This is a genomic window from Lysinibacillus sp. FSL H8-0500 (assembly GCF_038051955.1).
GTDB lineage: Bacteria > Bacillota > Bacilli > Bacillales_A > Planococcaceae > Lysinibacillus > Lysinibacillus macroides.
In genome coordinates this window covers 1,578,602-1,636,272 of the sequence record NZ_CP150292.1, presented here as the reverse complement: position 1 = coordinate 1,636,272, position 57,671 = coordinate 1,578,602, and the positions used below count along the sequence as shown (strand labels likewise).

Annotated in this window: 52 protein-coding genes and 5 pseudogenes (1 of these 57 cut by a window edge); 26 read left to right on the top strand and 31 right to left on the bottom strand. The window is 35.4% G+C overall.

Annotated elements, in window-relative coordinates; all coding sequences use genetic code 11:
• The 18 genes from MHB44_RS07690 to MHB44_RS07605 all read left to right on the top strand — a co-directional run.
• On the top strand, positions 1 to 1,732 hold the end of the coding sequence (locus MHB44_RS07690; RefSeq protein WP_341302238.1) for a phage tail protein. It extends 2,081 nt beyond the left edge of the window; 1,732 of the gene's 3,813 nt are visible here — the last part of the coding sequence; its start codon lies off the left edge, out of view; its stop codon occupies positions 1,730 to 1,732.
• Between the two features lie 15 nt (positions 1,733 to 1,747).
• Positions 1,748 to 2,152, top strand: a complete 405-nt coding sequence (locus tag MHB44_RS07685; protein ID WP_341302237.1) for a hypothetical protein — start codon at positions 1,748 to 1,750, stop codon at positions 2,150 to 2,152.
• 13 nt (positions 2,153 to 2,165) lie between these two features.
• Positions 2,166 to 3,326 carry a hypothetical protein gene (locus MHB44_RS07680; protein ID WP_341302236.1) on the top strand — a complete coding sequence of 387 codons (1,161 nt, stop codon included), beginning with the start codon at positions 2,166 to 2,168 and terminating at the stop codon, positions 3,324 to 3,326.
• 25 nt (positions 3,327 to 3,351) lie between these two features.
• A complete protein-coding gene (locus MHB44_RS07675; RefSeq protein WP_341302235.1) occupies positions 3,352 to 4,098 on the top strand; it encodes a hypothetical protein in 747 nt (248 codons plus the stop codon).
• Between the two features lie 109 nt (positions 4,099 to 4,207).
• Positions 4,208 to 4,804 (top strand): hypothetical protein, encoded by a 597-nt coding sequence (locus tag MHB44_RS07670; RefSeq protein WP_341302234.1) that lies wholly within the window; start codon positions 4,208 to 4,210, stop codon positions 4,802 to 4,804.
• Between the two features lie 18 nt (positions 4,805 to 4,822).
• A complete protein-coding gene (locus MHB44_RS07665; protein ID WP_341302233.1) occupies positions 4,823 to 5,158 on the top strand; it encodes a hypothetical protein in 336 nt (111 codons plus the stop codon).
• A gap of 16 nt (positions 5,159 to 5,174) precedes the next feature.
• On the top strand, positions 5,175 to 6,245 hold the full coding sequence (locus MHB44_RS07660) for a hypothetical protein (protein ID WP_341302232.1): 1,071 nt from the start codon (positions 5,175 to 5,177) through the stop codon (positions 6,243 to 6,245).
• Positions 6,242 to 7,705: a discoidin domain-containing protein gene (locus MHB44_RS07655; RefSeq protein WP_341302231.1), complete on the top strand. Its 1,464-nt coding sequence runs from the start codon at positions 6,242 to 6,244 to the stop codon at positions 7,703 to 7,705. Before MHB44_RS07660 ends, MHB44_RS07655 begins: the two co-directional genes overlap by 4 nt.
• 13 nt (positions 7,706 to 7,718) lie before the next feature.
• Positions 7,719 to 8,951, top strand: coding sequence for an SPRY domain-containing protein (locus MHB44_RS07650; RefSeq protein ID WP_341302230.1), 1,233 nt, complete (start codon positions 7,719 to 7,721; stop codon positions 8,949 to 8,951).
• 50 nt (positions 8,952 to 9,001) lie between these two features.
• On the top strand, positions 9,002 to 9,838 hold the full coding sequence (locus MHB44_RS07645; RefSeq protein ID WP_341302229.1) for an SPRY domain-containing protein: 837 nt from the start codon (positions 9,002 to 9,004) through the stop codon (positions 9,836 to 9,838).
• Positions 9,839 to 11,203: a LamG-like jellyroll fold domain-containing protein gene (locus MHB44_RS07640; RefSeq protein WP_341302228.1), complete on the top strand. Its 1,365-nt coding sequence runs from the start codon at positions 9,839 to 9,841 to the stop codon at positions 11,201 to 11,203.
• Positions 11,204 to 11,247: 44 nt separating this feature from the next.
• Positions 11,248 to 13,545: a LamG domain-containing protein gene (locus MHB44_RS07635; RefSeq protein WP_341302227.1), complete on the top strand. Its 2,298-nt coding sequence runs from the start codon at positions 11,248 to 11,250 to the stop codon at positions 13,543 to 13,545.
• A 31-nt stretch (positions 13,546 to 13,576) separates the two neighbouring features.
• Positions 13,577 to 15,601, top strand: a complete 2,025-nt coding sequence (locus tag MHB44_RS07630; protein ID WP_341302226.1) for a DNRLRE domain-containing protein — start codon at positions 13,577 to 13,579, stop codon at positions 15,599 to 15,601.
• A gap of 20 nt (positions 15,602 to 15,621) precedes the next feature.
• Positions 15,622 to 16,086, top strand: coding sequence for a hypothetical protein (locus MHB44_RS07625; protein ID WP_341302225.1), 465 nt, complete (start codon positions 15,622 to 15,624; stop codon positions 16,084 to 16,086).
• Positions 16,087 to 16,155: 69 nt separating this feature from the next.
• Complete coding sequence (locus MHB44_RS07620; RefSeq protein ID WP_341302224.1) at positions 16,156 to 16,569, top strand: hypothetical protein; 414 nt, start codon at positions 16,156 to 16,158, stop codon at positions 16,567 to 16,569.
• Positions 16,570 to 16,586: 17 nt separating this feature from the next.
• Positions 16,587 to 16,856, top strand: a complete 270-nt coding sequence (locus MHB44_RS07615) for a phage holin (RefSeq protein WP_341302223.1) — start codon at positions 16,587 to 16,589, stop codon at positions 16,854 to 16,856.
• Between the two features lie 11 nt (positions 16,857 to 16,867).
• Positions 16,868 to 17,539 (top strand): M23 family metallopeptidase, encoded by a 672-nt coding sequence (locus MHB44_RS07610; protein ID WP_341302222.1) that lies wholly within the window; start codon positions 16,868 to 16,870, stop codon positions 17,537 to 17,539.
• A gap of 87 nt (positions 17,540 to 17,626) precedes the next feature.
• Positions 17,627 to 17,998, top strand: a complete 372-nt coding sequence (locus tag MHB44_RS07605) for a hypothetical protein (RefSeq protein ID WP_341302221.1) — start codon at positions 17,627 to 17,629, stop codon at positions 17,996 to 17,998.
• A gap of 157 nt (positions 17,999 to 18,155) precedes the next feature.
• Here the strand turns inward: MHB44_RS07605 and MHB44_RS07600 are convergent, their stop codons facing one another.
• The 10 genes from MHB44_RS07600 to MHB44_RS07555 form a co-directional block, all read right to left on the bottom strand.
• The gene (locus tag MHB44_RS07600) at positions 18,156 to 18,890 is read right to left on the bottom strand and encodes a hypothetical protein (protein WP_053994249.1); all 735 of its coding nucleotides are present in this window, start codon (positions 18,888 to 18,890) and stop codon (positions 18,156 to 18,158) included.
• Between the two features lie 167 nt (positions 18,891 to 19,057).
• A complete protein-coding gene (locus MHB44_RS07595; protein ID WP_341302220.1) occupies positions 19,058 to 19,846 on the bottom strand; it encodes a GNAT family N-acetyltransferase in 789 nt (262 codons plus the stop codon).
• Entirely contained in the window at positions 19,839 to 21,629 is a 1,791-nt protein-coding gene (abc-f, locus tag MHB44_RS07590) for an ABC-F type ribosomal protection protein (RefSeq protein WP_341302219.1), read from the bottom strand. The genes MHB44_RS07595 and abc-f overlap by 8 nt, the downstream gene beginning before the upstream one ends.
• A gap of 103 nt (positions 21,630 to 21,732) precedes the next feature.
• Positions 21,733 to 21,873: an RAxF-45 family protein gene (locus tag MHB44_RS07585; RefSeq protein WP_162838596.1), complete on the bottom strand. Its 141-nt coding sequence runs from the start codon at positions 21,871 to 21,873 to the stop codon at positions 21,733 to 21,735.
• 51 nt (positions 21,874 to 21,924) lie between these two features.
• Complete coding sequence (locus tag MHB44_RS07580; RefSeq protein ID WP_341302218.1) at positions 21,925 to 22,968, bottom strand: AbrB family transcriptional regulator; 1,044 nt, start codon at positions 22,966 to 22,968, stop codon at positions 21,925 to 21,927.
• A 42-nt stretch (positions 22,969 to 23,010) separates the two neighbouring features.
• Positions 23,011 to 23,847 carry a CbrC family protein gene (locus MHB44_RS07575; RefSeq protein WP_341302217.1) on the bottom strand — a complete coding sequence of 279 codons (837 nt, stop codon included), beginning with the start codon at positions 23,845 to 23,847 and terminating at the stop codon, positions 23,011 to 23,013.
• A gap of 155 nt (positions 23,848 to 24,002) precedes the next feature.
• Complete coding sequence (locus MHB44_RS07570) at positions 24,003 to 25,196, bottom strand: multidrug effflux MFS transporter (RefSeq protein ID WP_341302216.1); 1,194 nt, start codon at positions 25,194 to 25,196, stop codon at positions 24,003 to 24,005.
• Between the two features lie 50 nt (positions 25,197 to 25,246).
• Positions 25,247 to 26,365: a hypothetical protein gene (locus MHB44_RS07565; protein ID WP_341302215.1), complete on the bottom strand. Its 1,119-nt coding sequence runs from the start codon at positions 26,363 to 26,365 to the stop codon at positions 25,247 to 25,249.
• A 454-nt stretch (positions 26,366 to 26,819) separates the two neighbouring features.
• Positions 26,820 to 27,320 carry a hypothetical protein gene (locus MHB44_RS07560; RefSeq protein WP_341302214.1) on the bottom strand — a complete coding sequence of 167 codons (501 nt, stop codon included), beginning with the start codon at positions 27,318 to 27,320 and terminating at the stop codon, positions 26,820 to 26,822.
• Positions 27,321 to 27,368: 48 nt separating this feature from the next.
• On the bottom strand, positions 27,369 to 27,947 hold the full coding sequence (locus MHB44_RS07555; protein WP_341302213.1) for a serine hydrolase: 579 nt from the start codon (positions 27,945 to 27,947) through the stop codon (positions 27,369 to 27,371).
• A 462-nt stretch (positions 27,948 to 28,409) separates the two neighbouring features.
• Here MHB44_RS07555 and MHB44_RS07550 point away from each other — a divergent pair, with 462 nt between their 5' ends.
• Positions 28,410 to 29,165 carry a DUF2087 domain-containing protein gene (locus tag MHB44_RS07550; protein ID WP_053994241.1) on the top strand — a complete coding sequence of 252 codons (756 nt, stop codon included), beginning with the start codon at positions 28,410 to 28,412 and terminating at the stop codon, positions 29,163 to 29,165.
• A gap of 18 nt (positions 29,166 to 29,183) precedes the next feature.
• The gene (locus MHB44_RS07545; RefSeq protein ID WP_341302212.1) at positions 29,184 to 29,525 is read left to right on the top strand and encodes a GIY-YIG nuclease family protein; all 342 of its coding nucleotides are present in this window, start codon (positions 29,184 to 29,186) and stop codon (positions 29,523 to 29,525) included.
• Between the two features lie 55 nt (positions 29,526 to 29,580).
• On the opposite strand, the gene MHB44_RS07540 is transcribed toward MHB44_RS07545, so the two are convergent.
• The 4 genes from MHB44_RS07540 to MHB44_RS07525 form a co-directional block, all read right to left on the bottom strand.
• Positions 29,581 to 29,937: an MmcQ/YjbR family DNA-binding protein gene (locus MHB44_RS07540; RefSeq protein WP_341302211.1), complete on the bottom strand. Its 357-nt coding sequence runs from the start codon at positions 29,935 to 29,937 to the stop codon at positions 29,581 to 29,583.
• 345 nt (positions 29,938 to 30,282) lie between these two features.
• On the bottom strand, positions 30,283 to 31,101 hold the full coding sequence (locus MHB44_RS07535) for a YitT family protein (protein ID WP_341302210.1): 819 nt from the start codon (positions 31,099 to 31,101) through the stop codon (positions 30,283 to 30,285).
• A gap of 67 nt (positions 31,102 to 31,168) precedes the next feature.
• Positions 31,169 to 32,464 carry a M48 family metallopeptidase gene (locus MHB44_RS07530; protein ID WP_341302939.1) on the bottom strand — a complete coding sequence of 432 codons (1,296 nt, stop codon included), beginning with the start codon at positions 32,462 to 32,464 and terminating at the stop codon, positions 31,169 to 31,171.
• 553 nt (positions 32,465 to 33,017) lie between these two features.
• Entirely contained in the window at positions 33,018 to 33,776 is a 759-nt protein-coding gene (locus MHB44_RS07525; protein WP_341302209.1) for a glucose 1-dehydrogenase, read from the bottom strand.
• A 150-nt stretch (positions 33,777 to 33,926) separates the two neighbouring features.
• On the opposite strand from MHB44_RS07525, the gene MHB44_RS07520 reads away from it, so the two are divergent.
• Entirely contained in the window at positions 33,927 to 34,751 is an 825-nt protein-coding gene (locus tag MHB44_RS07520) for a hypothetical protein (RefSeq protein ID WP_341302208.1), read from the top strand.
• A 208-nt stretch (positions 34,752 to 34,959) separates the two neighbouring features.
• Here MHB44_RS07520 and MHB44_RS07515 read toward each other — a convergent pair.
• From MHB44_RS07515 to MHB44_RS07495, 5 genes and pseudogenes are all read right to left on the bottom strand, one after another.
• A pseudogene (locus MHB44_RS07515) lies at positions 34,960 to 35,560 on the bottom strand (transposase); the annotation flags it as partial.
• A gap of 103 nt (positions 35,561 to 35,663) precedes the next feature.
• Positions 35,664 to 35,999: a Tn3 family transposase gene (locus tag MHB44_RS07510; protein ID WP_341302207.1), complete on the bottom strand. Its 336-nt coding sequence runs from the start codon at positions 35,997 to 35,999 to the stop codon at positions 35,664 to 35,666.
• Between the two features lie 195 nt (positions 36,000 to 36,194).
• Complete coding sequence (locus MHB44_RS07505) at positions 36,195 to 36,794, bottom strand: hypothetical protein (RefSeq protein WP_341302206.1); 600 nt, start codon at positions 36,792 to 36,794, stop codon at positions 36,195 to 36,197.
• A gap of 470 nt (positions 36,795 to 37,264) precedes the next feature.
• Positions 37,265 to 37,778, bottom strand: a pseudogene (locus tag MHB44_RS07500) (transposase); the annotation flags it as partial.
• Between the two features lie 525 nt (positions 37,779 to 38,303).
• The gene (locus MHB44_RS07495) at positions 38,304 to 38,621 is read right to left on the bottom strand and encodes a GNAT family N-acetyltransferase (protein WP_341302205.1); all 318 of its coding nucleotides are present in this window, start codon (positions 38,619 to 38,621) and stop codon (positions 38,304 to 38,306) included.
• A 259-nt stretch (positions 38,622 to 38,880) separates the two neighbouring features.
• Between MHB44_RS07495 and MHB44_RS07490 the strand changes: the two genes are divergently transcribed.
• The 3 genes from MHB44_RS07490 (at position 38,881) to MHB44_RS07480 (ending at position 41,358) form a co-directional block, all read left to right on the top strand.
• Positions 38,881 to 39,264 (top strand): AraC family transcriptional regulator, encoded by a 384-nt coding sequence (locus MHB44_RS07490; RefSeq protein WP_341302204.1) that lies wholly within the window; start codon positions 38,881 to 38,883, stop codon positions 39,262 to 39,264.
• Positions 39,265 to 39,433: 169 nt separating this feature from the next.
• Positions 39,434 to 40,426 carry a permease gene (locus MHB44_RS07485; protein ID WP_341302203.1) on the top strand — a complete coding sequence of 331 codons (993 nt, stop codon included), beginning with the start codon at positions 39,434 to 39,436 and terminating at the stop codon, positions 40,424 to 40,426.
• Between the two features lie 11 nt (positions 40,427 to 40,437).
• On the top strand, positions 40,438 to 41,358 hold the full coding sequence (locus MHB44_RS07480) for a TIGR03943 family protein (protein ID WP_341302202.1): 921 nt from the start codon (positions 40,438 to 40,440) through the stop codon (positions 41,356 to 41,358).
• A gap of 61 nt (positions 41,359 to 41,419) precedes the next feature.
• On the opposite strand, the gene MHB44_RS07475 is transcribed toward MHB44_RS07480, so the two are convergent.
• From MHB44_RS07475 to MHB44_RS07435, 9 genes are all read right to left on the bottom strand, one after another.
• Positions 41,420 to 42,706 (bottom strand): NtaA/DmoA family FMN-dependent monooxygenase, encoded by a 1,287-nt coding sequence (locus MHB44_RS07475; RefSeq protein WP_341302201.1) that lies wholly within the window; start codon positions 42,704 to 42,706, stop codon positions 41,420 to 41,422.
• Between the two features lie 467 nt (positions 42,707 to 43,173).
• Positions 43,174 to 44,100, bottom strand: coding sequence for a serine hydrolase (locus MHB44_RS07470; protein WP_341302200.1), 927 nt, complete (start codon positions 44,098 to 44,100; stop codon positions 43,174 to 43,176).
• 88 nt (positions 44,101 to 44,188) lie between these two features.
• Entirely contained in the window at positions 44,189 to 45,283 is a 1,095-nt protein-coding gene (gene vanS / locus MHB44_RS07465) for a vancomycin resistance histidine kinase VanS (RefSeq protein WP_341302938.1), read from the bottom strand.
• A gap of 22 nt (positions 45,284 to 45,305) precedes the next feature.
• On the bottom strand, positions 45,306 to 45,992 hold the full coding sequence (gene vanR / locus MHB44_RS07460; protein WP_053994230.1) for a VanR-ABDEGLN family response regulator transcription factor: 687 nt from the start codon (positions 45,990 to 45,992) through the stop codon (positions 45,306 to 45,308).
• A gap of 255 nt (positions 45,993 to 46,247) precedes the next feature.
• A complete protein-coding gene (locus MHB44_RS07455; protein WP_340805136.1) occupies positions 46,248 to 46,832 on the bottom strand; it encodes a pyridoxamine 5'-phosphate oxidase family protein in 585 nt (194 codons plus the stop codon).
• Positions 46,833 to 47,015: 183 nt separating this feature from the next.
• Complete coding sequence (locus tag MHB44_RS07450) at positions 47,016 to 47,387, bottom strand: hypothetical protein (protein WP_341302199.1); 372 nt, start codon at positions 47,385 to 47,387, stop codon at positions 47,016 to 47,018.
• A 357-nt stretch (positions 47,388 to 47,744) separates the two neighbouring features.
• Positions 47,745 to 47,903: a hypothetical protein gene (locus tag MHB44_RS07445; RefSeq protein ID WP_341302198.1), complete on the bottom strand. Its 159-nt coding sequence runs from the start codon at positions 47,901 to 47,903 to the stop codon at positions 47,745 to 47,747.
• 281 nt (positions 47,904 to 48,184) lie between these two features.
• Complete coding sequence (locus MHB44_RS07440) at positions 48,185 to 48,436, bottom strand: hypothetical protein (RefSeq protein ID WP_341302197.1); 252 nt, start codon at positions 48,434 to 48,436, stop codon at positions 48,185 to 48,187.
• A 345-nt stretch (positions 48,437 to 48,781) separates the two neighbouring features.
• Positions 48,782 to 49,672 (bottom strand): hypothetical protein, encoded by an 891-nt coding sequence (locus MHB44_RS07435; RefSeq protein WP_341302196.1) that lies wholly within the window; start codon positions 49,670 to 49,672, stop codon positions 48,782 to 48,784.
• A 430-nt stretch (positions 49,673 to 50,102) separates the two neighbouring features.
• Between MHB44_RS07435 and MHB44_RS07430 the strand changes: the two genes are divergently transcribed.
• Complete coding sequence (locus MHB44_RS07430) at positions 50,103 to 51,686, top strand: multicopper oxidase (RefSeq protein ID WP_341302195.1); 1,584 nt, start codon at positions 50,103 to 50,105, stop codon at positions 51,684 to 51,686.
• A gap of 221 nt (positions 51,687 to 51,907) precedes the next feature.
• Positions 51,908 to 52,009: pseudogene (locus tag MHB44_RS07425) on the top strand (acetoin reductase); the annotation flags it as partial.
• A 141-nt stretch (positions 52,010 to 52,150) separates the two neighbouring features.
• Here the strand turns inward: MHB44_RS07425 and MHB44_RS07420 are convergent.
• From MHB44_RS07420 to MHB44_RS07410, 3 genes and pseudogenes are all read right to left on the bottom strand, one after another.
• Positions 52,151 to 54,634: an S-layer homology domain-containing protein gene (locus MHB44_RS07420; protein WP_341302194.1), complete on the bottom strand. Its 2,484-nt coding sequence runs from the start codon at positions 54,632 to 54,634 to the stop codon at positions 52,151 to 52,153.
• 432 nt (positions 54,635 to 55,066) lie between these two features.
• A pseudogene (locus MHB44_RS07415) lies at positions 55,067 to 55,675 on the bottom strand (transposase); the annotation flags it as partial.
• A gap of 670 nt (positions 55,676 to 56,345) precedes the next feature.
• Positions 56,346 to 57,637, bottom strand: a pseudogene (locus tag MHB44_RS07410) (IS3 family transposase); the annotation flags it as partial.
• Between the last annotated feature and the right edge of the window lie 34 nt (positions 57,638 to 57,671).

Genomic DNA, 57,671 nt, shown 5'->3' with positions numbered 1-57,671 from the left:
AAAAGATAATGATGAGTGGAAAAAAGTATTATGGGCTAATACTGATGGCACACTGTATTCCCGACATATGGTCGCTGAGAACATTAAAGTCGTCAATAATTTAGATGAAGTAATTTTAGATGCTGAGAATAATTACTTTAATATTGGATTATTAGACAAGATTGTCGCAGACGGTAAATTAACAACACTTGAAAAATTAGAACTGATTAAAGAATTGTATAAAATTCATTCAGACTACAAATTGCTTCTGCAACAAGCTCAAAAATATATAAGAAGTGATAGAGATAATCTAACAGATGTTGAGGGTGCTTTTAATGTAGCAATGCAAACCTTCCCTACTGTTTATTCAACCACTGATAAATACTCAACAAGTGCATTAAAAAATGCTTACTTAGAGCTAATGAATGGCATGTCTAGCTATATCAAAATCATTAATAATGGGTACTCAGAATCACAAAATTTACATATTGATATGACAGATCCTATTACTGAATCCACGAGTCACATTGAGAATCGTGGTATTTTTGTGCAAAAATTTAAAAACTATTATGATGAGGCAACCCGACTTCGGCAACAAATTGAAGACTCACTATTTTATTCTGGTATCACAATGGGTAGATATCACAACAATCTTATTATGAATGATTTTGGTTTTATTGCTGTGCGTAGCGATGGTAAATATAGAGCCTACCTAAATGCTACTAATGGACTTGCCCTACAAAAATGGGAAAATGGCCAATGGGTTAGCAAATTATTTGCAACATTAGGAGATGCTAAATGGGAAGACGGGACACTGTATGCTGAAGGTTTGGTAACTAAAAATCTGCGGATTGTTGATGGTGATTTAGGTGATGCCATTACATTTGACTGGCTGGACGGTATTACTATCTATGGTAGAAATGGCGAAGAAATTAGGCTCAATGCAAATGAAGCAATCTCCATTTATGTTAATGGAGATAAAAAGTTTTACGTTGGAACGGATGGCAGACTTTATGCAAAAGATATCACTACTCATAATTTAAAAATTGTAGATGGCTTCTTAGGTGAAAAAATCATCTTTGATCAAAATGATGGCATTACGATTAATGGCAATAACGGTGAACAAATTCGCCTAAATGCTAATGAAGGTATTGCGATTGATGTTCATTCAGAGCCTAGATTTTGGATAAGCAAAGATGGTTACCTCTACGCTCGAAAATTATTTATTATGAATGGTGAATTAGATGAAAAAATTCTTGAATCCTTAGGTGAGGATAATAGCTTTATATCTGATTTAACAGTCACTAAATTAAGAACTTATGACCCTAATGATCCTGATAATTATGTTCATATTAAACAAAAGTTCTTGCGATTTATCACTAAAAGCGGTTCAACAGAAAATACCAAATATGAAATGTATTTTGAAGGTTCAGGAGTGCAAGCCTACCCTGTTGCTATTTGGGGCAGTGGCTCAGGAAATAATACAAATAATAATAAAGCAAAGCAATATAAGACATCTGAAGGATTCTTTACGGAATATATCGATGAGGGTGGCGAAAAACATGCTATTAATTTAAACACGGATCGAACAAAGTCGATAGAAATCACTACACCTCGAACAGTCTCCATAAAAGGAGGTGGTGGCAGCATTATAATGAATAACTCACAATTAGAAATAAAATTTGGCAGTAATGCGATTACGATGTCCGCAAGCGGCATTAAAGTAAACGGTACACGTATTGACCTAAATTAAAGAAAGGAATTTTACATGGCAAAGATAGCTTTAAATCATGCGACAATCTCTGATACTACTGCATTCAATCACATCCAGTATCAACAATTTGACAATGGAAATTGGCTACCTAAAACAGCAGAGGCAATTATCAAGGGAAATGTTACCTCAACAGTAACAAATGTAATAATTAATGGTAAAGCCCCCATTGTTCAAGGTGATAGAACGAATGAAAATGATACCTATACCCTACCTGCTGGTGGCGTTTATACCAATGGTGCTCATACTAATGCTCAGGGTTCAGTGACAGTCGGAAATAGTAGAAGTGTCTTTATTAATGGAAAATCAGTTGCTATTGAAAATTCCAATGTGACAACCCATGCAGGAACTAACTGTAAAATCAATGGTGGCGTTAGTTCTACTGTAAATATAGGCTCATAAAGAAGGTGATACATTGTCACTCCCTGTCAATTACCTAGAATTTAATAACCCTATCCATATTGTGTGGCGAAAAGGAACTCCTTCAGACCCTTATATTGATAGACTGGATATTGCCCGTGTCGTCAATCAGCGCGTATTTTTGTTAGAAATCCCCGATGAAATGTTTAGAGTTAGAATTTCTGGGATGTTTGAGATTAACTATGAAAAATTTATCAAACAAAACTTAAAGAACAACGAATTTTATGTAGACTATACAAATGGATTTATTTATTTTCATGTATCTAGGGAAGCTGAAACCATGTCCATTGTCTATAAAGGCAGAGGCTTAATTCTCTATCCTTCTACACGTATTGCTCATTATGATGGGACAGATTCTACAGAGACATTACATGAAATTATCGAGAAAAGTAAATCACAGGTTCGAGAATTGATTGATCGAACTGACAACTATGAAGAATATCTAAAAAAGCTTACTGTTGCTATTAACAATTCTAATCATGCGACTGATCAAGCTTTAGATGCAACTCAAAAAGCAAAGGATGCTACAGAATTAGTAAAGGATGCTTACGAAACAACGGTTTTAATTTATCAGCCTTTCGTAAATACATATGATGAGATTGCACAAAAATTCCCCTACCCTGAAGTGGGATGGACTACACAAGTCTATGACACTGGTATTCGTTACAGATGGAATGGAAAAGCGTGGGTGCCTATTGATGCTTTAGGCGGTAATATCCCTCTTGCAAGTGAGATTATCAATGGCTTAATGAGTAAAGAACAGTTCACGAAAGTCAAAAATATTACTGAATTTGTGAATGAAAAAATGATAGTATTCATCATTCCAAAAGATATTTTGCAAGGTGTACAAGACCCCCATATAGTATTTGAATGGGAAGGTGAAATTGTTGAAATAAAAGCATGTGTTTCAACTACAGGCTTACAACCTACCCCTATCCATGTACAAAAATCGACTAATTTTACAGATTGGTTTGATATTACGGATAGCCCCATAATCATCGCGGAAGAGAAACATTATGATAATCAAACATTTTTAGTAACAAATGTCCAAGTAAAGAAGGGAGATGTATTTCGACTATACATCCCTTCTTTTTCAATTGATGCTCAAAATTTATCAGTAAATATAAAAATATTGCTAAATGATTCAATATTATAATACAAAGGAAAGAAGGAATTTAATTATGACAAACGCACCTATGGTAAGTTGGTATGAAGGCACTAATGAAAAATCAAAAGAAGTAAAATCAACTGTTAATTTTGGTACAGTTGATGCTGACTCCTCGTCTTCTACTAAAGTTTTTTATATTTGGAACAATCGTGGCGGTACTAATGATTGCTCAAAAATGGAAGAAGTTGTATTTACTACTCGTGACCGTAATGGTGGTATGGGCGATACAGTTGGTAATATAGTAGAAGCGGTTCGTGATAATTGGTTTCACGTCAGAGTTGATTCATTAAATGAATCAGACTTCACACCAATTGGTAAAGGTGGTATTCCTGATAATCCAACAGGTGTGAAACCGCTTGGGACAAATGGAACAACAACTAATATGAACGCAGCTACTGCTTCTGTATGGACAGCCTCTAGTCCATTAACTCTTGGCGTATACGTGCAGCCCACTGGACCAAATGGTTTCATTTATAAGGTTACTAAAGCAGGGACAACAGATGGCACACAACCTGGATGGATTACAGTAGAAGGAAATCCTGTAGTAGATGGAACTGTAGAATATATTTCTGTAAAAATTGAGAAAATACCTGCTACACAAGAAATTTTAGGTTTAGCCAATGCTACTAAAGATGATGGGACAAATGCTAATTTAGCAGGTGGGAACTTTGTTCAAGTTTCAGTGTATGCCGAAGTCCCTATTACAGCAAGTGCAGGGAAAAATCAGTTAGTTCAACGTGTTTCGTATCGTTACGTTTAATACAGACAAACAATATAAATTTTACAGGGTAAGGGGCTTGCTCCCCTACCCTATTTTTATCGCATTTTATAAGTAAAAAGCTTCAATACAATGAAGGAGATTGATAGAAATGATATTCGCAGATTCAAGAAATATACAAGCGGTTAGTATTCCCTTTAATTGGAATGCTGACTATGCAGATGGAAAAAACTATGCGGAGTATGATCTGCTCACGCATAAGAAAAATGATTTTTATTTAATACAGAAAAATCAGGTCATTCGTTTTGGTTTGTTTGGTCAAGGAATGAAGTTTTTCTTTGAAATGTCAGATGGTTCATTTAATCTAAATGGCAGAAGAATTGAAGTTGAATACATTGATGAAGAAAATAGAACCTATCATTTAACAACAAACTTTGCACATAAAGACCTTATAACATATAAAGAAGCCTATTCTGATTACAACAACATGCAAGGTATTCAGCAATCTAACTTAAAATCCATTAATTTTGGTTATAAAACAATTTACCAAAAAGATAATATTCAACTATTTTTCCAGCCCATCATTTCACTTCCTTTTAATAAGAGTGCTTTTATTGAAGTGAAATTAACCTCAAATAAAGACCTAAATGGTTATTTGATATTTAAGTCAAAAGGATTGGAAGTAGAGCGCTTCTATGCCCCACTAGAATCTAATAAAGCAGGTCAAATAAATTGGACAATCAAATAATAGAAAGCGTAGAAATATATGATGAAAAGATTTTGGCTACTTCTTCCTGACAAAAATAATTCCTTAGAAATAACAACTGTAAATAATAAACTGTCTTTATTAGAGTCTTCAATTGAAACAGTCCACACAATAGAAACAGGAAAATACTCACTTGAAAAGCTAATAGATAATTTTGTTAGCAAAGATTTAAACGCCAAAATTAGCGAAATCAAAGCACCAAAAAGCTCTAAACTAATTGTATTATTTTTAGACAATTCTTTTACAAACGTAAGTGGCAGTTTTATTACTTTTATTGGTGGTATTGAATCTATTGATATAGGAGATAGACAAGAAGACAACGTAATTCACATTTAAGAAAGGAAGATGCCTTATGACAACTGTAGGCGGTAACTTAGAACAAAAAGAAATAGGCTTACCTGTTGGTATCTCAGGTATTCACAATAATACAGAAATTGATTCAGCAACAGGCTATTTGAGATTAGCTCAAATTGATACAGATGGTCAAGGGAACCTTGTTTATGCAGAAGAAGGTACTTGGATTTCAGATGTGATTAATCTTGGAGATAAATTTACTGATTTTGAAAAAGTATTTAGTAATAGTGCTAATAACGGTTCAAGTTCATTTGCCATTTTAACAAGGGTTTCTGATAACAATATGGATTGGTCTGATTGGACACCTATTGCCCTCGATGGAACAATTCAATCTGATACAAAGCAATACATTCAAGTTAGAATTGATTTATTTGCAGGGTTTGTAACAGATGTGTTTTTAATTCCCTTTGAACAATTTGAAAATAATAGTTTTACAGAAAAAATTCAAACAAAAATTGGCTCATATGTTATCCCTAAGCTCACTTCAAATACATCATCTTCTTTAGGATTCGCATTTTCTTCTTCTCAATACAATGCTACATACGATACTTGGAAAGCTTTTGATGCTACAAATTCAACGGATTTTATAACAGCAAACTTAGTTGTCTTAGGGTATATTGGTTTTTGTTTTGCATCAAAAATTAGAATTAGTAAATATAAAATTAGAAGTACCGCAACATCTAGTGTTGTTCATGCTATGCCTAAAAATTGGGTGTTAGAAGGTAGTAACAATACAGTAGATGGTCATAATGGAGAATGGGAAATTATAGACACACAAAATAATCAAAATTGGGCTATTAATGTTGAAAGAGAATACGAAATTATTAATCCAAAAGAATTTCATTCTTATAGAATAAGATGGACTGAAAATAATGGTCACCCTTTATACACTAGGTTTGCTGAATTGAATTTTTTTGAACCTGATTCTTATGGATTCAAACTAAAGCGGGATTATACGTATGATATGACACTTGATTCAATATGGGAAGATGAAGGAAGTTTACACAGGAAGAAAATTACTCGTGAGGAATGGGTGAAAATTGATAGATTAGAGGTGGTGAAGATATGACAATTTTATATGATAAATCAGTTGCTATTCGTGAAATGAACAGATGTGGTTTACATTGGTTTAAATTTGATGAAGCTAGTGGCAATGTAACAGATTCTAAAGGTTCGGCTGTAGGTGCTTTATATGGTTCGCCCTTTCGTGTAACAGGTTGGAATGGTGAAGGAAATGCCATGAGTTTTGATGGGGTAGATGATTGGATTTATACTACACAGAAAGTACCACTAGGAAAAATAAGTATTAGATTAAAAATAAAAACTACTCAATTCACTTTGAATGGTGGAACTAGTTTAGTGTGTACATGTCAAGGGACAGGTGAATTTGGTTTTTTAATTGTTTTAGAAGAAGGAAAAATAGTAGCCTATTCTACAAAAGGAACTTCAAGTATTTTCAATATTGCTTTAAAAAGTACAATTACAGTAAATGATGATGAATGGCATGATGTCCTATTCACTTGGACAGGAGATACTTCTCTTGATGGTGCGAAGCTTTATATTGATGATTTAAACATTCCAAATATCACAGGAACAGCTCTTGTGGCACAATCGAACTCAACTCTTAGCACAGGAACGATTCAAATGGGAGATAAGAGGTCTTCAACAACAAACAGCCCTTTTAGACCATTTAAGGGGCAACTCGATGAAGTAGAAATATATAATGATGTGATTGACCCACATTTTAATAAATCACTTATTTTACATGATGGTGAGTATAAAAACTATGTAAAAGGAAATCCCTATATTCCATCTGAGAAAAAAAATATAGTTATGACCTCTAATTCGACTCCTGCTCCTTATGCAGTTAGTTCTAGTAGTATTTATAGTGCATCCTATCCTGCATGGTATGCATTTAATGGAACGACCAATGGAGCAGGAGATTGTTGGGCATCAAGTGGAATTAGTTCACCTCAATGGTTGCAAATAAAACTAGATTATCCTCTAAAAATAGGAAGTTATAGCATAACAAGTAGGAACTCTGGTTCGAGTGAAGACATAAATCAATCTCCTAAAGATTGGATATTACAAGGCTCTGACAATGGTACTACTTTTGATAATTTACATACAATTATTAATGAAGTAAGTTGGCAAGCTAATGAGACAAGAGTATTCGATGTAAGCACCGATAAAGAATATTTATATTATAGATTATATATCACTTCGAACAATGGTGGAACTCTTGCAATGGCGGTAGGAGAACTTTTGTTATATAGCCTAGAAACAAAAGAAACAAATCCTTCATGGCAAACTATGTCAACTTCTCTCCCTACCCCAAATCAATTCTTAGAGCAAGGAATGGATTTATCTCCCCTACTTGACCGTAGAGTAGAAACATTAGAGCCTATTCCAATGATAGAAAAAAATGAAATTTTAGGTGCTAATGAGATTGGAAAAGTGTTTAGTAAAACTATTGATTTAAAGAAATATTTTGATATTAGAATTATGAAAGTAAAAATGAATATATAGAAAGGAGATTTTTATGAGTTCAGTATTTTTAGATAGCTCTAAAAGCGTTGGTTCTGTTGTATTAAGTAATAATAATTTAACAGTGTCTTTGTCTGGGTTGAATTCAAACACTAGAGCTAATGTTGGAAAAATTAGTGGTAAATGGTATTGGGAGATTACTGTTATTACATCTGGAAATAATGCAATTTGCATAGGTATACATAACACAAATTCATTTTCCGCATATTCGTCTCCGAACGCTAGATATTATTATGCAATTAATGGAAACGTTTTTCCAGAAAATACTTTATACGGTAACACGTACATTACAGGTGATGTAATTGGAGTTGCATTAGATTTAGATATAGGAACTTTTGAATTTTATAAGAATGGTGCTTCTCAAGGGATTTCACATACAAACATCAAAAGCATGGGAGAAGTCTTTCCATTTCTTATGTTCGCATCGAGTTCTAGTAACGCACAATTAACTGCTAACTTTGGTGCATCCACCTTTAGATATTCTATACCTTTCGAATATCACTCGTATGATGGAAGTCAATATGGGAGTTTGAGTAAAATCTTACTTTTATCAAATAGTAAAACTTACTCACTATTACCAAAAGAAACTAAACATGAAACTAATATGACTTCCAATACTGCTCCTTCTCCATTAGTTGCTAGTTCAAATTGGTCATACAACGCAAATATGCTTCCTTATCTTGCTTTTAATCCTGCTCTTTCAACTAGCAGTGGGAATAGGTGGGCAGGATATAAAAATGGTTGGTTACAATTAGATTTAGGTTCAATTCAAGAATACTCATATATAACAATGAGAACAACTGTAGCGCAAAAAGATGAATGGACAAAATCGTTTTATATTAGTATATCTACTGATGGGATTAATTTTGCAACCATATTTGATACTACTAATATAGGATTTTCATATGCATCGGAAGTTAAAAAAATAAATTTTAAAAAAAATTATAAATTTAGATATATAAAATTTAATTTTAGAGAAAGTTTTTCATCTAGTGCGTCTTATGTAACCATAGACTATATTACTTTTGGGAACTTTAAAAACTATATATATGAACTACCGAAACAAAGTAAAAATAATTATATAAAATATGGCTCCACTGCACTTAATGAGTTACAAGAAATTATTACTAATAAAAACTACATTTTACAAGATGAAGCTTCAGAAAATGAACAAGGTCTTTGGACAACTCAATTAGATAGAAAACCACTCAGCATTTGTTTTAATTAATGCTGAGTTTTTATTTGATTCTTAAAATATAAATAAGAAAGGATGGTTAAATGACTATAACTTTTGATATAACAAATAAAGGAAATTCAATTACATTTAATAATAACAATTTAACAGCTACAGCTACACAATCTCAATTTGCAAGAGCAAGCACTCCTATAGTATCAGACCATACTTATTTTGAAGTAAAATATGATTCTTTTGTTGGTACAAATTCACTTCTTATAGGGGTGGTGTCAGGAAGTGCGAATTTAGTGACAGATAGTATTGCGGGTTTAAATATAATAAGCAAATCAAGATTATATGCTGGTCTTACTGGATTTAAATATGATGGGAAAGGTGCATCATTTGGTGGTAGTACTTATGGTTCTATATTTACTACAGGAGACTATATAGGCGTATATGTTAATATCCGAAAAAACTCAATAGCCTTTTATAAAAATGGCGTATATCAAGGTGTTGCTTTTTCAGATATTAATACATTAGATGGAGATAAAATTTATGCAGGAATTGGTAGCGGAACAAGTACTGTTGGAAATAGTGTTACAGCTACTATAAATTTCGGCGATAATCCATTCAAGTATATTCCTGATAATCTTCCTAGAGAAGCAAGAGCATATAATCAAAAATTAATTAAAAGCTTTATAGCATTAAACACCGTTAATAAATATTATTCTTTATCGAATAACACCCTAATCCACCTACCAAACAACTCCCCTAAAAATATGATTTTACATGGAATTGAACAAGGGAAAGAGATTCAATTAGATGTACCTTTTACAAAGCATAACTATGTGTGTGAGTCACCTACTACTATTTCGAGTGGTAAGGTGTTTACACAAGATTTTGGTAGAATTAATAACTTAAATATAAGAGAGGTGAAATAGATGATGGCAACAATAGGTCAACAATTATTGCAACCTGAGAGTGGTTGGCAAAGGTATGACGATACTCATTCTTTTATAAAATATAGTGGGGATTGGACTAGTGTCAATAGTCCAAACTTTTATAAAAATACGGTCACTCACAATAAGAACATTGGGGGAAACGCTACTTTTTCATTCAAAGGAACAAAAGTGAGAATCATTGGAGCAAAAAATGGTATTTCTCCATCTATAGGAAGTTCGAATGTTACTGTTAAAATAGATGGCATCGAAGAAGTAGTGTCATTTTATAATCCAACTGTTCTTTATCAAATTATTATATATGAAAAAGTAGATTTAGAAGATAAAATTCATCGTATTGAATTAATAAATAATGAAAATAATTATATTTGGCTTGACGCAATTGATATTGACATTGATGGAGACTTGGTACGGTATGATTATTTTGAATTGAATTATCCAGAACCAATGCGAAAATATGGTGTCGCATGGTTCGATTTCGATGAATTAAGTGGAAGTGTTTATGATAAATTAGGCAATAATTATGTAGGTACAGTGTCAGGTGCTACAAGAGTAGATGGTTGGAATGGTGAAGGGTATGCTATTGCATTTAATGGTAGTAGTCAAATTATCACGATGAATAACCCAATTATACCTGTTGGAGAAAAGACTATTAGATTTAAGGTCAAAATTCCTAGTTATAAAACTACCGCCAGATTACTTTCCAATGCCACTGCTATAACAGGGGTTGGGTTATCAATTCAAATTGTGGATGGAAAAATACTATGTGTTATTCGTGGAGCTAATGCTAAATCAATTGAGACACCAATGAAAATAGAAACTAATGCATTTCAAGATATTATGATTACTTTTAGCGGTAGTACAGAAACAGATAGCATAAGTTTTTATATCAATGAGGGATTAGTCTTTAAATCTTTAATTGGAACAGTAGAAAAACAAGGTACTAACAATCTATTTATTGGCACAGATGCATTTTACAACAATGTTAATGAATATTTCCAAGGAGAATTGGACGATTTACAAATCTATAATAAAGCCCTAATCCCTTCTGATTTCACTCAAAAGCGTTTAGCAATCAAATCTGAATCCAATAAGAATCTTGTTCTCTCCCCTACTTCAACTCGTGTAAAAGAAATTCCTAACACAGAAGAAAATACATTATTAGCTCAAGGTGGTGTAATTCGTGAAATTGATTCAGCAATTGATAGACCACCAATTGACTTAACAAGAACTTCGACTGAATATGAGATTGTGACTAATAATAAATCGCCTTTAAACAATGGGAAGATATTTACTATCCCTATTGATAATAATTTTAAAACAGCATTCATTGAGGACAACTATTAAAATGGTTGTCCTTTTATTATGGAAAAATATTGGAGGTCAATACAATGGCTAATAGTAAAGATAATTTAAGTAAGTATGGTAAAGCTTTTATTGGCTTTGATGAAATAAGTGGCAATGCTATGGATAGTATTGGTGGTTATACAGGTACTTTATATAATAATCCTCAGAGAGTTCAAGGCTGGAATGGTAAGGATTATGCTATGAGTTTTAATGGAATTAATCAATATGTACAATTTAACAATAGTATTGTACCTAATAATTCGTCATACACTATTCGTTTTAAATTTAAAAAGGATACTGTTCCTACTGTTTGGGGCAACATTTTAGCAACAACTAGCTTTAGTGGCACAGCAAATGGTACTCATATTGGGATTAGTACAAATGGTAGATTAAGTTTTGCCAATATAAAAAATGGTGTCAATAATATAAATGGTGTTACTACTTCTATACCTATATGTGATGGACAATGGCATGATGTAGTGATATTTTTCGATATTGAGAATAATAATTTGAATATATTTATAGATAGAATTAATAGAGCTTCTAGGACACTTCAAGATGTTAATATTACTAATAATATGAATATGTTTATTGGAAGAAGTGGTGGAACTGATTATCTCTTATGCTCCATTGATTCGTTAGAGGTTTATCATCAAATTATCTCCCCTATCCCTGATAAATACCTAGTCCAGCACAATGCACAATATAAGTACCATAACGGCACTTCATGGAAAACAACTACAGCAACCGAAGAAAACTTCATCCAATATGGTATGAACAACCTAAATCATATTACAGAAGTCCAATGGCAAGAGCTATCAGGAGATAAATCAATCGTTATGTGGTCTGATTTTGAGGATAAGCAATATGCTTCTGTTGTGCTAAATAAAGAAGACTTTACAGCAAAAGAATTACTAGGCGATAACCCACAAGTCATTTACTACACAGATTCAGATAACTCACAAATCGTTGTAGAGACAGGCGTTGACCCATATAGTGTTTATGATTACATTGGTGAATTACCTACTGTAGTAGCCTACACAGAATCAGCAGATGATATTATCGTTTCAACAACTACTGAACCATTTGACCTTTATGAGGAATTTGGTGATGAAGTTGAGGTTCTTTGTCATATAGGTGGTGAAACTGTCAATGAAGCAGATTTAATCCTTGAGGCAAATTGGTCACCTGTTGATGAATTAGAGGGGGATTTTGAGGTTGTGACATGGACGGATGAAGCGCCTGATACTGCTCAACGAGTGCTTGAAATGAAGGCAGTACCTAAGCCTCAATTCATTAAATTAGTCAATCCTAAGCGTCTATATGGTTATTTAGATGATGTGGTGGCAACTGATATTTCTCAATCCTATCGTGATGAGGCTCGTTACTTTGTGACGGATGCTGATACAAGCAGATGGTATGTTTGGGATAAAGAGAGTGAGACTTTTGTTGAGAAAGATGCTTCTACAGAACAGGCAATCTCAGCAAATGGTATGAAGCATGATGAACTGAATGCGATTACAGATAAGCAATGGCGCACTTGGCATAAAAAATACCTTAATATTGGTGTGTTCTTAAAAGACAATCCTCGTGACACAATTGTTTCTGTTGTTGAAAATGTTTCATATAAAGACTATCTTCCACGTAATACGACAACTGTTTCAGATACAAGCTTATATATCTTAAATACAACAGCAAAAATTGATTTACAGTTAAATGGAAATCTATTGACAGGTGTCTTAAGTGATGATGATTTAACGCGTGTGCAATATCGTGTATCCCTAAATGGTCAAAACTACTATCCGCATGATGGTAGTTGGACAACTTTAGGAAGCTCCCCTCAAATTATTGCTTTATCTTTTGCAAGCTCTGATATTAGGATTGATGATTGGAACACAGTGAAAGTAGAGTTTAGGGATTTCTACGGCACGATTGATTACTGGCAAAATCGATTTATGGGGGCTTATTCAGGTCTTATATTTAAAGATGTCTATGGTCAGTATTACTCCAGTGAAATCGGTGAACTGTTAAATTATCTTGATTTTGGTGTGATTATTGCAGGTCAAACTACAATTGAGCATGAAGTTATTTTAAAAAATCAATATGGCTATGATGTTAAAGATATTCATTTATATGCTAATACCACAAACTTCCCTACAGGAATGAAATGTGAATTTAGTACAAGCCTATCTTCTTTCACACCTCAACCTGAATTAAGATTAAATAAAACATTGAAAAATAATGAAGAAATGTCATTTTTCATTCGACTAAAAACTGAATTAGGTGCAACGCCTGACGCAAATGGCTCATTTGACATTATCGTGAGAGCAGACAAAGCCTAATCACAATACAATGTGATAAGGAAGTGATTTTATGGAGGATACAAATTTTAATTTTTCCTCTCAAACTAGTGAAGATGAAATCGTAATAGCTTCTATTGTTGATTCATCTTTTATTTGTGTTGAATATGAAGTAAGGCCTAACAATTTATTTCAAGCAAAATATAAATTAATTGCTGTTGGTCAATCTGATACATCTAGTGAATTAACCTCAAGAGTAAAAAATAATGCTATAACTTTTGTGGAGATTACGGCTCGTGCTATTGCTCATGATCATAAAAACACAGATATTAATATTATGTATAGAGGTATAACTGATGTACTTATTGAAATTCAACCCATAGGCTATAATAACCTAGAAATTGACATTGAAGTACCACCACATAATAGAATGTGGGCTACCTATGAAGTACAACAACCACCTATTGTTACAGAGATTTTTAATCCTTTCCAAGATGCTTTTACTAGAGAGAATCTTGCTTACCAATCCATTAACTATGGCTCCAATTTATCTATGGTTGTGGGAAGAAGTGCTGATGATATTTGGCGTTCTTTTGTGCAATTTGATTTATCATGGTTCAATCCTTCCTATAGATTAACAGACGCAAAACTTCGCTTATATTACACAGGCTCAGTCCCACAAAGCCTGAAGCTTGAGTTATTTAATGCTAATAGTGCATGGTCAGAATATGGTATTACTCACTTAAATAGACCTACCCCTATCGAGCTAATTGCTAATGATTTTACTGTAAACATGAAAAAGAAATATGTAGAGTTCAATACGCTTAAAATCGTAGAAAATTGGATTCAGCAAAAGCAAGTCAATAATGGTTTTATACTGCGTGTAGCCAATGAGTCATTCAATGGCCTTGCTACTTTTAGAACGCGTGAGTCTCTGAACCCACCTGAGTTAATTGTTAACTACTACGACTCAAGAATTTTTAGCTTTGGTCGCTCACAGGTGGTAACTGAAATTAACACCATGAAAAAAGGGGTTTCAGACACTCTTACAGAGATTGAAGTAGATTCAGTATTTCGTTTTAATGCAATAGATACGTATATTTACGCTCATAGAAAAGAAGTTCCTTTAGATGAAGATATTACAGTTGAAATTACTGTTACACTTCCTAAAATCCATTCAGAAATTGTAGTGGCAATTCCTGTTGATGACGATATTTTTACTGGCATTAACGTGAGAATACCGGAATATAAAGAGATTAATGTCGAGCTAAGTATTTCAAGACCTATTGTACCAACTGAGATTTTTTCAAGCTATATTATTAACTTGCCTACAGAAATTGTTGCTAGAACTGTAGACGATAGTGAAATCTCAACTGTGATGACAGTGTCACGACCTAGTGTAGCAGCAGAAATATTGCCTAGATTATCTGGCCTTAATGACATCGCAACTGAGATAGCGACTACAAGAAAACAAATACCTATTGAAATCAGCGTTTCCGTAGAAGCATACAATGACACAGCTGTTGAATTAGAGGTAATAAATGAAAAGAAACAGCATCTAACGTTTGCTGAGATTTCTGTCTCTCGTGAAGAAGTTCTCATCGAAATTTCCCCACGAGTTGAGAACCAAATTAGTTTATATACTGAAATTTCAACAACTAGAGATAGTGTTTATACTGAGATTTTCAACAGATATGCAAGTCAAGTATTAGTGGAAATCGAACCGATCATTAAAAGTGATATTAAAACTGAAATCACAGCTTCTACACCAAAAATTTGGTTAGAAATTACTTCTAGGGTTATGGAAGAAAACAATGTAGATACTGAAATCTTTATCCCTTTTGAAAATCTATTAGAAACAGAAATAACAGCACATATAACGAATAATGTTGATACGATTATTGATATTATCTCCGTTAATAAGATAAATGTTGAAATTACTGCTACAAAACCGAATGTATGGACAGAGATTGTTATTCCTACTTGGGTCAACCTAGATATTCCAACAACGATTGAACCACGTATTCTCATGGTTCATAATATAGCCACAATTATTGTTGTAAATGGTAAGGTATCTGGCTACGCATTTATTATGTAAAAAGAATGGAGCATAAAATTATGATAATAAAAAACTATGAAATTGGAGAATTACAATCTTTCCTTTTTAATTTAATTTTAAAGAATAAAGAGTCCAGAATGAGAACACGTTTTATTAATCTCTTATCAAATCAATTAGATGTAATACAAAGAGAGAGACAACAATTAATTAATGACTATGCCTCTAAGGACAATGATGGCAATATTGTAACAGAAACTAGAGCATTTAATAATAAAGAAGAGGAAATTGTTGTCTTCCCTTCTGAAGAAGCAGAAAAACATGCTCAAACTCAAATTTTAATTTTAATGAATGAAGATTTTATTATTGAAGAAACCGCAGATAAAATTGACATGCTTAAAACTGTTCAACATATTGTCTTAAATTGCGATTTAGAATTTACAGGTCAAAAAGCTGTTCTCTATGATAGATTTTGTGAAATTTTTGAAGATATTCAGTTGCTCCAAGATGCAGAAGTTGCTCAGTAATTTCTTACAAGGATAGGTGGGAATTATCTCCTTCCTATCCTTTAATAATTGATAAAAGTCGGTGATTACATGCAAAATGAAAAATTTGGTGAGCGATTGGCTAGTGTAGAAGTTGAAATCAAGAATCAAAAAAGCCGAATTTCTAAATTAGAGGGTAATAATGAATTGCTCCATCGTTTAACCGTTGTATCTGAGCAGCAGCAGGAAATGAATAAGCATCAACAAATCCAATTAAATAGTTTGGATAAAACGTTTAATAATATCAATATCAATCTAACAAAGTTAAATATGTCACAGGTGGAATTACAGGAGGATGTCAAAGAGATTGGTAAGCGTGTGGATGGTATTGAAGAGGATTTAGAGCAGGAAACAACAAAGGGTAGCCTGTCAATTAGTGACATGATAAAACAATATCTTCACTGGTGGATACTGCTCCCTACAGTTATTATTGGTGCCCTTCTTTTAAAATCATTAGGGCTATAGGAAAGGAATTGATCGCCATGAAAATCAATTGGAACGTTCGTCTTCGTAATCCTCAATTTTGGATTACGGTAGGTTTATCTATTATTACCCCACTATTTGCCTATTACGGGATTACGGGAGCAGATTTAACTACTTGGGGAAGTGTCAAGAGCTTACTACTCAATGCAGCCTCTAACCCATATGTATTAGTGTTAATTGCTGTCAGTATATACAATGCCGTTTTAGATCCTACAACAGCTCACTTGGGGGATTCATCCCAAGCATTAACCTATAAAAAACCGAAATGAGGGAATCATTAATGACAAACTTTATCTGTCCAGTAAAAAATGCAAGATTAACAAGTCCATTTGGCTGGAGGAATCTGGGGTTTGGTAAGGAGTGGCATCAAGGTATTGATCTGGCAGCCACTGGGAAGGTTCCGATTTATGCTAGTGCGGCAGGTGTCATTAGCCGAGCGCAAGCTTTGAGCAGCTATGGGAATGTTGTCATGATTAGGCATACGATTAATGGTAAAACCTATGAAACCAATTATGCCCATTTAGATTCCTCTTGTGTGCGTGTGGGACAAAGGGTGCAGCAAGGCCAGCAAATTGGTGTGATGGGCAATACGGGGCGAGCGTTTGGCATCCATCTGCATTTCGAAATTCACCAAGGCTTATGGGCTACTGGGCAGCCAAATGCAATTGACCCCATGAATTATATCTCATTAACAAATCAAACAGCTAGTAAAGGAGAGCTAACAATGTCACAATATACTGAATTACTAAATAAAATTAAACAGCTTGAAGAGGCATTAAAAACAAAGCAGCCCATTATTTCTTCTCAACAGGCCTCTAAAACCCATAACGCTGCATGGGAATGGTTAAAAAATCAAGGTATTACAGATGGTTCAAGCCCCCAAAACTTTTTAACACGTGAGCAATTTGCCACAATGCTTAAAAGATACCAGGATGCATCCACGAAAAAATAAGCTACTTTTACGCTATACATAAAATTATTTTTATCGCAGCCAATCATGTTACAATAGGAAGGTATTTTGGCAACGAAGGAGATTGACATGAAGCTTTCAACAATTTTAAATATTTGTATTCTTTTATTTTTCACAGCCCTATTCGTCAATGATTTCTTTCCTCACACAGCATTTGCTGCGATATTAACAAAAAAGCTAATTCTTATCATACTAATTGTTTTAGTGATTGTTCGAATCGCTACCGATAACGGACACTATAAAAAGCTGTCTAAAAAAGCCTATGTTGGTTTAACATTCTATACAGTTGGGCTATGGATTGTCTTAACATTACTTGGTGGCAAGTCACAAATTGGGCTATCGTTCACAAGCCCGCTATTTTATCTTATTGTGATATTACTTGGGCTTGATTTACTACGTATTTCCAGACAAGCTAAGCGCGAGCAAGTGGAGGGCAAATAAAAGCACACGCTTTCCACTATTTTTGACGTACTATCCGTCACTTTTAGCACCCTAACCGCTGCTTTTTCGATGCTATCCACTACTTTCATCGCGCTAGCCATTAGCCATCCAAAAAAGCATGTCACCGATTGACAGATCAATCGGCAGACATACTTTTTTAGGATTCTAAAACATTTAAAATAGCATCAAGCTCGTTCACAGCGTGATCAAGACGTTCCTTTGCCTCGATATTTTGCTTTTTTAATTGACTAAACTCGAGTAAATTTTTCTCATGCTTTAATTTAATAGACGATAAGCGTTCAATTCGCGCCTCTACCTTTTCAATGGCTTGCTCGCACACAGTTGTCCAGAGCTTTTCTGAATGCTGCATTTCCGTTGTAGAGGGGTTGTGCTGGCGCATAATTCGCGCATAGACCGCTTCAATTTGTTCGATTAATTCTGTGTAGAAATGTCGCTCAACGCGGGTTGTTTGAAAGGTCGGATGCTCAACCTCTTTAGCATATGGCGTAATTTGGCGTAAGAGTTTTCCAGCATTTTCTCCAAAACCATGTGATAAATTAAGTACATTCATTAATTGCAATAGCAGACGAATTTCCTCTAAATTAATAAGCTGTGAATCAATATTTTCTTTTACTTTTAATGATTCCATATAACGTCGATTAAAATGTTCAATTTCGCCATTGCGTTGCTCTACTAAATGGACACTTGCATTGTCTTTTAAGCTTTTAATATAGCGAATAGCATGGCTTTTTAGCTCTTCCGTCGACAGCAAGTTAGCATTATCTTGTTGTGGTTTGTCGCGTTGAACATACGCAAATGCATTTATTTGTTTAGGCCATTGAGCTGCTTGGGTTTCTTCTGAGACATTGTAGCGTATATAAATTCCGTGCATTTCCTATCCTCCAAGTCCATTAAACAAGTATCTTTTAAAGACAATAAATCGAATACAGCATTTTTTCAAGTAAAAACTGTTAGCAATCATTTAAAATCTTAAATGGCTGGTACTAGTTAGTATAACAAAACAGTGAAGGTTTATGGGAAATTTTATCTCGCAACATCTTATATTTGTCGTATCTCTTGGAGACTTTTCCCCTCTGTAAACGCATGAATAGAGGCGATTTTTCCGACAGATTTAAAATTTGCTCGATGATAAACCTTTGCTACTTGCTCATTGATCGGTAAAATCCATAAATGCTTTAGTCCCCATTCTACGGACTGCTGCTGAATATGCCGTAACATATAGCCAATCAGCCCTCGCCCTCTATAGCCTTCAATAGTTGCTACACTTTCCACCCTTCCTTGATTTCCTGATACAAAAATATTTGCCGAGCAGCACGCTTTCCCCTCTAGTCTTAATACGTAATACGTAAAATGCGGAGAGCGGTATGTTTGGGTAAAAGCTTGTTGAATAAGTGAAGGCTCTCCAAATGTCGTAATACTCATTTCGACTGCTAATGCCTCCTCCATATTAGCATCTGTTACACGTTCAATCTGAATCGCACTATTTGGTGTAAGTGGTGCATACTCACCATTCCAGCATTGGATATTATCTATAAAATATTCATATTGAAAGCCGTATTTTTCTAATGCCTTTATGCAGGACGGATTATCCTCGAGATTGTATAAATACAGCCTTGGAATAAGAGATTTTGTCTGATAAAAATCTTTTATATTCTGTAAAAATGTTGCTGGATCAGCTATCCTACGCCAAATATGTGCATGATTTGCATCATAATAGTTTGGTAATGCTTGATTATACGCAAAAGCGCCTTCCTTACATAGTTCTATTGTACTAAAAGTTTTCATATAATCAATATCAAGCTGCATAATTTGCTCTAAGTTATACATGATCTTCCTCCCCTACCCATCTTTCATATAAATTTTCTAACTGTTGCTGAAGCTTTTGACGCTGCTCTTGTCCGAGTGATGATGCCTGTAGCTTTGCCTCCAGCTTTTCAATTTGCTGGTCGATTGGTAGCTCCTTTTTAGTGGGCTGTAATTTCTTAGATGTTTCTTTTTCAATCACTTGTTGCAGCAATTCCTGCCGCTTATGTCTAGCCCATTCATAATCGCCCTCAAACACAGTAATTCTTTGCTCTTCAATCCATGCTGTTTTCGTAAATATTTTTTGCAGAAAATAGCGGTCATGGGACACGCCAATAATTGTTCCTTCAAAGGATGCCAATGTATCCTCTAATACCTCTCTTGCTTCAATATCTAAATGATTGGTCGGTTCATCCAAGATTAGAACATTTATATCCTCATGCATTAATTGCGCTAAGCGTAAACGCATTTTTTCCCCACCACTTAAATCCTTTACCTTTTTAAAGACATCATAGCCGTAAAATAAAAACTGTGCCAGTATATGACGAGCCTCAGCCTCAGATACAGCAACATTTTCGCGAAAGGCATCGATTAAGCGGATCGCTGGATTTTTATGTTCAAATTGCTGTGATAAATAGCCAAATTTGACATTGCTACCAACATTGCAAATACCACGATCAGGAGCAATCTCTCCTAGTATTATTTTTAATAATGTAGATTTTCCGCTACCATTGCTACCCACGATTGCAACACGCTCTCCAAAATAAATAGCGAGATGACTGTCCTGGAACAATGGCTGTTCAAATTCATGACAAATGCCTTCTAGCTGTACAACCTCTTTGCCACTGCGCTCTGCCATTGTTAAAGCTAGATTCATTTTCTTTTTTGGAATGGGCTTCTTAACGCGCTCAAGACGTGCCAACGCTTTTTCCATGTTTTTTGCGCGTCGGTGCATCGCTGCATTATCCGCTTCATTTGCCCACTGTCTTAAACGCTTAATCGCTTCCTGCATTTTTTTAATTTTCTTTTGCTGTTCTTCATAGCACGCAAATTGTTGTTCAATTTTTGCCTCTTTTTGTGCGACAAAGGCATCATAATGACCGTTATACGTAAAAGCCTCGCCATCCTCAATTTCAATAATTTTATGTGCCATCTGATTCATAAAATGGCGGTCATGAGATACAACAATCACAATGCCTTCAAAATTTCGGACATATTGTTCAAGCCATTCAATTGCCTGCATATCCAGGTGATTCGTCGGTTCATCTAACAGCAAAATAGATGGCTTTTTTAATAAAATTTGACCAAGCATCACCTTTGTTTTTTCACCACCGCTTAAGCTACTAAATGGCTGCTCAAGCATCTTTGTTAGCCCCAGCCCATTGGTAATCATTGCTAGCTGAGCCTCTACCTCATAGCCCCCCTGTAACATAAATTGCTCCTGTATTTGCCCGTATCGTAATAATATTTTATCCGTTACCGTAGATTGCATCTCTTGCTCAAGCTGTGTCATTTTTTTCTTTAATGTATAAAGCTCCGCGAATGCCTCCTCCAGCACTTCCTTAACAGAATGTCCTAGATAATGCGGAATTTGATGTAAATAGCCAATCGTCGCTTCCTTACTTTTAATAATGCGTCCCTTATCAGGGGTATCCATGCCTGCTAACAATTGTAATAGCGTTGTTTTCCCACTGCCATTTACGCCAACAATCGCCACATGCTCCCCACTATTGACCTCTAGCTGTAAATTCTCGAATAATTTATTGCCACCCATAATTTTTTGTAGTTGTTCAGCTTTGATTTGCATCGTTTTTTCCTCCAATGAAACGTGCGAAAACATCTTTAGAACACAAAAAAGACTGCTCATTAACAAGCAGTCTTCTTCTCATATCATTTGTGAAAAAGAATGGTTAATTCGCTACGTTTATTATTTGATTTTGCTTAAAAATGGACAGACCTCTCCCGTTGTTCGCAAAATCAAAAGTAATCACACGTGCAAAATACATCGCAGTATCCACTTTTACACATGTTTTCGTAGCGTTATTTTTCATTCCTTTTCACCTCCGTTCACAATAATTATTTCTATCATAACATTATTTAAATTATTTGGAAAGGGGGGATGTTTTCGCTTTTTTCACAAACAGCTTTACAAACGGTACAAGGAAAATCGACACGACGAGTACACGAAAGAGCTGAAAAGCCGTAACAATGGTCACATTTGCGTGTACGGAAGCGGCGATAATGCCCATTTGGTCCAGCCCCCCAGGCACAATGCTTAAAAAACCTGTGCCAAAATCAAGACGATATAGACTTGTCATACCAAATGTTAAACCGTACGCAGCCCCAATAAAGATCCCTGCTGATACAAATGCATAAAACAAATGTTTTTTCGATAAATGTAAATCTTCCTTTTTTAATAATAAGCCAATATAAATCCCGATCATTAGCTGTGCAATATGAAGCAGAGATACGGGTGATTGCGGTACATTCACCCCTACCATATTCATACCCATTAATAACAAAACAGGCCCTAGCAAATAGCTTGTCGGAATTTTGATCTTTTGTGCCAGCCAGCCTGCTACACCACACAGCACAAGCATCCCAGCTAAGCCCCATGTATAGCTACCACCAACTGTCGTGTCCTGTCCACCAGCCCCTGCCACTAGTAAAGGAACAAAGCTTACAATTAATAGAACACGCAGAATTTGAAAGAAGGTAATGACCGCTATATCCATATCCCCCTGCTCCTCAGCAAAGGTAACAATCTGTGACATGCCACCGGGTACACAGCACGTCAATGCTGTAGCAAAATCCAACTGAGCACGTTTCGCTACAATATAGCTTATACAAAAAAACAGGAGAATAAATAACACATTTAAAATAATCATGCTTCCTAAAAATAGCTTAATATCCCGCACAGCCTCTGGTGTAAAAGCAAAGCCAATCGAATAGCCTGCTACCGCTAAGCCAAAATTACGGAAAAAACGATGCCATTTCAATTGGACGTTTGTTGACAATTGCACAACCAGTACCGCTGTAATAGCACCAAGCAGCCATGGCATCGGTATATGTAAAAATTGAAAAATAATAGCACCTACTAAACCAATGCATAATGTTATAAACATATGCCTATCAAAAATAAACATTCTAACAACCCCTTAAAACATTGTTGTCTACGCTCGCTCGTCTTAATCCCAATCGGAGTATACAATATATTGCTGACATTCCAAGCATTGAAATAAATAGCCTTGATGTGAGCCATTATTACGCAAAGTAGCGGCTAGCTCTTCATGTGTATAGCCATTAAAATGTTCAAGCACCTTCGTAATGCCCATATCCATTAGCTCCTGCCAGCCAACATAACCAAGAAAGGCACAATAATCCGTGCAATGCGCTAGCCAATTATTACCCTGCCAGCTGATATAGTCAGGTGTTCGATAGAGAACTTCCTTTGTATAGTCTTCATTGCTGACAAGCTCTGGATTTAATAAATCCTGCTGAAATTCACCGTCAAATTTTTGCGCTGCCCGCCCACTATGAATACAGCTTGGACAAAGATACTCCACCTCTTCAATTGCATAAATACCCTTTGTACAATAAATATCTACTTCCTGCTCACAGCAATCACAAACAACAATTTCTCCTATTTCAAAAACACCAGTTTGTAGTGGATTTGGCATATATTTAAAGGTTGGTAATGGCGTTGTTAGCTCATTTGTTTCCTGAATGTCTCGTGGCAATAAGGGGCTTACATGTTGCGGATTATCCACCCAATATTTAATGGAGCCATATTTTTTCTGATCTTTTTTATTCGTTAAGTCCATAACTGCTGTAAAAACCTTGTAAGCTTCATTATACATACGTAGCATACAATAAATATCAACTAATATACGCAAGTTTGCCTCTGTTGGCTCTGCTTGTTTCACTTGCTCCTTTAGCTTATGCATCGTATGAATACTTTTGGCATCGGCACTATTGAATGTCTTTCTTTGCTGATGCCACTGCTCTATCAGATTCGTTGTCATTGCAGATCATGCCTCCATTCCTTTCTATGTATAACTATATATTTTACCATAGTAAAGTATATCGTATATCGAAATATTTTTACTATAGTTGTGAATAAGGTAAACAAAAAGCGACTAGAGGCTACCTAGTCGCTTTGTAAGTGTTCAATCATTTTCTAATCTCTTGTTAATGTAAGATAGAGCAGACATGCCGCTGCGCTACAGGCAAAAATCGTGATGCTCATTGGAATAGCTGTATGCTCTCCACCAATACCAACTAATGGGGACACAAGTGCGCCACCACCAAATGGTAAAATTCCTAAAAAGGCAGAGGCACTGCCTGCTGCTTTTCCTTGCCTTTCCATCCCCAGTGAAAAGGCCGTTGTCCCAACAATACCAACACTTGATACAACGAAAAATAAAGCGATCAGCACGATCCAAAGTGGCCCCTGCAATGTGATAGCTAGTAGCAGTAGTAATGCACCGCTAAATGACAGTAGAACACCGTAAAACAATAATTTTTTCTCCGCCATCTGGCTAGCAAGCTTCCCTGTGACTTGTGCAGCAATAATAATGCCAACACCATTTGCAGCAAAAATAAAGGAAAATTGCTGTGGTGTTGCCCCATAAATATTTTGGAGTACAAATGGAGAGCCTGCGATATAGGCGAACATCCCCATCGAAACAAATGCCTGTGAGAGTGCAATGCCCATGAAAACACGGTCTTTTATTAGGAGATGGAATGTTTTCACTGTTGCAAGCACCCCACCTTCTGCTCGTTTATCCTCAGGTAGCGTCTCTGTAAGTGTAAAGGCAACAGCTAAAAACATGGCAACGCCGATTAAGCTTAAAATAATAAACACTGCTGGCCATGGTACAAAGCGCAGGACAGCACCGCCAAAAATAGGCGCTAATATTGGTGCTGCTCCATTGACTAAGGAAAGCAGCGCCACAAATTTCGTTAGCTCTTTCCCTGAATACATATCTTTGGCGGATGCCCTTGCAATGACAATGCCCGCTGCCCCTGCAAAGCCTTGGACAAAGCGCAAACCAATAAATGCCCAAATCGATGTACTAAATGCACATAATAAGGAGGCTACTGCATATATAAGCAATGTAAAAAGGAGCGGACGACGTCGACCATGAATATCGCTTAAGGGACCAAATAACAATTGACCAAAAGCTAGTCCTAATAAACAGGAGGTAATACTCATTTGTACAAAAGACGCTGTCGTTGCTAAATCTTCTGCAACAAGTGGTAATGCTGGTAAGTACATATCCATCGACAATGGCCCGAATGCCGTCAGTGATCCTAAAATAAGTACAAACCATAATTTTTTATTATGTACTTTTTGTGAAGCTATCTTCAATAATGTCAATCCTTTCCTTACGTCTATCGCTTCAAGATAAGTATCTCATTTCACTCAACAATATACTCATCTATTAATTTCTGAATTTTTTCTATCTCCATGTATATATCCTGAAATGAAAGTCTATTACATATTTTATCATCCGTACTTTCATAAGTAATTGCTCTTATTTTTTGAGAGATCATTATTAACCTTTTATCTTTACATTTTTTTGCTTTTTCATAAAAATCTTTTATTTGTGGGCTACGCTTAATTTTAATCTTACAATTTTTGTTTGATAATAAATTATACCTAATTATCTCATTTTTTATTAACTCTAAATTCCTGGATAACACTATACTTTTCACAAGCATTGTTTTTTTCCTTTTCTTAGCAATATAGCTGTATAATCCAAAAAGAACAACATCAATGATTATAAAGGCAAGTAGCCCTTCCTTCATAGCATTCATATTTTTTGGTACTACCCACAAAAAACTCATTAGATAAGTAAAAAACGCAAAAGTATATGTCGTATATCTAAAGAAACTTATACTGAGGAGTCTAAGAGGCTTCACAAGAAGGACTCCTATTGGGCCGCTAGTTTTGTTTAGCACCTCCTCACAACCAGCAACAATCACTCGAAACAGATATGGTAATAGCGAAAAGAAAATGATGGTTTGAAAAAACATATGCTTACTTTCATGATTAAAATTAATAAAGCTGACCTCTAATGAGAATATATTATTTAGTATGAATTCAATGAAGATGAAAAAAAGGAAAGCGATATAATGAAATAAAAATACATTAATAAATTGTGCTAACTCCCAAATGAAATAGATGAGGCTTAATATAAAAACTATTATCAAAATAATAAAGGGAATGAAATAAAACCCAACAAAAATTGTTATGATCATAACAATGAGTAAAGATACTAGTTTATTATTTTTGAAAAAAATCATGGTAATGGCAAAAACGAATATACATATTATCAGCGGCCAAATTAAATATATGTTATGTTCATCCATTAAATTCCCCATAGCAGGTAGATCCCACTTCTTTAGTTTATCTATACCAGTAGTAAATATATTTTCTCTAACACCCAGTACGATAAATATAATGAAGCCTATTATATAACCCAATAAAGAGACTATCCCCAATTTTATCATATCACTTCGAATCTTACCGTTCATACAATCTCCCCCATAGTTATTCAGTAAAAACCTATACTACTTGTATCATAGAATTTATCATTTTTCGACAGAAGACGCCCATTTTAAGGAACGCGAAGGGGATAGTCCTGTGAATAAGTGGGAGATGAATGTTGATAGGCGTTCGTCTAAATTGTCGCACAATTAGAATGTATGTGCTCTAATGAACCTGTACAGTTTGCTCTTTGAAAATTGAAGATCGGAGGTTGTAACAGGAAAGTTCGTCTGTTATATAAAATCTTCAACGTTCTATTGCTCTGTCTAGCCGAAAAGCGAAAACCAAGCAGTACGCTAGACAGCGGAGTCCAACGTACAATTATTGCAAGTTTTTCACCGTAGGGCAGCCTGCTCCTATAACTAGACGTTGGTCTGGTGTTCGCAGGAGTTCAATGGAAAGAAGATACTTATTGGTTTTCTTCAAAATAGCAAAGAGCCCTCAGTTTAATTCAGTGTTCACTCTTTCACGAAACGCCTTATCTGTTAAAAGCTTCAATTGAAAGCTATTCATATTTCGAGAAAGCTCTACTTGCTCTAAGTCAGATAAGCCATTTGCGAAAAATGCTAGCTCTGTCTTATTTTGTTCTCTATCTATTGCATACATAGCAATCGTGACAACAAATAGTGTTGAGCCACCCTTTTGTCCTATTTGAGTAAACAATTCGCGATTTTTTGGTCGTTCCATTAATTGCTCCATAACAGGATCCAGATATTGATAAACCTTGTCACTAAAATAAGCTTTATTATTTAGCTTCTCCATTATCGCCACATAATCCTTTGCTGTGGAGCGAGGGAAATAATCTGACAGATGCTTTTGCGAGCTTTTACTTAAATGTTTCAATAAGTGCTTTTTCTCTTGCACAGATAATGGTTCTGTTAACCAGCTTTTATGAATTGCTATCGCTCGTTGCCGATAGTCATCCATCTCCATTTCTTGCATAGCTTTTAGTACTTCCTTGCTTGATACATTTTTCTCATTCATTAATTGCTATGGTATGTATAATATATTTGTCAATGGATAAATCTCATTATGATGCAATAGCTCTAATTGCTTTAACGTATCATTTATATTTTCTAAACCTAGTATATTGATTAAATAATCCGTGTTCGCATTGGAGCTATAAGCAATCATAGCTTTTGCCACCTTATACAATGGCACACTGTCTATTTCCTGTTCCTTTTGCAATTGTGCTAACCACGCTTGATGTCCACCACCATCAGTCCTTGGAATATAAAACTTATCTAATTCCTTTAAACTGACCATTTGATTCGGATCAATTTTCCCTTCTGCAGCTTGCTGTGCATATTCAATGGCTATAATAATTTTAACCGTACTTGCTAAAGGCAGTGGTACGCTTTCATTGATACTCACCAAATTTTGTGAATTATAATGAATAGATAATGCGACATTCCCTTTAGCTGCATGTTCTTTTATAAAATTAATAATATAATCAGGATTTGGTGTTTTTAATTCTCTGTAAAATCTATAAGCCACAACCCCTATTATTAAAATAAGAGCTGCTACTATGCCTACACTCACCCACAATACTATCTTCAGGTAAAACACCCTCCTATTCCCAATTACTTTCTTTACGATGGATCTATGGAAAAGTTTCAAAAAGATGCTATTTGATAGATAACTCCCTCTGAATAACACAGAAGCTCAGATTTTTGAGAAATCTTAACTTTACAAAAAAGGAATATATTGGAGATTTTCATATATGGTGAAAATCTACGACAAAGCTGAACCAACAATCATTCAGGTGGACTTCTCTTCCTCTGATAAATCACATTTATAGTACAGCTCCCAACCCTGACACTTCCAAAAACTGACTCCTCTTAAAAAAAGATATAAATTTATAATTATGTACGTTCAGTGGCACCCTATTCTAAATAGATCTTAGCTAATATTTTGACACATCGTTTTCTAAACGATGTGTTTTTTATTGCTTTATACTAAACAATTTGATATTTTAAATATAAATTTATAAACAAATTAGAATATGTTTGTTTTAAAGGGGGTTTCCAATTGGATGTAAATGAACAATTTTGGCAAGCCTCGAGTGAGGACATTAAAAAGGGCTATATGGATGAACATACGCATTTTACCTGTTTACTATGTGGGGAAAAGATAGAAAAAGGCATTATTTATCCATATGAGGGCTTATTATATGAAGCCGAAAAAATGATGCAGCTGCATATTACGGCTGCACATCAATCTGTTTTTCATTATTTAAACGGGCTGAATAAAAAAATAACAGGCTTAACAGAGCATCAAAGTCATATTTTACGCTTATTTTATGAGGGAAAATCAGATCAGGAAATACAAGCAGAGCTAGCAATTGGGAGTGCTGCAACCATTCGTCATCATCGGTTTGCTTTAAAAGAAAAGGAACGTCAAGCGAAAACATTGTTAGTCATGATGGAGCTACTAAAGGAACAAAATCAAAAGGAGGATCATTTTGTGCCTATCCATAAAACAGCTACAATGGTTGACGATCGCTATAATATTACCATTGAGGAAGAACAGCAATTATTAGAAAAATTCTTTCCAGATGGTCTTGATAAAGAGCTAGTGCGCTTCCCTAAACGTGAAAAGCAAAAAATCGTTGTGCTACGTGCGATTACCAAGCTTTTCGAGGAGGGGAAACACTATACAGAAAAGGAATTGAATGCGGTAATTGAGCCCATCTATGAGGACTATGTCCATATCCGTCGCTACTTAATTGAATACGGCTTTATGGATCGAACAGCAGATGGTAGTGCCTACTGGGTAAAAAAATAAGAAAGCAGGTTTTTTCACATGGATCATAAAAAAGAATTAAAAGAAATGTATAAAGATATGAAAATTGAAGCAGGCGTTTTTACAATGACCAATACGCAAACAGGAAAAGTATTTGTTGGGAGCTTTAATAACTTAAAACGCTTAAACGGCTTTCAATTTATGTTAAAAACTAATACACATACAAATAAGGAGCTTCAAACTGATTACAATGCCTTTGGTCAAGATGCCTTTGAGGTAAAAATTGTGGAATATTTAAAGAAAAAAGAAGAAGGCTATTTTGATGCTAAAAGAGAGCTCGAAAAGCTGGAGCAAAAATGGCTCGACGCATTACAGCCGTATGGTGAACGTGGTTATAATTAATGCTACCTTTGCGCATTTACTAGCAATATGACTGGTAAATGCGCGATTTATTTTGTTATTGAATCGCCTGCTGAGCTTTTTTCGTTAATTTACTGACAACAAGCTCATAGGAATGTTTGATCAGGTTTTCGATCATTTCCATTGAGACATCCTCAGCATCCATATAAATGGAGTTCCAATGGGTTTTATTCATATAATAACCTGGTATAATGCTGTCATATGATTCACGTAAATCCGCTGCTCGCGCTGGCTCACATTTTAATGTAAGCACAGGCCTACCCATTGCATTGCCTCCAATCACGGCATACATTTTCCCACCAATATGATAGCGATCTGCCTGCCATTCCTCTTGATAATCATAAGTCGTGCCACGAAGTTGTAGACAATACGTATGAATCATTTCCTTTTCCATCTTTTATCATTCCCCTCTCAAATCAATTACGCCTTGGCATAATTGTACCTGTCGCTAATGCTTTTGGTACATAAAATATCTGCTGCTGACGCTTCACCCTCGCGCATATAAACAATGTGTCCAGATTTTTTCGAGCTTACTCGAAAAAATCCTCTCCAAACTCTGTGACATCCGCCGGGGCTTTAGGCTAACATGATGTTAGTCACTCTATCGTTGCCAAAGGATGTGGCGTTCTTAGACGGAGTTCCTTTCTATTCAGTAGGCGTCCCGTCACCTGTTAAACCAAGATAAAAACACACGTTCGATTATATGTAGTATAATCCAAAACGTGCGTTGAGAAAAGCATTATTTACTTGTGCTACGATCAAACATCCCGATAACTTCCGTTGTTTGTAATATATTTACAAACGATTGAGGGTCAGTTTCTTTAATGGTACTTTTGACGTCAGCAAGCTGGTAGCGTGTAATAACGGTGATTAAAACTTGACGACCTTCACCAGAATAAGCTCCCTTTGCATCGATAATTGTGACCCCACGATGAAGCTTTTCTAAGAGCTGCTGTTTTACTTCCTCACCCTTACTTGTAATAATCATCAGCGTTAATTTAATATGACTGGTATGAATGGTATCGACTACTTTTCCTGTTGCATAAATGGAAACAAGCGTTAGTAACGCAGCATCCCAGCTAAAGACAAAGCCAGAAGCTGCTACTACCACGCCATTCATAGCAGCAATTAACGTACCAAGAGGGAAATCACGTTTACGACTAAGAAGCATAGCAATAATATCAAAGCCCCCAGAGGAGCCTGCTGCACGGAAAATCATGCCCATCGCGAAGCCCACAATAACACCGCCAAATAAGGACGCAAGGATTGGCTCCTGTGTCGCTTTGTATATTGGAATAATATATAAACTCACTGACAACACAGCCACAGAAAGAATGGTATAGCTGATAAATCGCTTGCCAAGCTTCATCACACCTAAAATCAACAGGGGCAGGTTAAGCAGCAAATTTAACACGCCCGTATTGAAAGGGGTAATAATTCCAAGCATAATGGCAATGCCGCTTAATCCCCCACTTAAGATTTCATGAGGAATTAATAAAAAATTATAGGCAAAGGCTACAAGTATGGAAGAAAGTGTAATGATTATTATATTAAGCATCCTAGTATCCCCTATCTAGCAACGACTCTTACTTATAGATTATCCAATTTAGCTCTACTAGAAACCTTTATTTCTTTTGTTCTTCCTTTAACGGAATTTCTTGTTTTTGCCCCTCATGATCAGCAACCTTATAAATACGCTCTAGCATCGGTGGGTGTGTGTAACGGAACCATTTAACAAGAAGTGGAGGGTTGACCTCACTTAAGCCTGAAATCGTTAGCTTTTGAAATGCTGTTACAGCTGCCTCACGATCCTCCATCAATGTAATTGCATATTGATCAGCTCTTGTCTCCTGATATCGTGAAATATAATTTGATACAGGGTCGGAGGCAAATAATAAAATAGAGGTCAACAGTAAAAACAATGGATAAGAGCGGATATTACTGATTTTATTGATTTTTAAAACCTGCCCATAGCGAGCAATCAACCGTCGCATCGCCTTATTTGTTAGCCATAAGCCTAGCAAGGTTAGTAATAAGTAGCCTGCTATGCCAAAATAAATATGCTTTTCTACATAATGCCCCATTTCATGTGCCATGATAAATAAAATTTCATTGTCCGTTAATCTATTTAAGGTTGTATCCCACAGCACAATTCTCGAATTACTACCAATTCCTGTGACATAGGCATTTAAAGCATTTGTTTTTTCAGCCATATTCACTTCATAGACATGCTCTGCTGGAATATTCGCCTGTGTCGCAAGCGATAAAATTTTTGTTTCCAGCTCTTTATTTTTCAGCGGATAAAAATCATTGTATAAAGGATCAATTACAACGGGCTGAATAAACATCACAAAGATTGTAAAGGGTATGGTTAACAGCCATGTATATAGCCACCATCTTTTCTCGCTCTTTTTCATCAGCCAATAAATAACTGTAACAATAATCAAGCTCATGCCAAAGCTCACCCAAAAATCAAGAACACCATCTTTCATCCAAGACGCAAAGGTTTGTGTACTGATACCGTAGCTTTTACTAAGGTAATACCTATAATAATTAAGTGGAAATAACACGATATATACGAATACCGATAATAGAAATAAATAGCCTGCATTTTGTAAGAGCTTCCACTTTGTTTGGGATGTTGTTATTTTTTCAAAATAGCGTGATACACCCATTAATAAAATCAAGAAATAAATTAGCCATTCGAAAGGTGTCGCGATAAAGAAAAGAAAGTTCCGTATTTTTGAATATTCACCACTTAAAAAAAGTTCCTTGCCAGACATAAACATCACTGGATCTGCAGCCGTTCCCTGTAAAGCACTCGGTATTTTACCATCACCGCTATGGAATATATACCAGTACATACAAAGCACGTAAACACCGAATAATAGTAGCGCAACAATGCCCATTTTTTTCGCTATGTTACTTCCTCCCCGTCTCACCCAAAGTTCGTCCTATAATAAGTGTAAGCGAAATTGCCGAAGTTAGAACAAATATAGTCTTACTTTTTATCGGGAAAAAATTCGCAACATCTCCAATCTGTTAGAAATGTTGCAAAACGATCATTATCTGCTTATTTTTCCATAACAAATGCTGTTTTAATAGTCTGCGAATAATAGCTACTCATACCAGATAATAGTCGCTCGGTCAGCATTTATCTACCTGTGTAGAAAGCCACACTATAATGTCTCTGGTACTACTTCATATCAATGTCAAAAAATCCAGTGAATGAATTTTTACTGGAGCAGGGGGTCGACAAACTAAATTCGTAACAAAAAGTTATCATATGTCGGCATTGATTTTAGTTTTCTATGTTCAAATATTTTTCTGAATCCTTGAAAATAAAGGGTTTAGAAAATCTAAAAAGAATTGTGCTTAGAGCCATCTAATTTAAAAATAATAGACAAAGTCGAAAAAATCGACTTTGTCTACAGTCTGAATCCAGTGAATGAATTTTCACTGGATTTCAATCTTTTATAAAGTTAAACCACCATCAACAAGCACGATTGAGCCTGTCATATAGCTTGCTTTATCAGATGCTAAGAATACAACCATTTCTGCTAGCTCCTCTGGTTTTGCATAGCGTCCCATTCGCATATTTGGAATTTCCTCTGGAATATAGCCACCTGTTTCAAACATAGTTGTTACACTGTCTGTTAATGCTGTTGCCACTCCACCTGGACAAATACCGTTGATACGAACACCTTTTTTTACATACTCTAACGAAGCAGATTTTGTTAAACCGACCACAGCATGCTTACTCGCAGAATAAACAGCCATACTATGCTCACTACGAACACCTGCTGTTGAAGCTGTGTTAATAATAGAGCCGCTACCTTGTCCCTCCATTACTTTTAAAACATATTTTAAGCCTAGAAATACACCTTTCACATTGATATCCATAATACGATCATATTCTGTATCTTCAATCTCTGTTAATGGAGAAATTTTTTGAATAACCCCCGCATTATTGAAAAATATATCAATACGTCCATACGTATCAACAGCGGCATTAACATATTTCTGAACATCTTCGCTTTTTGAAACATCTGCCTGCACAAAGATACCTTCTCCGCCTTGTTCTTTCATCAAGCTTACTGTTTCTTCCCCTGTTTCTTTGTTGAAATCCACGACTACCACTTTTGCACCATTACTAGCAAGTTTCAAACTGCTGGCTCTCCCTATACCGCTTCCAGCGCCTGTTACTACTGCAATTTTATTTAAAAGTTCCATCTTCCATTCCTCCCTAGCATTTTGAAGTCACTATCTATTTTATAGCCAATTTCACTTATTTTATTGTATTATTCTACACAAAATAGTACTTTCTTATTGTTGTAACGGTTTTCATAGCAATAGCAGCAATAAAAATGGAGGTGTAAAAAAGTGAAAATTTCTTCACTGGATCTTCAATACATAGGTCAATTAATTTATGAAACACATCAACTTTCTGTGACATATATCGATCCGCGGGGCGAAATAATCTTTGAGTATACATCGAAGGCCTTGCAAAAGAATCTAAATTATACTTCCTTAATGGAGCAGCTAACAACATATCCTTATGATACTGCTTCCAAGGACTATCCGATTTTTATCTCAATGGAGGATTTTCATTTTTTCTTTATCAATTTAAACAAAGATAATCATTATTTAGGGGCGCTTCTAGTAGGTCCTTCTCTTGCCCCTGTCAATCATCACATAGTCACGCAAAATTTCGATTATGACAACCAATCTGTTCCTACCCTTCATTATCAACAATTTATAGCGATTAGTTTATTTGTTTACTATTTGATCTATCAGAAAAAATTAACGAAAACCTTGGTGATGCAAAGCAATCAAACATTAAAGCCCATTATTCGTCATGAAGAAAATACGACCCTTGAGCTCTCCTATGCTAGAAGAAATGATATTGTTCACACAAACCTCTATTATGAAAAAATATTGTTAGACTATGTCAAAAATGGACATAAGGAAAAATTAAATGAAATATTGAACTACTCAATTGTTGGAGAAGCGGAACTTGGTGTGCTTTCCAAACGAAACAAGCTAAGAAGTCTACAAAATCTGATGATTACAGGAATAGCGCTTATTTGTCGTGCTGCGATTGAAGGGGGTTTAAATGAAGAAACTGCCTTTACGTTAAGTGATTTTTACATCCAAAAGCTTGAGGAACAAAATAGCTTAAATGACATCCTATTATATCGAATATAGGGTAAATAATATAATAAAATTAGACCTTATATTTAGAGGTTTTGGGTTTGATTATATAATCAAACTTTTTATTTGTATAGGGGGTCTGCCGCATACCCATCAAGCTAACGGTGAAAAACCATAGCTAGATCTTGATTTTTGTAATGTGACTCATGCGTTTTGGAAAAATAAACAAACCAAATAAACCTATGAAAATATGATTTTTTCGCTACGCGACTTGTCTTTTATTCACCGTCAGTTCATAAACAACATCCAGAATATCGAGGACGGTCTGCTTCTTATACCGATGACATTTGCGACCGTTCTTTTTCAGTAGCTGATATAGGTGTTGCAGAATGTTCAAAAGTTCATCTGTGCCAACTGCTATGGCTCGGAACAGTAACGGAAAGTAATCTTTAACCATGTAAATCGCTTTATATTCACTCGGCTCCTGCTTTTTCTTTTCAAGCAGGAGCTGTCTCATTTGAAACATGGTAGAAGAACAGACCAGAATGCCAATGAGTTGGCCATATAAATGGCATTCATGACGATCTTTTTTGATATTCTTACACGCGTCAATTTCAAAGAACGATTTCCATGTTTTAAACAAAATCTCTATTTGCCAACGTAGCGAAAACAAGGAATGGACGTAGTTCGTCGGCATTTCTTCTGGCGGCGTGTTCGTGATATACACATTTATGCCCATTAAGCGTTTACTTTTCTCCTTCATGACAATGCCTTTCTTCTTTTCTACGCATCGCTTGGTTTTCCAAGCGTGTTTGCGTTTGATCATCGGTTAAACGATGGATGATGACACGTGTTGGCAGCTTCATTTGAAATGATTGGAATCATCAAAAACGCCACCCTTTCTCGTAAACTAATATTTTTATATAAATAATACCATTTTTAGTAATTTTAAGGAAATTAGTTTCGTTAGCTTGATGGACATGTGACGGGGCCGCAATAGCAATATTGACTGTTCTTGTTCAGGTCGTTATAAGGAATAATTGTAATAGCTGTGACAGTTATTTTAAAGCCCTTGTTAACGTTCAATACACGTACTGTTTCATTTCCTTCACCATTTTCTAATGCAAAATATAACTTGAATTGCCCTACGCTGTATCGTTCAGTATATAAGTGTCCTTTCTCTACCATTTTATTTCCTCCATTCATGACTTCTCCTTTATTTAACCCACGATGTATCCTTCTTCTTAATGTTTCATTTGTTATATAGTCAAGAATAAAGATTGTTTTTTTCAATTCTCCCAATCTCTCTAAGAGCTGTAGCTATGTTCCGTATTTTATTTTAAATCAATTCCAGTGTCCATGTTCATCAAAGAAAATTCGTTTTAAAATATTTTGTCCCATAATAAAAAAAGAAACCAATAAAATATACTATTAGTTTCCTTTTTTGGTTAATATACAAGATGTTTACGAATCATTAGTTTAAATGAAGCTTATTTTTTAACTCCATGTTTCGTACTTAATTATAGTACCAGCGTGATTTTTTACACCACCCATTCTCCCATCCCATAGTTCTGCACTTCTTCCTCTAATACCATAAAACTTATCATAATACATTACGATTCTTACATGTTGATTATTATCAGTATATTTTCTAATTTCTGTTGCCAATCCCGCTCTTTCCAACATAGACAAACCACCCAAAGTTCCAGTTATAGCACCGATTTGCGGAATCCAAGAAGCAGCAATCCAAGCAGCAGCTTCTGCTAGACTAGCTTCAACTTTTGATGCATATTTCCTAGCATCTTGAGGTGTCATATAAAGGTATTCCCAATCAATATTAACTCGTCCTCCAGCTGCATATTGATTAGACTTCACATAAGCACCCTTAAGTGGTGTCAAATCTGGTAAACCCAGGATTTGAATCTCACTGTCTGCTGTTTCAGTAGCATCAACATTTTCTAGCTCAACTACTGGTGTCGAGATATCAACGACATTAGTGTTTTCATCGTTTGAGGCATATGCCACAGTGTTGAAATTAGATAAAAAACTAAATGCAAGTGTTAATGATAATAGAAAAATCACAATTTTTTTCCTCAAAACTATCCTCTCCTTGTTATACTATTTTTTATTACAAAAATAGTATAACAAACTAAAAAAAGGAAGTCTATATTTTTTCAGAAAATTTAAAAATATGAATCAACACACCTATCATTAGTATAAAAAAACATGCCAGTAGATTCACTTTTAAATAAATTAACAAAATAGATAAGGATATTAGAAAGGTTCCAAAAAATTTCAAAAAACCACCTCCATCCTTTGAGTATTATAAAATTTTACCATTAACTATAGAATAATTCTACAACTCTTTTTCCTTTTATACTGATTTCCCTTTAATACAACTAGTTTTTCCCTCTAATCAATAGTTTTTTCTTCTTTAAGGGGTTCTGCTGCATACCCATCAAGCTAACGGTGAAAAACCATAGCTAGATCTTGATTTTTGTAATGTGACTCATGCGTTTTGGAAAAATAAACAGACCAAATAAACCTATGAAAATATGATTTTTTCGCTACGCGACTTGTCTTTTATTCACCGTCAGTTCATAAACAACATCCAGAATATCGAGGACGGTCTGCTTCTTATACCGATGACATTTGCGACCGTTCTTTTTCAGTAGCTGATATAGGTGTTGCAGAATGTTCAAAAGTTCATCTGTGCCAACTGCCATGGCTCGGAACAGTAACGGAAAGTAATCTTTAACCATGTAAATCGCTTTATATTCACTCAGTTCCTGCTTTTTCTTTTCAAGCAGGAGCTGTCTCATTTGAAACATGGTAGAAGAACAGACCAGAATGCCAATGAGTTGGCCATATAAATGGCATTCATGACGATCTTTTTTGATATTCTTACACGCGTCAATTTCAAAGAACGATTTCCATGTTTTAAACAAAATCTCTATTTGCCAACGTAGCGAATACAAGGAATGGACGTAGTTCGTCGGCACTTCTTCTGGCGACGTGTTCGTGATATACACATGTTTGATCATCGGTTAAACGATGGATGATGACACGTGTTGGCAGCTTCATTTGAAATGATTGGAATCATCAAAACGTCACTCTTTCTCGTAAACTAATATTTTTACAGAAAAAATAGCATTTTTTTCGAATTTGGGGAAATTAATTTCGTTAGCTTGATGGGTATGGGGTACAGCCTGCATTTTGGAAATTTTGAACGCTAAGAAACGTTAAAAATATGCACGATTCTATGCAACATCATAATGAACGCAGCCAGCACCAAAACACGCTCAACTTGTTGCTGCGACTAGCTCTGTAGAAACGTGCATAAAAGTATGTATAAATAATGTTCCACTAAAAAAGCGACAAATATTGATTTAACAACGTTTGTTGCTTTTTTGTGTATTACCAAACTTTGATTTGGGAACGTTATTTGAGTTTGTTTTGCATACGTCATAAATCCTTGTTGCACTAAAGTACCCGTTACTTTAAGTAGGTTTTTAAGTTAAATCCACTTTTCCATAAATATTAATTCATCTGTTTTAAACCCTTGTTTTTCATAAAATCCCTGAACCTTCTCATTACTTAACTCAATTAAAAGATTAATTTTTTCACAGCCCATTTTTTGAACCGACTTTCCAATTCTTCGATAATTTGCTGCCCAATATTTCTTCCTTGATATTCTGGGTCAATAGCTAAATGATTAATCCATCCTTTTCTTCCATCATAACTGCCCATCACTACGCCTATAATTCGAGAATCTTCCTCCAGTACAGAAAATAACTTTGGGTCTCTTTTTAATTTTTCCTTCAGTCCGTCATAGGTATCTGAAAAAGAAAGAATTAGTCTGGCTTTTTCCCACAACTCAATTACTAAATCAAAATCTAGTAAAGTAAACTCTCGAAAATACATACATTACCCCCTTACTTTTTAATGAAAATACCAATAAACATATAATTATGCAATATGAATTATTATATATTCTTAAATTAACATGCTACATTATTTCAAAAAATGCACCCAAGCGTCGTTTGGTAACTTTATTTCGCTTAACGTACAAAATTTCCGAAATGTCGGCGAGACCCCATATATAAAAATAAATCCATTAAATCATAAAATGTAATACCTTTTAATAGTTTGATTATAAATATTTCACCCTAGATAATCCTTAATGGAGGAGGCTATTTACGACTATACGAACCGCGTTTCACATGCGAATAAAGTAAAATACTCAGCAACCACCACCACATGTATACATTTTATCGAAAATCATATATATAGTGACATAACATTGGAGCAACTTTCTGATATTTGTCATTTAAGTCCAAATTATCTTTCCTCCTTATTTAAAAAGGAAGTAGGTATTTCATTTAGTGAATACATCCAACAACAACGGATTGACGAAGCAAAAAAGCTATTAACATTCACAAACTACCCAATCTTAGACATCGGCTCCCTCCTTAATTTCACAGACCAGAGCTATTTCATTAAAGTTTTTAAAAAATTTACAGGTATCACGCCCAAGCAATTTAGAAATAAGCATTTGCATCAATGATGATGAAACAAAGAGAAAGTGAAAAGTAGCACTACTCCTACTCCACTTTCTCTTTATTTATTGAGCATTCATCGATAAAAATAGTAATCAGGAGTAATACCTGCATGTCCTCTTACATAACCTACATTAAAACGTAATCATTACACTTTATTACAACAAGGAGGTACATGTGGATCGTCTTCAATTGCCTAAGCTAAATTTTTGGTTAGCTTTCATATTCATCATAAGTCTTCTTCCAGTACTGTTACTGAACTTCTCAGAGCTAAAAAGCTTTAGCTCCTCTTTGCTCAGCCTTCATACGATATTTTTAAGTATTTTAATTGAGGCCTTGCCTTTTGTATTAATTGGCATTCTAATTGCAGGTTTTATTCAGATTTTTATCACGGAGGAGCATATTGAAAGGTGGATTCCTAAAAATACATTGTTGGCTGTTGTGATGAGTTGCTTTGTAGGCGCTTTATTTCCGGCCTGTGAATGTGGGATTGTGCCAATTGTTAGAAGATTAATTGCCAAAGGAGTACCGATACATGCAGCTATTGGCTTTATGCTCACAGGTCCTTTGATCAATCCAATTGTTATTCTCTCAACCTATATGGCATTTGGCAATAATTTAAAAATCGCTAGTCTTCGAATGTTAATAGGTTTTGTAATAGCTATTGTAGTTGCTTTGCTCGTTAGCTTATTTTTTAAAGGTTCACAATTGAAAAATTCTGTAGCACTCCAGCCAGTAGCAAAGGATGATACGCAAACATCATTCATAACAAAATTAATAAACACCTGTAAACATGCCGTTGATGAATTTTTTGATGTAGGAAAATATTTAATTATTGGCGCATTTTTAGCAGCCTTTGTCCAAACATATGTATCAACCAAAGCACTTGTAGAAATAGGTGATGGCGTATCCTCCTCTATCTTAGTAATGATGGGCTTAGCTTTTATTCTTTCACTTTGTTCAGAAGCGGATGCTTTTATCGGTGCTTCCTTTAGTTCTCTGTTCTCTACCCATTCAATCCTTGCATTTTTAATTTTTGGCCCAATGATTGATTTAAAAAATACCATTATGCTGATAAGTGTATTTCGCCTAAAATTTGTTTTATGGTTAGTTGCCTTCGTCGCTATAGTAGTTTATGTTAGTTTATTTATTCTTTCACCGTATTTGTAAGGAGGAAATTCATGAAATTTCACATTCAGCAAGCAGTGAGAGCTGTTATTTTACTTGCTTTTTCTGCTATGATTGCAAGCCTGCATTGGACGGGGGAACTAACAAAATATATTAATCCGAAATACGATAACCTAAGTAAAACAGCCACTATTCTATTTTTTATGTTATTTCTTGTACAATTAACAAGAGTCGTGTCCAAGACTACTCAGCATTGCCATCATCATGGACAAGCTTGCTGTTCACAGCATGACCATGGACAATCACCTTTTACACGAAAAAAAATGCTATCGTATTTTATTGTTATAACCCCTATTATAACGGGCTTCTTTGTGCCTGCTAAAATTTTAGATGCTGCAATTGCTGATAAAAAAGGTGCTTCTTTTATTCTTGCTCAACAAAGTCAAAATTCAAAAATAGAGGATTATCTCACTTCAAACGAAACCATTGATGAAAATATCTATGATGAGCATGAGCCTGACCCTCGATTAATGGAAGAAAAGCAGGAGATGACTAAAAAACAATATGACCGATTAAAACAGCAGCTTTCACAGCAAACAATGCTAAAAATGACAGATGAGGATTATACGATTTATTATGAGGAGATTAATCACAATTTAGCAAACTATCTAGGCAAGCAAATACAGCTAAAGGGCTTTGTTTTAAAAGAGGAGGATTTTAGTCAAAATCAGCTTGTTATTTCACGATTTCTGATTACCCATTGTGTGGCAGATGCAAGCATTGTAGGCTTTTTAAGCGAATTTGCAGAAGCCCCTACGCTCAAGGAGGATACATGGATTGAGATTGTAGGCACAATTGGGCAAACGACTTATGATGGAGCCATCTTACCTGTTATTCAAATTGATAATTGGGTAACAATCGAACAACCTGAATCACCCTATCTCTACCCAATTAATATTCGAATGAACTTTTAGCAAGCATTAAAAGGGCAAAGCATGTTGATTCGCACCATCTTTGCTCCTTTTATGTGTAGCTTTAATTAGGTAGTAACACATCTAAGCCTAGATGTGAGCGTAATGTGCTCCCTTCATAGTCGGCTCGGAATAACCCACGTTCAACGAGCATAGGTATCACCTCGTTAAAGAATAAATCCAAAGATTTTGCTGGACCACCTGGCACAGCAATAAAGCCATCGAATGCACCCTTATCATAAAACGTAACGATTTGCTGGACAATATCCTGTGGCGTACCAATGGCTACAAGATGTGCTGAGCCAATTACCTCAGGTCGTGCAAGTAATTCCTCCACAGTCGGCTTATTCTCCATAATATAGCGCCGCACAAGATGAGCATGCGTTTTACTACGAACCTTTTGATCTTTTGGAGGCAGTAGATCAACTGTTACACGATCCTGAAGTGCCAAGTGGCGAACATCCAGTCCAATAACGGATACCAATGCAGCATAGCGGCGCTCAAGCGTTAAATGGGCATGAGCCTGCTGATGCATTTCCAATGCCTCCTCATATGTATCACCTATAAAGAAATAGAGACCTGGCAATAAGCGAATATCATCTGCCGAACGACCAGCCTCAACAGCACGCTTTCGCAAATCATTACGCATTTCAATGCCAACATCCATAGTTGGTGTTGCAGCAAAAATCGCATTCGATACAGTTGCCGCAAATTGACGTCCTACCTCAGATGCACCTGCCTGAAATAACGGTATATCCCCTGCTGGATGCATAGGTATATTTAAAGGACCTTTAATATTGAAAAACTTACCATTATAATCAATAGGCCTTATAAGCTCTTTAATTTTTTCTAAATCCCCATTAGCTTCCAATATTTCACTAGGATGACTATGCCAGAGCTGCTGAACAACATTTATACTTTCTGCAGCCTTGGCATAACGCTCCTCTGATGATGGCATAGGGTCATTGCTGAAATTAGATGCTCCATCAATAGAGGTCACAACATTCCACCCTACTCGTCCATTGCTAATCCAATTCAAGGTTTGTAATTGGCGGGCAATAAGATAAGGTGGTGTAAATGATGTGGAAATAGTTGTTACTAAACCGATTTGCTGCGTTTCTCTCGCTACGAGCGCTAGCAAAAAGCTAGGCTCTAGTCCAACTGTTCCTTTTGTTTTAGCCATTAACTCTGGATGCGCTATTAAATAATCAGCCTTAAATACAAAATCTAATTTGGCTGCCTCAGCACGCTTTGCAAATGCAATTTGCTCCTCAATCATTGCACCTTTTTTGTCCTGTTCACCGTGTACAGCTAGATGTATACCAATTATAAGTTGTCTTTTATTCGGCAAATTACTCTCTCCTTATCAATTGAAAATGATTATCATTTTCATGATAAGCATTAATTTCTAAGATTGCAATCAAATACTTTGCCTCTATTTGACTCATTATCGTTGCTAACGATAAGTAGAATGTGAAATATTTACATACGGCAGGAACAATTTATGTGCTGTTTCTGTTTTCCAGTAGTAAAAAGAGCTTTGTCTAAATTAAATGCTTCATTTAGAAAGACGATTTCAATAATAAATAATTTTGCCCAAGCTCTGGTTAAAATTTATCCCGTATTCATAAGCATTTTTGTGCGATGGCGACACGCTGTAAAAACAAAGGTCAAGGTCAACACGATGTTGGTCGTACAAGCATTTTCACAGGATGCCAGGTTCTTAGCCTCTGCTTCTCTATCACCCATCAGTGGAGCTGGAGGAAAACTCCACTGATTGAAGATTCACTTTATTTACAGACGACTACGCAACACCTTTCATATGTTTCCGCCTGATAATTGACGATATACTAAAAATGCATCTGTTATATTATATTGCTCCGTTCGAGGATCTCCTTTGGCTCCTACTGTTACGAGGATATATTCTTGTCCATTGACTGTAGCTAAACTCGCTAAGCATAATCCAGCCTCCTCTGTATAACCCGTTTTACCACCTAAGATTTCCCCTGCTGACAACTCGCCTGAAGTCATATGTTGAAACATTCGATTGATAAATGTCATGCCTTCTGGATGACGATTTGTTTGCTTTATCGAGTATCTTTCCGCAGTATAAATCTGACGAAATTCACTATTTGTTAATGCATACTGTAGAAGCAAAGCAATATCCTGTACCGTTGTATAATGTTCTGGGTGATGCAGACCCGTTGTATTCATAAAATGCGTATTTATCATGCCAAGCTGTTGAGCCTTGTTATTCATAAGTTTGACAAACTCTTCCTCTGAGCCTGTAATATATTCAGCTAAGCCGATAGATGCCTCTGCACCTGATGGCAACATGGAACCATACAATAAATCCTCTACTGTAAGCTGCTCATTAGGGAGAAAACCTGCCATTGAAGCATTTTTTTCATATAAATCATGAAATATATTTTTGGGTAACACAACTTCTTGTTGTAAATTTTGAATGTGTTCAATAGCAACTAAAACGGTCATCATTTTTGTCAAAGATGCAGGATAAATTCTCTCCTCGCTATTTTTATCCAATAAAACCTGATTGTTATCTAAATTAACTAAAATTGCATTCGAGCTGTATAAATCGACATCAAGCGTATCTTCACTCGTTGCAAGTACATCTACTTTTGAAGAGTCAACAAATGATATGGGCGTTTCTTTTGAAACCATAACATAAACGAATAACATAATTATGATAAACGATATACTAAAAATACCTTTTTTAGTGAACATAAAAACAACTCCTTCTCTTTATGCTTATATTCAACCATAAAAAAAGGAGCTTATTTTTAATTAACTATTAGTGAATTCTTAAGATTTCTTAAGAATTGTTTGGCAGTTTAACAGTAAATACTGTTTTTTCATCGCTAGAGGTAGCCGTAATAGTCCCTCCATGGGCTTGTACAATTTCATTCGAAATGGCTAAGCCAAGTCCCGCACCACCAGTTTGTGAGGACCTCGCAAGATCTAAACGATAAAACTTTTCAAATATCATCTTTAATTTTTCAGGAGGAATGGTCTTTCCTGTATTTATAAAAGAAATCCATGTCTGATTATTTTTGTTATTAGCACTAATTTCAATTGTACTATTTGGGTGGCTATAAGCCATTGCATTTTTTAAAATATTATTAAAGACCCTCGCTAATTTATTGCCATCCGCATAAATAGTGATGTCTTCATCTATTTTAACGATAGCTTTTTGACCTTTTGGTGCTAATAATGGGTAAAATTCATCTGCTACCTGCATTAACATATAGTTGAGTGGAATAAGATCCTTCTCTAAAATAATGGATTGTAAATTAAATCTGGTGATTTCAAAAAACTCATTGATTAATTGTTCTAGCCTATTTGATTTTTCTAACGTAACCGCTACATATTTTTCCTTTTGCTCCACAGGCATATCCTTTGCTTCATCTAACAGGCTTAGATAGCCAATAATGGACGTTAACGGTGTTTTAATATCATGCGCTAAATAGACAACAAGATCATTCTTTCGTTGCTCTGCCTCTTGAGCATCCTTTGCACGTTTTTCTAATTTATTTTTCACATCATTTAATTTCTTCTCTAAAAAATCAAGTTCAGCAGGTAGATGTATTTCCTTTTCTGACTCATCTGCAAGCATTGTAATACCTGTACTAATTTGATGAAAGTAACGAGTAAAACGGGACAATGCAATATAAAAAATAATTAGCAGTAATAGTATAAATCCTATCGCTAGCCAAAATGGTTTATTTTGTTGAAATAGCACATTATACGCGTTTCGTGCTGCATAATAATCTAATTGTAAAATATTTTCACAAAAAGCCATAAAGACGTCCGCAAAAGGAGCCTGCAAGATACCGTCAATAAATACGAAGTTAATGAAATAACCGACTATCAGGGCAATCACAAGAATAACAATAATTTGTAAAATCATTTTTCTCTTCAGTCTTCCAAACTCATTTATCAATGGTATACCCCACTCCCCAAACCGTCTTAATAAACTTTGGATTGTCCACAGAATCGTTCATTTTTTCTCGTAAATGCCTAATATGCACCATTACGGTGTTATTGCTGTTGTAATACTTTTCTCCCCAAACCTCTCGAAATAATTCCTCGGCACTAATGACCTTACCTCTGTTTGAGCTTAAATACCATAGAATAGAGAATTCTGTAGGTGTAAGCGATAATGGTCTTTCATTTAGTAAAACCTGTCGTGTATCCTTGTTGATAATCAAACCAGCAAAATCAATAATAGCCTCATTTTGCTTTGAGCCTTGGTTGTACAGGGTAAATCTTCGTAATTGTGCCTTTACGCGTGCAACCAGTTCTAATGGACGAAAAGGCTTTGTAATATAATCATCCGCTCCTAGAGAAAATCCAGTTATTTTATCAATTTCTTCTTCCTTAGCCGTAAGCATAATCACTGGAAAATTAAATGCTTCTCGGATTTTCTGTAAAATTGTAAAGCCATCAATATCTGGCATCATGATATCCAGAATAGCTAAATCCAATTTTTCCCGCTCCATACAGACCAAAGCCTCTTGAGCTGTATAATACTTAAATACATGATAATTTTCATTTTTTAAATAAAGCTCAATTAAATCTGCAATTTCCTGTTCATCATCAACAACTAAAATATTCAACTAAATGCCCCCTCTTTATAAACACGAAATTTCCAATGATTTTCAGAGGCATTATAGCACTTAGTTATGGCTATATCTATCAATATGTGTAGCCTTTTTTAACGCTATCTCTTTAAAATAAAAAGAAGAATCGGATACTAACTAGTTCCAACTCTCCTTTTGGTTCTCTAAACAAAACTCATAAATTCCATCTATCCATTTTATTCATTTCATGTCCTTTTAGAGGAAGTTATATACCAACACCATCTATTGGACCTAAGTAGTTTTAATTGGCTCCTCATTCGATTTTCGGTTTATATCCTGTGTAACAACTCTGCCACGATAATATTGCATTTGTTCATTTAGCTTATGCTCTTTAACCGTCATAGTAGCAGGTTTAATTTTAAATACAAGTGTTTTACTGCCTAGCGATGATTGATATTTATCAATATGTGTTTTCGATAAAGGTGCCTGATAATAACCTGGTACATATTTATCAAGCATAGCCTGCATAGCCACAGTTGCTTCGTCTAAATCCCTCACAATTTCCACCACACCATTTGCAATGACACTCATATAAGCTGTATCTGTGTTCGCAGGAATGGGGTCTACCATTGTTCCATAATTTTCGCATATTGTTATACAAGCATTTGGATTGGCAGTCATGATGTTTATTTTTCTTCCGTCATTGGCACCATGGAAATAAAAAATTCCATCTTTCACCACATAATTTAAAGGTATTACATAGGGTACACTATGGTCCACTAGCCCCAGAAAAGCAGTTTGTGCCTCTCTTAAAAATTTATGAATTTGGGTTTCATCTGTACATGCTCTTTTAAATGTTCGAATAGCTGTTGTCATCTCTATCATATCCTCCTATCATCTTATAAAAAGGAGTCTACAGCAGGACGGCTCTCCAAAAAAGGGACAGTTCTATGAAAACAAATGGGTACAGCCAAATACACATGTAGCTATATTGGGCATAAATTATAGAGAATAGTCTGTACTTATAAATAATTACCCGCAAATTATACGGAGCTATTTTTATTGTAACGGTGTTGCTGGTATCATTTGCTCTGCATTAGGAATTGGTTGAGGATAAGGAGAATCTCCCATCTCTGCCTTGTCATAAGAAGGTAATGTGATATACTTTTTTGATTCGTTATACTGCTGTCTTAGCAGCTTTTCAAATTCTTTCGGTGTCATCCCTTTCACCTTATTTAAAAATTTCTCTTTATTTTTTTCTGGAATATACATATCTATGCCATATTCTTTACTAAGCTTTGTTAATATTTTGTTGTAGGGTATAAACGCTACATCTCTATCAAAATCTTTTGTATCCGCACGAGAATGAGTAGTTGAACAAAATACAGTGACCATCATACACATCAATGTTATATTAAATATTTTCTTCATCCTTTAACCCTCCTATGTGATTTATTACTAATTTAACTTATTATTGTATATGTAGCCTATTATTTTTTTAAGACTAAAACATATGTTACTCAAATGGAGTGATTAAATTGTTTCGTTATCTCATTATTTTTATTTTAGGATTTTTATTAACCTTTATGCTTTCAGATCAGTTCTTTTATGAATTTCATAGTATTCCCCCTCTATTTTTTAGAGTTCTATTTGCCTTATTCTTTTTATTAATCATTTGGCTTGTACAATCAAAACAATAATAGTTAATAATCCAAAACGGCTTGAACGCTTTAGATTTTAAGATTCAAGCCGTTATTATTTACTTGATATGAGCAATTTATAACTAACCTAGATTGTACCATCCTTTTCATATAATTGATTAGGTGTGGGTCCGTCGGGATTTCCATATTGCTCTAAGTTCCTTTGTTTCATTGATTCTAACCCTTTATGATTACCAGTCTTTAAATAATTATTAATTCTCCCTTCATTTCGTTGATTAACTCTCATTCTAGCAATTTCCTCTAATGATTTACTACTCTCGCCATGTAAAATGTCATCTCGCTTACTTCTCACGCTTTTTATTGTTTTGTAATACTCATGATGGCACTGCCTTCATAACATTTTGATTCTGAACATGGCTTTCTCTTATCAGCAAATTTTAAATCTCCTTCTTATGTCCATAATAATATGCTCTTATCTAGCATGTATTATAACCTAAAGCCATATTGTTTTTAATAATAACAAAAAACCTTGAAAGGCATAGAGCCAATCAAGGAATTTTTTAGTTACTAGGATTCAAAAGCTGTTCTATCTGGAAATATACCACCTTCTCTTACTAGACAAACTGCCAATCTTTGAGCAGCCCTATCATAATAAAATTTAGATGGAAAATTACTGTTTGGGATAGCTTTTAGCTCCGAAAATTTTCTAGTAAACTTATTTAACTCAATTTTCCCCATAATATCTTCATTCGGTCCAAACCTATAAACCACAATTTCATTATCTTCATATTCCTTTAATAACAAAACATACGAAGCCATTTTTTATTTCTCCTCAGGTGGATACCATAGACGCCCAGACTCTACTGTTCTATCATGTGCTTTCCTATAGTCCGTTTTGAATATTCCTTCAAATTTTGATTCAAAAAGTTCATGATTCAATAAATCAATATCATTCTTTTTATAGATTCCTTTTTGGAGCCTATCCCATGCTTGTGCAATTTCATAATCTGACTCAAAGCGCCCAATTCCATGTTCCTTAATATGCTCTTTAAAAAATAAATGCTCTTTGATTCTCTGTCATTCCAGTATTTTGTGCGATAGAACTTACATCAGTTTTGGATTTTCTAAAGGATTCATACATTTCATCTGCTTTATCAAGTCGTTTTAAATACCATCTACCGAAAGTTCCCTACCACCAGTTTGAACTTTACCCGTGCCCTTATTACTCAGACTATTACTACTAACAGACTTACCCCTTGTTCCTCCAGTCGGTTTTGTCGTTGATGCGCCTTTTGCCCCCAACACAGATGTAGCCACGCCAAAACTATCCAACCAATGTTCTTTAGATAGAGGATCTTTTGGGTTTACTGCCCCTTTAGCCATGTCCGTAAAACCAAACGTTGCGTAATTTAAAAAATCTGATGGTGAATCCAGTATCTTATCGGCTCTACTTTTTGCCCCAGACTTAATACCGTCGACTGCACCGAGTGTCAGATAATTAGCAAAATCATACGGTGAGTCTAGTGCCTTGTTTGCCCTCGTTTGAAGCCCCTTGTTGAAATCCTTTCCAATTTCTTTGAAGCTATTGAAAGACTTCACCACTGGCTTTTGGATTTCTTTTGTGACTTTCGTTGCGACGGATTTTACTTGAACGGCTACTTCTTTCGCTGTTTGTTTCACTTCTTTTACAACTTCTTTTGTTTTTGCAACCGTTTGCTGATAAGCTGCCTTCACATTATTGATGGTTTTCTTGATAGCTTTTTTTGTCGCTAATACCGCCTTTTTGATCGTTTTTTTTGCTTTTTCAACCCATTTACTTTTGGTTATCGTATTTTTTAGCTTCCGTGCCTTGGTAAAGAATTTGTCCCATTTTTTCTTTCGTTTTTTCTTTTTCTTCTTGGAGGGCTTTCGTTGCTTTTTCTTCGTAGAGTCCTTCTTTTTCGTTGATTTTTTGGCGGATTTTTTCGTACTCTTTCCCTTCGATCCTCCACTTTTCCCCTTTTTTGCGCCCTTGGGTGAGCCTACCTTTGGAATTATTCCTAGTAAACTCCCCACTAATCCTAATAGCCCATTTACTCTTCATGTTATATTAACCTAATTTTCAAATATTTAGTTTATAAGTTATATTGTACGGCTTTATAACTTTTTCGTAAATAGATGCTAACGAATAAAAAAACATATTATGTAAAATATTGTAATAAAATTCATGAATTTGTTGAATAAAAGGATTATTTTTCTTAAAAAGAAAAAAGATCAACATTGTGTAACGCTCCATCCCTTACACCCTAGTTAACGCTTGTTTGGATTTTTCGAGCTCACAAAGGAAAGCTCTTTAAAATTTATGACATCCATCAAAGCCCTAGGTGGTTATAATACCCTATTCCCCTGACTGTCTATTGATAGAAGTCTTCTGTTGGATGACCATAAACCTTCTTCAATTAGTGCATATCATTTCATAAATTGCATATTTTGAGAAAAACGGAGGATGATGATGAGTCAGCATAAAAGTCCAAATTTGTCTAAATTCGTTGAGCCACTCCCTATTCCGCCAGTATTGCAGCCATGTCGAAAGGATGGCAACGCTACCCATTACGAAGTAAGCATGACACAATTTCAGATGTCCTTACATCAGGAGTTAAATCCTACTACAGTTTGGGGCTATGAGGGAAGTTATCCTGGGCCAACGATTGAGGTGGAATCTGGCGAGCAAGTATATATTAAGTGGCTAAATAAGCTACCATCTACACATCTGCTTCCCATTGATCATACAGTGCATGGCGCACAGAAAGAATTGCCAGATGTGCGAACTGTAACACATGTCCATGGGGCGATCGTTGAGCCTGAAAGCGATGGCTATCCAGAAGCATGGTTTACAAAGGACTTTGCACAAACAGGACCCTATTTTGTACATGAAATTTATCACTATGCCAACCCCATGCAAGCATGTGGCCTATGGTATCATGATCATACAATGGGCATTACCAGACTAAATGTCTATGCAGGGCTTGCTGGTATGTACATTATTCGAGATCAGCGGGAACGCTCCTTCCATTTTCCTGCTGGTCCCTATGAAATTCCTCTTGTTATTCAAGACAAATCATTAAATCATGACGGCTCTTTATATTATCCACGACAAACTGACCCACCTGTTGCAGGCTTAGAAACATCCATTGTGCCAGAATTTTTTGGCGACCTTAATCTTGTAAATGGCAAGGTCTGGCCGTATTTAAAGGTGGAGCCGCGCAAATATCGATTTCGACTATTAAATGCAGCGAGCTGTCGTTTTTATCAACTATCATTAAGCTCAGGTCAATTCTTTTATCAAATTGGGACAGATGGGGGACTAATGGAACATCCTATAGGCATTCAGCAGCTACTACTATCGCCTGCTGAAAGAGCTGATGTTATTATTGATTTTTCAAATATGGAAGGACAACGCATTATCCTTCATAATACAGCACCCGCTGTATTTCCTGGAGGAGATGCGCCTGATCCAAGCACAACAGGGATCGTTATGGAATTTAGAGTTGAGCAATCTTTAACGTATATCGATATTAGCGCTATTCCAGCTTCTATGGGAGCACTTCCCCTCCTTGATCTTACACAAATATCGAAGTATCGTAACCTTGTTTTAGATTCAACAATGGACCACTTTGGTCGACATGTTATGTTGCTTGACAGTAAAATGTGGGATGATCCGATATCAGAAAAACCACTATTGGGTTCAACAGAGTTATGGGCATTTCTTAATATCACAGGGCAGACCCACCCTATGCACGTTCATCTAGGGTTCTTCCAACTTATAGACCGTATTCCATTTGATGCTGAGCGGTATCAAAAGGACGGCACAATTTTGCTTACGGGGCCTCCCGCTCCTCCTGATCCAGAAGAGCATGGCTGGAAGGATACAATCCGTGCAAATCATGGTGAAATTACGCGTATCGTTAAACATTTTACGACTTACACAGGACGATATGTCTGGCATTGCCACATGGTTGAGCATGAAGATTATGAAATGATGCGGCCATTTCTTGTAGTACGCGACTCCACTCAAATAAATAATGTATAGCTTGGCAAACTAGTTAAAGACCTTATTTTGAAAAATTCATCAAATAAGGTCTTTATGGGCATATTCACTATATAAAGCGATTTATCAGACATATTACTTGATCATTGTTTCAACGTTTTCTCAGCTTGAAATACATTGTTTATGAGTACAGCGCCTCTTGTTCCAATTTACTTTTCTGTTCAGTCCCTATTAATGCTGCTCTTTAAGATAAATTTGCTAATTTTACTGCAGGTATTGCTTTACAACGTTATCAAACACTTGAAGATGTTGCGAATTTAGTGTCGTTCTTAGCTTCAGATGATGCAGATTATATCACTGGTTAAGCCATTATCACAGATGGTGGACTTGTTTACCGTTAAAATTTTTAATAGCATCAAGTGCTTTCTCTTTAATGAAGGCACTTGATTTTTTTTTATTTAAAAAGCCCTGTAGAGAAATATCTCCACAAGGCTTTGGTTGCTAGATTATTTTGCAACAGAACTATCTTTCACTTTATTATTATTCATATCAACTAGGTTAGTTGCTTGAAACTCAACAACAATACTATCTGCTAAAGTAAAGTCCTTTTGAGTTGTAACGGTAAGTTTACCATCTGTTACAGCTACAGAAGCAGGCTCTACTGTTAAACCAGCAATCTTCACTGTTACACCTGTTACAGTATCTTGCTTAGCAATAGCTTCTGTAAAGTTTACGTTAAATGTTTTACTATCCACTGCTGTTATTGTAGATGCTACAGGGGCAATATTTTCTTTCAGTGCTATTTGAGTTGTAGCTTTTCCATCTTTAAGTGTATTGCCCTTTGTGTCTACTATATTTTGAGCTTCAAGTACATAGTTACCATTTACAGTAATAGAGCCTTCAGGTAAAGTGAAGCATACTTTTTTCGTTCCGTCTATAAATTGTAGTTGTGTACCTGTAGGAAGCTCCTTACCTCCAAGTGTATAATTTGCTGCTGTTAGAGCTGTTGCCGTAACATCTGCAGCATACTCAACAGTAAATACTTGATTATCTGTTACAACCACTGGTGTTGTTCCAAATACTAATGAATCTGTAATCGTTTCAGGTACAGTTTCAAACGTTCCCGTAGCAACATTAAATGTAATCGTATTTGCCGTTACATTGTCAGCTAAATCTGTTACTGCTTTAGCAGCTAATTCAAATGAATAGATTGAATTGCTATCTAAATCAATATCTACTTTCACTGTGTTTTTCTCTGCGCCCTCAATTTTTCCATTACCATCTACGTCCACACCAGAATTTGCTTTTACTGCTGTTACATTGCCAGCCGTATAAACAATACCATTCTTCGTTTTAAGTGTTAGATTACCGTCTACTTTTACAGGTTCATTAAACGTAAGGTATAGAGCATCTACATCTGTTGTTGCATTCGTATTATCCGCTACTAACATTTTTGATGAAGCAGTTACAAGCGTAGCAGGCGTTTTATCTTTTGATAAAATAGCATTCGTTTCAAATGAGTCGCCCACATTACCAGCTAAATCTTTATGATCTTCTACTCGAATTTTTGTATTAATAAATTGCGCAGTGCCTAATGCAGATGCTGCATCAAGCGTGAATACTGTTTTATCCGTAGCATCCTTGATATGAGCGTCTGTTAAGTAGAATACTTTTGTTCCTACAGTTACTTTTGCATAATCTTCAGTAGTTGTCTTCGCACTAAGGTTTTGCTTCACTAATTCTTCTGAGAAGTCAAAAATAATATCTGTTCCGTTCACTGTTGTAGAAACAGTTGGTTTTGTGTTATCTGCTACTGGTTTTGAAACCGTGAAATTCGCAGTAAGAAGATGAGCAATATTATTAACGAAATCAGTAGCCCCAACAATATCAACTTTATAAGTTTGTTCAGCCGTTAATCCTGTAATTGTTAATGTTTTACCAGATAAAGTATAACGATCAGCAGTAAGTTGAACACCATTTACGTTCACTGTCCCTGCATTTTGTACATGCTCATTAAAAGTGATCACGGCTGTTGTGCCTTTTGCTTCAACTGATTGAACATTAACCGGTGTTGTATCCACAAATGTTGTTAATGTATTTAGTTCTTCTGTTAAAACAGTAGCGTCTGCTTTTGTTTTAATCGGTTTGACAGTTACTTTTCCATTTGTTAATTGTAAGCCTTTATCAGTTGTTAATGTGACAGTTAGGCCGTCTTCAGATACTGCTGCGTTGGTGATTCCTACACCTTCAAGAGCATATTTCGTTGTAATAGCAGCATCCTGTGCGTCAATGGCTGTATTAAACTTAATTTCAAATTCTCTCGCATTCAGTCCTTTTACAGCTTCTACAGCTGGTACTACTTCTTCCTCTACATCTTCCACTGCATCAATTGTACGTTTAATCATTGTTGCAAATTCTTCACGGCTGATTTTATCTTGTGGCGCTAATAATGAGCCTTTCCCATTGATTACTCCATTAGCAACAGCTGTTTCTAAGTACGATACAGCCCATTTAGAAGCTTTAGAAGCATCCCCAAATTGATCAAGATTAGCCTTACCTGTTAATTGGTAGCCCTCTACAATTACTTTCGCTGCTTGTTCTCTTGTTAATTGTGCTTTTGGTTCAAATTTACCGTTGCCCATACCATCAAATAATTCTGGCGATGTTGCAAGCACAGCATTATAGAACCAGTCTTTTTCATCTACATCTGAAAAATCCTCTGTTCCTGTAGCCTTTAGATCTAACGCTTTGGATAATACTTCCGCAGCTTCTGCACGTGTAAGTGTACCCGCTGGATTGAAGTTTCCTTTTTCATCACCTTGGATAAATCCTTTGTCTGTTAAAAATTGAACAGCTTCTTTTGCCCAAGATGAAATGCTATCTGCATCTTTTAATTCAACTGCTGATGCCACTGGTAAGATTGCAGATGCCACTAATGCTGCTGTAGCTGTTGTTACAAAAAATTTACGGCCTTTGTGTTGTTTTGTCATGTGTTTATTCCTCCAGAATTTCAAAAAATCATATTATTTCTTGAAAACTATATTATCACTCTATTTTTTTTAATATGTATAATACGTTCTCGCAAATAATAAATGCTCATCATTATAGGTAAAACCTTTTTCTAAGTTTTTCATGATTAAATCTACCAATCAAACTTAAATTTGCTTTACAAGACAATACTATTACTATGCTGCCAATAAATAAACGCTAAAAATACGGTAATCCTTATAGGGGGTTGGTTTTGGAGGGAAATTCTTCATAAAAATAACACACGTGTTGATTAACCAAAGTTATGCAGTTTCAGGATGGTTAAGATCCCAATGAAACATTAAATCCTGATTCGCCATTCCAGTGGCAGCACAAAGAATCAGGCGTTTGAAACCTGCGAACGAGAGGGATTTCGTGTTAGTATTCTTCATTCCTTATGTGTAAATAAATTCCAAACAAACATAGACAATAAAGGCTGCGAATAACTGATTAAATACGGCATTTCTGGTTGTCCCGAATAGAACAGGTACGTTCAAGTTTTGTTTCATCCAACGAGAAAAACTTTCAATTGCCCAACAAAATTTATACATATCGGCAATTTCTTCAGCGATACTATCCATTAAACTTGTCACGACCCGTATTTCTTTCCCTTCATGATCCATGAATTGAACAACTCGATGGCGATTGTTCGTTTGTTTTTGGGGTGTCCCAAGTAGGTAAGTAAAATCAGCTGACTCATTGAAATTATTGATAGGACTACTGTAGAGCGATTTTTTGCGATTTACTTGTACATAATGTTGATGGTCTTTCAGATAACGATCGACTTTATCAATAGAAAAGTAGGCACGGTAACAAACGAGGATAAACCTTTTATCTTCAAGAAATTCACCAATGGAATCATCATGTTTTAAACCGATTGTTTCTACAACTTTTAAGGGCATCGTGGTTTCATTCGTAAAACTAACATGTAATTTGATTCCTGAACGTTCACCATGATAGACAGCCCAAGGTAAACGGGTTTTGCCTACTGTGATGGTAGATGAATCAACAGCTAATCATGTTTGGGGCATGTTCAATTGACGACGAGCTGCACGATTGAGTTTCCCGACAATCACTTCAACCAAACGTTTGATGATGCCATCATCAAGTACTTTTTAATGTTTAGAAAATGAAAAGTGATTCACCGAAACGAGACCATTACTTGGTCCCACATCCGCTGCGTGGCGTAAACTTCTCCACTCGTTCGTTGCAACACCAATTAAATACGAAATGAGCATGGGAACCGTACATTTTCGTGCTGTTTCTACATAATCGAATTCATTCAGGATGGATTGCCATCCTGCCTCTGAAAGAAAGTTTTGAATGAGCATAAAATCGTGTTATTCTGGTTCAAGAGAGATTCCTCATTTCGTAATTGTTTGTGTGGTAACCAACAACTTTACATAAAAATCTCTCTTTTTATATAATTTTTTATTGGGGGAAATTAGATAATCAACACGTCTGATTTTGTATATCAATTTTGACAAATGAGCCAACTCAGGGTTAAAAAATTTCGTTTTATTTATATTATTGTAGATTTTCCTTTTCAAGTAGAGAACAAAAATGGGGTTGGGACATAACTAGCTTTAATCCATAAGAAATACGAATTGGTATGAATGCCAATTCGTATTTCTCTATTTTTTCTTTTTCTCCAGATAATCTTTCACTATTGGCTGTGAATTTTTTTAAATTCCATTGCCCTCGATAATGATTGTAATAAATCATATAACTCTTTATTTCTTTTTTTACTTCTTTTATCGTTTCACATGCTCTAATAGTGGTTTCATCTTTAAAATGCCCAAAGAATGATTCTTGTGGCGCATTATCCCAACAGTTTCCTCGGCGTGACATGGACTGCCCTAAGCCCATTTTCTTTACTAAGGCTCGGAATTTTGGATTCGTATAGTGGAAACCTTGATCCGAATGGATAAAGGCATCTTCCCTTAAATGGCGATGCTTCTTCAATTTATGTAACGTGTTAAGGGCAATTTCTATACTTAATGTAGAAGTTACTTCATAAGCTAAAATTTCATTTGTTTCGGCATCTTTTATCGTTGATAAATAAGCACGTTTACCGCCTCCATATGTTAAATATGTGATATCAGTTAGTAATACTTTTCCTGCCACACCTTGCTTGAAGTTACGGTGTAGATTGTTAGGAGAGGTGCAATGTTCCTTCGTTGCTTTTGCCATACGACGTGCTGGATTCGCTTTTCGAATGGGGCAGATGATATTAAATTTCTTCATAATGCGACGGATTCGCTTGAGGTTGTATGTAGTTCCATATTGGTTTTCGAGTGTCATTTTTATTTGACGCGCACCTTTCTTTCATCCTCGGAAATGAAAGGCCTTTAAAATAACTTCCTTCACCGCCTCATCTTCTTCATGCTGTTTTTGAAGAGTCAAGATAGCTTCTTCTTTAAAATAGCGATAGTAACCTGAGCGTAAAACATTTGCAATTTCACAAAGATAACGCACCATTCGTTTTAATTGATATTTTTCAATGATCTGATGGATTAATTCAAATTTTTGTACAGTACTTATTTTGATTTCTTCTTCATCAGCTGCCTTTCGAGTTGATCTAGCTTTTTTAAAAGTTCGTTTTCTGCTTCTAACAATTTCATTTTAGCCTCTAAGCGGGCGTATTTTTCTTCTAAACTTAATTCACGCTCTAAAGGGCGGCCTGAAGTATGTTTTCTGGCATCTTCTACACCTGTTAGCCCATGTTCTTTATAAACCGTACGCCAACGATTCGAAGCTTTACGAATACGTGTGGGACCAAGGGCTTCAATGTCAAAACCCGCCTCAAGAAATATTTCACTTGGATATTTTCCTTTATCGTATTCATCAATAAAAAATTCTTTAAATTCATCCGTATAAGTAATGGCTTTCGCACTTACCATTTTGACGTATGGATTTAATTTTAATTGTGCCTGTTGTTGTCTCGAAAATAAATTTTTAGTCATCCTACTTACCACCACTCGTTTTTTTCTTCATTAT

Bases quoted from the DNA above. Each gene is read 5' to 3' on its own strand.
- MHB44_RS07600 (WP_053994249.1), bottom strand. From the start codon at position 18,890: ATGCACGGAATTTATATACGCTACAATGTCTCAGAAGAAACCCAAGCA.
- MHB44_RS07645 (WP_341302229.1), top strand. From the start codon at position 9,002: ATGACTATAACTTTTGATATAACAAATAAAGGAAATTCAATTACATTT.
- MHB44_RS07545 (WP_341302212.1), top strand. From the start codon at position 29,184: ATGGATCATAAAAAAGAATTAAAAGAAATGTATAAAGATATGAAAATT.
- MHB44_RS07685 (WP_341302237.1), top strand. From the start codon at position 1,748: ATGGCAAAGATAGCTTTAAATCATGCGACAATCTCTGATACTACTGCA.
- MHB44_RS07610 (WP_341302222.1), top strand. From the start codon at position 16,868: ATGACAAACTTTATCTGTCCAGTAAAAAATGCAAGATTAACAAGTCCA.
- MHB44_RS07430 (WP_341302195.1), top strand. From the start codon at position 50,103: ATGATGATGAGTCAGCATAAAAGTCCAAATTTGTCTAAATTCGTTGAG.
- MHB44_RS07605 (WP_341302221.1), top strand. From the start codon at position 17,627: ATGAAGCTTTCAACAATTTTAAATATTTGTATTCTTTTATTTTTCACA.
- MHB44_RS07490 (WP_341302204.1), top strand. From the start codon at position 38,881: ATGGAGGAGGCTATTTACGACTATACGAACCGCGTTTCACATGCGAAT.
- MHB44_RS07540 (WP_341302211.1), bottom strand. From the start codon at position 29,937: ATGGAAAAGGAAATGATTCATACGTATTGTCTACAACTTCGTGGCACG.
- MHB44_RS07670 (WP_341302234.1), top strand. From the start codon at position 4,208: ATGATATTCGCAGATTCAAGAAATATACAAGCGGTTAGTATTCCCTTT.
- MHB44_RS07595 (WP_341302220.1), bottom strand. From the start codon at position 19,846: ATGTATAACTTAGAGCAAATTATGCAGCTTGATATTGATTATATGAAA.
- MHB44_RS07665 (WP_341302233.1), top strand. From the start codon at position 4,823: ATGATGAAAAGATTTTGGCTACTTCTTCCTGACAAAAATAATTCCTTA.
- MHB44_RS07470 (WP_341302200.1), bottom strand. From the start codon at position 44,100: ATGTTCACTAAAAAAGGTATTTTTAGTATATCGTTTATCATAATTATG.
- MHB44_RS07675 (WP_341302235.1), top strand. From the start codon at position 3,352: ATGACAAACGCACCTATGGTAAGTTGGTATGAAGGCACTAATGAAAAA.
- MHB44_RS07635 (WP_341302227.1), top strand. From the start codon at position 11,248: ATGGCTAATAGTAAAGATAATTTAAGTAAGTATGGTAAAGCTTTTATT.
- MHB44_RS07650 (WP_341302230.1), top strand. From the start codon at position 7,719: ATGAGTTCAGTATTTTTAGATAGCTCTAAAAGCGTTGGTTCTGTTGTA.
- MHB44_RS07585 (WP_162838596.1), bottom strand. From the start codon at position 21,873: ATGAAAAATAACGCTACGAAAACATGTGTAAAAGTGGATACTGCGATG.
- MHB44_RS07560 (WP_341302214.1), bottom strand. From the start codon at position 27,320: ATGCAAGAAATGGAGATGGATGACTATCGGCAACGAGCGATAGCAATT.
- MHB44_RS07640 (WP_341302228.1), top strand. From the start codon at position 9,839: ATGATGGCAACAATAGGTCAACAATTATTGCAACCTGAGAGTGGTTGG.
- MHB44_RS07495 (WP_341302205.1), bottom strand. From the start codon at position 38,621: ATGTATTTTCGAGAGTTTACTTTACTAGATTTTGATTTAGTAATTGAG.
- MHB44_RS07445 (WP_341302198.1), bottom strand. From the start codon at position 47,903: ATGAGAGTTAATCAACGAAATGAAGGGAGAATTAATAATTATTTAAAG.
- MHB44_RS07440 (WP_341302197.1), bottom strand. From the start codon at position 48,436: ATGGCTTCGTATGTTTTGTTATTAAAGGAATATGAAGATAATGAAATT.
- MHB44_RS07620 (WP_341302224.1), top strand. From the start codon at position 16,156: ATGCAAAATGAAAAATTTGGTGAGCGATTGGCTAGTGTAGAAGTTGAA.
- MHB44_RS07625 (WP_341302225.1), top strand. From the start codon at position 15,622: ATGATAATAAAAAACTATGAAATTGGAGAATTACAATCTTTCCTTTTT.
- MHB44_RS07580 (WP_341302218.1), bottom strand. From the start codon at position 22,968: ATGTTTATTTTTGATAGGCATATGTTTATAACATTATGCATTGGTTTA.
- MHB44_RS07660 (WP_341302232.1), top strand. From the start codon at position 5,175: ATGACAACTGTAGGCGGTAACTTAGAACAAAAAGAAATAGGCTTACCT.
- MHB44_RS07630 (WP_341302226.1), top strand. From the start codon at position 13,577: ATGGAGGATACAAATTTTAATTTTTCCTCTCAAACTAGTGAAGATGAA.
- abc-f (WP_341302219.1), bottom strand. From the start codon at position 21,629: ATGCAAATCAAAGCTGAACAACTACAAAAAATTATGGGTGGCAATAAA.
- MHB44_RS07565 (WP_341302215.1), bottom strand. From the start codon at position 26,365: ATGAACGGTAAGATTCGAAGTGATATGATAAAATTGGGGATAGTCTCT.
- MHB44_RS07420 (WP_341302194.1), bottom strand. From the start codon at position 54,634: ATGACAAAACAACACAAAGGCCGTAAATTTTTTGTAACAACAGCTACA.
- MHB44_RS07450 (WP_341302199.1), bottom strand. From the start codon at position 47,387: ATGAAGAAAATATTTAATATAACATTGATGTGTATGATGGTCACTGTA.
- vanS (WP_341302938.1), bottom strand. From the start codon at position 45,283: ATGATTTTACAAATTATTGTTATTCTTGTGATTGCCCTGATAGTCGGT.
- MHB44_RS07575 (WP_341302217.1), bottom strand. From the start codon at position 23,847: ATGACAACGAATCTGATAGAGCAGTGGCATCAGCAAAGAAAGACATTC.
- MHB44_RS07535 (WP_341302210.1), bottom strand. From the start codon at position 31,101: ATGCTTAATATAATAATCATTACACTTTCTTCCATACTTGTAGCCTTT.
- MHB44_RS07655 (WP_341302231.1), top strand. From the start codon at position 6,242: ATGACAATTTTATATGATAAATCAGTTGCTATTCGTGAAATGAACAGA.
- MHB44_RS07525 (WP_341302209.1), bottom strand. From the start codon at position 33,776: ATGGAACTTTTAAATAAAATTGCAGTAGTAACAGGCGCTGGAAGCGGT.
- MHB44_RS07455 (WP_340805136.1), bottom strand. From the start codon at position 46,832: ATGACAACAGCTATTCGAACATTTAAAAGAGCATGTACAGATGAAACC.
- MHB44_RS07615 (WP_341302223.1), top strand. From the start codon at position 16,587: ATGAAAATCAATTGGAACGTTCGTCTTCGTAATCCTCAATTTTGGATT.
- MHB44_RS07480 (WP_341302202.1), top strand. From the start codon at position 40,438: ATGAAATTTCACATTCAGCAAGCAGTGAGAGCTGTTATTTTACTTGCT.